This window comes from Pseudocoprococcus catus (genome assembly GCF_019734885.1).
In the GTDB taxonomy this organism is placed as follows: Bacteria; Bacillota; Clostridia; order Lachnospirales; family Lachnospiraceae; genus Coprococcus_A; species Coprococcus_A catus.
The window spans coordinates 1-57,671 of the sequence record NZ_JAAXCM010000050.1; the positions used below are offsets into that span (position 1 = coordinate 1).

The 57,671-nt window shown below is 43.5% G+C and carries 47 protein-coding genes and 1 pseudogene (1 of these 48 running past the window's edge); 5 read left to right on the forward strand and 43 right to left on the reverse strand.

All coding sequences use genetic code 11. The annotated features are described in order from the left end of the window. The 15 genes and pseudogenes from HED67_RS17580 to rpsO form a co-directional block, all read right to left on the reverse strand. Window positions 1-120 (reverse strand): helix-turn-helix domain-containing protein (locus tag HED67_RS17580; protein ID WP_221718761.1); only part of this gene is annotated, 120 nt, incomplete at its 3' end. 14 nt (window positions 121-134) lie between these two features. Beyond that, window positions 135-539, reverse strand: a pseudogene (tnpA, locus tag HED67_RS17585) (IS200/IS605 family transposase). Window positions 540-744: 205 nt separating this feature from the next. Beyond that, window positions 745-2,130: a DNA repair protein RadA gene (radA, locus tag HED67_RS14480; protein WP_221718733.1), complete on the reverse strand. Its 1,386-nt coding sequence runs from the start codon at window positions 2,128-2,130 to the stop codon at window positions 745-747. A 189-nt stretch (window positions 2,131-2,319) separates the two neighbouring features. After that, on the reverse strand, window positions 2,320-2,730 hold the full coding sequence (locus HED67_RS14485; RefSeq protein WP_215632915.1) for an endosialidase: 411 nt from the start codon (window positions 2,728-2,730) through the stop codon (window positions 2,320-2,322). A 117-nt stretch (window positions 2,731-2,847) separates the two neighbouring features. Then, window positions 2,848-5,292: an ATP-dependent Clp protease ATP-binding subunit gene (locus HED67_RS14490; RefSeq protein ID WP_221718734.1), complete on the reverse strand. Its 2,445-nt coding sequence runs from the start codon at window positions 5,290-5,292 to the stop codon at window positions 2,848-2,850. A 37-nt stretch (window positions 5,293-5,329) separates the two neighbouring features. Next, entirely contained in the window at window positions 5,330-6,385 is a 1,056-nt protein-coding gene (locus HED67_RS14495) for a hypothetical protein (protein WP_221718735.1), read from the reverse strand. Then, window positions 6,378-6,983, reverse strand: coding sequence for a UvrB/UvrC motif-containing protein (locus tag HED67_RS14500; protein WP_221718736.1), 606 nt, complete (start codon window positions 6,981-6,983; stop codon window positions 6,378-6,380). The genes HED67_RS14495 and HED67_RS14500 overlap by 8 nt, the downstream gene beginning before the upstream one ends. A 3-nt stretch (window positions 6,984-6,986) precedes the next feature. After that, window positions 6,987-7,382 carry a GntR family transcriptional regulator gene (locus tag HED67_RS14505; RefSeq protein ID WP_015515486.1) on the reverse strand — a complete coding sequence of 132 codons (396 nt, stop codon included), beginning with the start codon at window positions 7,380-7,382 and terminating at the stop codon, window positions 6,987-6,989. A gap of 146 nt (window positions 7,383-7,528) precedes the next feature. Next, entirely contained in the window at window positions 7,529-8,866 is a 1,338-nt protein-coding gene (locus HED67_RS14510) for an oligosaccharide flippase family protein (protein ID WP_221718737.1), read from the reverse strand. Between the two features lie 212 nt (window positions 8,867-9,078). Next, window positions 9,079-9,558, reverse strand: coding sequence for a 23S rRNA (pseudouridine(1915)-N(3))-methyltransferase RlmH (rlmH, locus tag HED67_RS14515; RefSeq protein WP_015515482.1), 480 nt, complete (start codon window positions 9,556-9,558; stop codon window positions 9,079-9,081). Beyond that, the gene (locus HED67_RS14520; RefSeq protein ID WP_215632923.1) at window positions 9,555-10,853 is read right to left on the reverse strand and encodes a M16 family metallopeptidase; all 1,299 of its coding nucleotides are present in this window, start codon (window positions 10,851-10,853) and stop codon (window positions 9,555-9,557) included. The genes rlmH and HED67_RS14520 overlap by 4 nt, the downstream gene beginning before the upstream one ends. Before the next feature lie 199 nt (window positions 10,854-11,052). After that, window positions 11,053-14,565, reverse strand: a complete 3,513-nt coding sequence (nifJ, locus tag HED67_RS14525; protein WP_221718738.1) for a pyruvate:ferredoxin (flavodoxin) oxidoreductase — start codon at window positions 14,563-14,565, stop codon at window positions 11,053-11,055. A gap of 140 nt (window positions 14,566-14,705) precedes the next feature. After that, on the reverse strand, window positions 14,706-15,728 hold the full coding sequence (locus HED67_RS14530) for a hypothetical protein (RefSeq protein WP_221718739.1): 1,023 nt from the start codon (window positions 15,726-15,728) through the stop codon (window positions 14,706-14,708). Window positions 15,729-15,895: 167 nt separating this feature from the next. Next, a complete protein-coding gene (locus HED67_RS14535; protein WP_221718740.1) occupies window positions 15,896-17,989 on the reverse strand; it encodes a polyribonucleotide nucleotidyltransferase in 2,094 nt (697 codons plus the stop codon). Between the two features lie 203 nt (window positions 17,990-18,192). After that, entirely contained in the window at window positions 18,193-18,459 is a 267-nt protein-coding gene (rpsO, locus tag HED67_RS14540) for a 30S ribosomal protein S15 (RefSeq protein WP_015515477.1), read from the reverse strand. A gap of 285 nt (window positions 18,460-18,744) precedes the next feature. On the opposite strand from rpsO, the gene argH reads away from it, so the two are divergent. Continuing rightward, on the forward strand, window positions 18,745-20,121 hold the full coding sequence (gene argH / locus HED67_RS14545) for an argininosuccinate lyase (RefSeq protein WP_215632927.1): 1,377 nt from the start codon (window positions 18,745-18,747) through the stop codon (window positions 20,119-20,121). A 141-nt stretch (window positions 20,122-20,262) separates the two neighbouring features. Here argH and HED67_RS14550 read toward each other — a convergent pair whose 3' ends face one another. Then, entirely contained in the window at window positions 20,263-20,577 is a 315-nt protein-coding gene (locus tag HED67_RS14550; RefSeq protein WP_178440967.1) for a helix-turn-helix domain-containing protein, read from the reverse strand. Between the two features lie 196 nt (window positions 20,578-20,773). Here HED67_RS14550 and HED67_RS14555 point away from each other — a divergent pair, with 196 nt between their 5' ends. Beyond that, window positions 20,774-21,646, forward strand: coding sequence for a mechanosensitive ion channel family protein (locus HED67_RS14555; RefSeq protein ID WP_221718741.1), 873 nt, complete (start codon window positions 20,774-20,776; stop codon window positions 21,644-21,646). Between the two features lie 119 nt (window positions 21,647-21,765). Here HED67_RS14555 and HED67_RS14560 read toward each other — a convergent pair whose 3' ends face one another. From HED67_RS14560 to leuB, 6 genes are all read right to left on the reverse strand, one after another. After that, complete coding sequence (locus HED67_RS14560) at window positions 21,766-23,007, reverse strand: DUF1015 domain-containing protein (RefSeq protein WP_221718742.1); 1,242 nt, start codon at window positions 23,005-23,007, stop codon at window positions 21,766-21,768. 4 nt (window positions 23,008-23,011) lie between these two features. Next, window positions 23,012-24,175: a phosphoglycerate dehydrogenase gene (locus HED67_RS14565; RefSeq protein ID WP_178440979.1), complete on the reverse strand. Its 1,164-nt coding sequence runs from the start codon at window positions 24,173-24,175 to the stop codon at window positions 23,012-23,014. Between the two features lie 22 nt (window positions 24,176-24,197). Next, window positions 24,198-25,283 carry a 3-phosphoserine/phosphohydroxythreonine transaminase gene (gene serC, locus HED67_RS14570; protein WP_221718743.1) on the reverse strand — a complete coding sequence of 362 codons (1,086 nt, stop codon included), beginning with the start codon at window positions 25,281-25,283 and terminating at the stop codon, window positions 24,198-24,200. A 62-nt stretch (window positions 25,284-25,345) separates the two neighbouring features. After that, the gene (ilvB, locus tag HED67_RS14575; RefSeq protein WP_178441622.1) at window positions 25,346-27,022 is read right to left on the reverse strand and encodes a biosynthetic-type acetolactate synthase large subunit; all 1,677 of its coding nucleotides are present in this window, start codon (window positions 27,020-27,022) and stop codon (window positions 25,346-25,348) included. A gap of 21 nt (window positions 27,023-27,043) precedes the next feature. Continuing rightward, window positions 27,044-28,714: a dihydroxy-acid dehydratase gene (gene ilvD, locus HED67_RS14580; protein ID WP_221718744.1), complete on the reverse strand. Its 1,671-nt coding sequence runs from the start codon at window positions 28,712-28,714 to the stop codon at window positions 27,044-27,046. A gap of 111 nt (window positions 28,715-28,825) precedes the next feature. Continuing rightward, on the reverse strand, window positions 28,826-29,914 hold the full coding sequence (leuB, locus tag HED67_RS14585; RefSeq protein WP_178441624.1) for a 3-isopropylmalate dehydrogenase: 1,089 nt from the start codon (window positions 29,912-29,914) through the stop codon (window positions 28,826-28,828). A 261-nt stretch (window positions 29,915-30,175) separates the two neighbouring features. Here leuB and HED67_RS14590 point away from each other — a divergent pair, with 261 nt between their 5' ends. Further along, window positions 30,176-31,063, forward strand: a complete 888-nt coding sequence (locus HED67_RS14590) for a LysR family transcriptional regulator (RefSeq protein ID WP_221718745.1) — start codon at window positions 30,176-30,178, stop codon at window positions 31,061-31,063. 93 nt (window positions 31,064-31,156) lie between these two features. On the opposite strand, the gene HED67_RS14595 is transcribed toward HED67_RS14590, so the two are convergent. The 3 genes from HED67_RS14595 to ilvN form a co-directional block, all read right to left on the reverse strand. Next, window positions 31,157-32,641 (reverse strand): aldehyde dehydrogenase family protein, encoded by a 1,485-nt coding sequence (locus tag HED67_RS14595; protein WP_117527507.1) that lies wholly within the window; start codon window positions 32,639-32,641, stop codon window positions 31,157-31,159. A gap of 434 nt (window positions 32,642-33,075) precedes the next feature. Then, the gene (gene ilvC, locus HED67_RS14600; protein WP_015515465.1) at window positions 33,076-34,092 is read right to left on the reverse strand and encodes a ketol-acid reductoisomerase; all 1,017 of its coding nucleotides are present in this window, start codon (window positions 34,090-34,092) and stop codon (window positions 33,076-33,078) included. 85 nt (window positions 34,093-34,177) lie between these two features. Further along, on the reverse strand, window positions 34,178-34,696 hold the full coding sequence (gene ilvN / locus HED67_RS14605; protein WP_178441626.1) for an acetolactate synthase small subunit: 519 nt from the start codon (window positions 34,694-34,696) through the stop codon (window positions 34,178-34,180). A gap of 331 nt (window positions 34,697-35,027) precedes the next feature. Here ilvN and HED67_RS14610 point away from each other — a divergent pair, with 331 nt between their 5' ends. Continuing rightward, a complete protein-coding gene (locus HED67_RS14610; protein WP_221718762.1) occupies window positions 35,028-35,894 on the forward strand; it encodes an NAD(P)-dependent oxidoreductase in 867 nt (288 codons plus the stop codon). Between the two features lie 162 nt (window positions 35,895-36,056). Here the strand turns inward: HED67_RS14610 and HED67_RS14615 are convergent, their stop codons facing one another. From HED67_RS14615 to HED67_RS14625, 3 genes are read right to left on the reverse strand one after another with little or no spacing between them, the layout of a single operon-like run. Further along, window positions 36,057-36,701 (reverse strand): ABC-2 transporter permease, encoded by a 645-nt coding sequence (locus HED67_RS14615; RefSeq protein WP_221718746.1) that lies wholly within the window; start codon window positions 36,699-36,701, stop codon window positions 36,057-36,059. Next, a complete protein-coding gene (locus tag HED67_RS14620; RefSeq protein ID WP_221718747.1) occupies window positions 36,701-37,543 on the reverse strand; it encodes an ABC transporter ATP-binding protein in 843 nt (280 codons plus the stop codon). The genes HED67_RS14615 and HED67_RS14620 overlap by 1 nt, the downstream gene beginning before the upstream one ends. Then, the gene (locus tag HED67_RS14625) at window positions 37,544-37,918 is read right to left on the reverse strand and encodes a GntR family transcriptional regulator (protein WP_221718748.1); all 375 of its coding nucleotides are present in this window, start codon (window positions 37,916-37,918) and stop codon (window positions 37,544-37,546) included. It abuts the gene before it with no gap. A gap of 225 nt (window positions 37,919-38,143) precedes the next feature. Between HED67_RS14625 and HED67_RS14630 the strand changes: the two genes are divergently transcribed. Next, window positions 38,144-38,737, forward strand: coding sequence for a Uma2 family endonuclease (locus HED67_RS14630; RefSeq protein WP_246612256.1), 594 nt, complete (start codon window positions 38,144-38,146; stop codon window positions 38,735-38,737). 138 nt (window positions 38,738-38,875) lie between these two features. On the opposite strand, the gene HED67_RS14635 is transcribed toward HED67_RS14630, so the two are convergent. The 15 genes from HED67_RS14635 to HED67_RS14705 all read right to left on the reverse strand — a co-directional run. Further along, the gene (locus HED67_RS14635; protein WP_221718749.1) at window positions 38,876-40,117 is read right to left on the reverse strand and encodes an MFS transporter; all 1,242 of its coding nucleotides are present in this window, start codon (window positions 40,115-40,117) and stop codon (window positions 38,876-38,878) included. Window positions 40,118-40,142: 25 nt separating this feature from the next. Then, the gene (locus HED67_RS14640) at window positions 40,143-41,627 is read right to left on the reverse strand and encodes an AAA family ATPase (RefSeq protein WP_178441630.1); all 1,485 of its coding nucleotides are present in this window, start codon (window positions 41,625-41,627) and stop codon (window positions 40,143-40,145) included. A 219-nt stretch (window positions 41,628-41,846) separates the two neighbouring features. Continuing rightward, window positions 41,847-43,142 (reverse strand): phosphopyruvate hydratase, encoded by a 1,296-nt coding sequence (eno, locus tag HED67_RS14645; RefSeq protein WP_221718750.1) that lies wholly within the window; start codon window positions 43,140-43,142, stop codon window positions 41,847-41,849. Window positions 43,143-43,412: 270 nt separating this feature from the next. Then, window positions 43,413-43,733: a type II toxin-antitoxin system RelE/ParE family toxin gene (locus HED67_RS14650; protein WP_221718751.1), complete on the reverse strand. Its 321-nt coding sequence runs from the start codon at window positions 43,731-43,733 to the stop codon at window positions 43,413-43,415. Then, on the reverse strand, window positions 43,734-44,012 hold the full coding sequence (locus tag HED67_RS14655) for a type II toxin-antitoxin system Phd/YefM family antitoxin (protein ID WP_178439412.1): 279 nt from the start codon (window positions 44,010-44,012) through the stop codon (window positions 43,734-43,736). It lies immediately after the preceding gene. Window positions 44,013-44,121: 109 nt separating this feature from the next. Beyond that, complete coding sequence (locus HED67_RS14660; RefSeq protein WP_178439415.1) at window positions 44,122-44,946, reverse strand: TrmH family RNA methyltransferase; 825 nt, start codon at window positions 44,944-44,946, stop codon at window positions 44,122-44,124. A gap of 104 nt (window positions 44,947-45,050) precedes the next feature. Further along, window positions 45,051-47,462 (reverse strand): homocysteine S-methyltransferase family protein, encoded by a 2,412-nt coding sequence (locus tag HED67_RS14665; protein WP_221718752.1) that lies wholly within the window; start codon window positions 47,460-47,462, stop codon window positions 45,051-45,053. Beyond that, window positions 47,463-49,274, reverse strand: a complete 1,812-nt coding sequence (locus tag HED67_RS14670; protein ID WP_221718753.1) for a bifunctional homocysteine S-methyltransferase/methylenetetrahydrofolate reductase — start codon at window positions 49,272-49,274, stop codon at window positions 47,463-47,465. It abuts the gene before it with no gap. Next, entirely contained in the window at window positions 49,246-49,881 is a 636-nt protein-coding gene (locus HED67_RS14675) for a hypothetical protein (RefSeq protein WP_221718754.1), read from the reverse strand. Before HED67_RS14675 ends, HED67_RS14670 begins: the two co-directional genes overlap by 29 nt. Before the next feature lie 278 nt (window positions 49,882-50,159). Then, window positions 50,160-51,449 (reverse strand): aminotransferase class I/II-fold pyridoxal phosphate-dependent enzyme, encoded by a 1,290-nt coding sequence (locus HED67_RS14680; protein ID WP_178439429.1) that lies wholly within the window; start codon window positions 51,447-51,449, stop codon window positions 50,160-50,162. Between the two features lie 377 nt (window positions 51,450-51,826). Beyond that, window positions 51,827-52,150, reverse strand: coding sequence for a hypothetical protein (locus HED67_RS14685; RefSeq protein WP_221718755.1), 324 nt, complete (start codon window positions 52,148-52,150; stop codon window positions 51,827-51,829). A 290-nt stretch (window positions 52,151-52,440) separates the two neighbouring features. After that, window positions 52,441-52,737: an STAS domain-containing protein gene (locus HED67_RS14690; protein ID WP_221718756.1), complete on the reverse strand. Its 297-nt coding sequence runs from the start codon at window positions 52,735-52,737 to the stop codon at window positions 52,441-52,443. Window positions 52,738-52,858: 121 nt separating this feature from the next. Next, complete coding sequence (locus HED67_RS14695) at window positions 52,859-54,040, reverse strand: anti-sigma factor antagonist (RefSeq protein WP_221718757.1); 1,182 nt, start codon at window positions 54,038-54,040, stop codon at window positions 52,859-52,861. 136 nt (window positions 54,041-54,176) lie between these two features. Beyond that, the gene (locus tag HED67_RS14700; protein ID WP_221718758.1) at window positions 54,177-54,749 is read right to left on the reverse strand and encodes an HD domain-containing protein; all 573 of its coding nucleotides are present in this window, start codon (window positions 54,747-54,749) and stop codon (window positions 54,177-54,179) included. A gap of 257 nt (window positions 54,750-55,006) precedes the next feature. Then, window positions 55,007-57,671: the 3' portion of a transglutaminase domain-containing protein gene (locus tag HED67_RS14705; RefSeq protein WP_221718759.1), read on the reverse strand. It continues 170 nt past the right edge of the window; only the last 2,665 of its 2,835 coding nucleotides appear in the window; its start codon lies off the right edge, out of view — the gene reads right to left on this strand; its stop codon occupies window positions 55,007-55,009.

Below are 57,671 nucleotides of genomic sequence, written 5' to 3' on the forward strand. Positions count from 1 at the left end.
TGCTTCTTTTCGATACGCCAGTGTCCGATTATACACAAAACGGCAGCAGCCAAATGTCTTTGCTATCTGTTCTTTCTTCTCATTAGTGGGATATATTCTGTATTTATATGCTTTTAACATCTGCTGCCACCGCCTTAACCTTGGTTTTCTATATATCTTTTAAGCATTTTTTCTGATACATTTCCTACACTACAGACAAAATATCCATCTGTCCAAAAGGTATGTTCTTTCCAAAAATGTTTCCGCAAATAATTCGGATATCTTTCCTATATATGATGTGTCGTATAACTTTTCATCAGGTTTACAATCCTGCTGACAGACATTGTCGGTTCTGTTTCTATCATATAATGAATATGGTCTTTGTCAGTTTCCATATATTTGATGATCACTTTGTGCCTTTGACATATCTCATATGAAAACTGCTTTATATCATCTGATATTTGTTGTGAAACCAGCAATTTCTTCCTATATTTGCAGACGAAAATAATGTGATACTGTAATAAGTATTTGTGCCTGTTTTTAGATTTCCATGTCCCCATGCCATAAGTATACAATAATATCTAACTTTTAGCTACCTTAACCCACCGTCTAAAGCCAGTGGGATTGCGGTAGCCTCATTTCAAGCTTTGTACCGCACTCCATACAATAATTCATCATTGGTTTATCCTCCAAAAAATTTAAAAATTCTATCCGAATTTCTGCACATTTATTATACAAATACTCCGGCAGAAACACAAGAAAAATCTATTCTGATACCCTGCCTGTGCATATAAAATCATATAAATCCTTGACATTTCTAATGCCAATAACCCGAATACCGGCCTTGCTCCTGATGTACTTCATATTACTCTGAGGAATGCAGCATACTTTAAATCCCAGTTTCTCTGCTTCCCGTACTCTTTGTTCTGCCTGACTAACAGCTCTTACTTCTCCTGTCAATCCCACTTCACCAAAAATCATCGTATCCGATTCAACGGCTGCATTGCGATAACTGGAGATAACAGCTGCTACAATCGCCAGATCAATGGCCGGTTCATTCAGACGCATGCCGCCGGCCAGATTGATATAGGCATCACAGCCAGCCAGTTTCAGTCCCAAACGTTTCTCCAGCACTGCCAGCAAAAGATTCACTCTGTTATAGTCCGTACCAGCAGCTGTACGCCTCGGGATCTGAAAATTCGTCTGACAGACAAGAGCCTGCACCTCCAGCATCAGCGGTCTTGTACCTTCCATGGCACACGCCACAACAGACCCTGCTGTACCTTCCGGCCGGCCGCTGAGCATAAATTCCGACGGATTCTTCACTTCTGTCAATCCCTCACTGCACATCTCAAACACACCGATCTCATTGGTAGAACCAAATCGATTCTTCACAGCCCGAAGCAGTCGATATGAAGCATGTCTGTCACCTTCAAAATACAGAACCGTATCCACCATATGTTCAAGCACACGCGGTCCGGCAACTACCCCCTCCTTTGTCACATGTCCGACTATAAAAATCGCAATATTCTCCCGCTTAGCCAGCTGCATCAGTACACTGGTAGCTTCTCTGACCTGGCTGACACTTCCGGCTCCGGAACTGATATCTTCACGATACATTGTCTGAATGGAGTCGATGATCACCACTTCCGGTTTATACTTCAGAATCGTCTCCTGTATCACATCCAGATTCGTCTCACACAGCATCGCCAGATCATTCTTAAACACCCCGAGACGATCTGCACGCAGTCTGATCTGCTGCAGCGATTCCTCTCCCGACACATAAACTGTCCTACAGCTCTGTTCTGACAAACACCGGCTCATCTGAAGCAATAATGTGGATTTGCCAATACCCGGATCACCGCCGACTAACACAAGGGATCCCGGCACAATACCGCCACCAAGGACTCTGTCAAATTCCGAAATTCCCGTTGGTCTGCGCTTCTCATCACTTGAATGAACCGATGACAGCAACACCGGTTCGGAAGCTTTTGCCTGATGTCTAATACCGCCGGAAGCCGTACTCCCCTTTCCAATCGTTGGTTCCTCTACAAAGGCATTCCATGCTTTACAGGCGGGACACTGTCCAAGCCACTTAGCTGATTCGTATCCACATTCCTGACAAAAAAATATATTCTTACTTTTAGCCATTTAACTACTCCCGCTTTTATCATACTTTATTCCGGACCGCTCTGCATTCACATCCCATTTTGATACTTCATCTCATCAAAATAAACGAAAAGATACTACAAATTCACATATTGTGTCATCTGCAGTATCCTTTGTTCATTTCATAAATGCTATCGCTGTATAATGAATGAAGTTAAATATGATCTTAATTTACATTTTGACAATCTTTACATGCTTCTGTGTGCTTCCTAATTCAACGCTCAATACAAGCTTGCCACCAAGATTTGTTGTCATTCGTCCGATATTCACATCATCCACAAAAACTTCATATTCCTGTTCAGCTTCCAGTTCCAGTGTAATCTGTGTATCTTCAAATCCTTCAACTTCAAACTCTGTTCTGGCATCTGTCTCTTCGAAATCGAATACAGATGTTCCAGGTACAGATTCATATACAAATAATTCGTTCTTCTCAAGCTTCGTAATGTCACGGTATGTCTTCACCTTGTACATGTCACCATGAAACTCGAAATCAGAGACCTTCTTCTTGGCATTCAGTGTATAATCACCAAAGCTTAAGCCATTTTCGTTCTCAACACGAATTAATTCTTCAACAACTGCCATGTCCTTATCCTCCAGTCACATACATCTCTGTGTATGTTTATCACTTGTTCATAATTCAGGTAAAATTGCCTGCCACCCTATTATACATGAAAATAGGCCGCATGACCAGAGTCTTTATTATTTTCTAACAAATTTAATATGATTTTCATTCATTTCAAGTACAACGGTATCTCCCTGAACAAACTTGCCATCCAGATATTCTTCTGCCATGGCATCTTCAATCTCATTCTGGATCACCCTTCTGAGCGGACGTGCACCATAATTCTCATCAAACCCTTTTTCTGCCAGATGATCGCGGACAGCTTCGGAAATCACCGTTTCAACCCCCAGCTGCTCCTTGATTCTTCCGCAGATTGTCCTCAGCATAATATCCGCTATATCCCTGACATTCTCCTTCGTCAGCGGATGGAAAACAATCGTTTCATCGATACGATTTAAAAATTCCGGTTTAAAAAGGTGTTTCACTTCATCCATGACGCTGGCTTTCATCTTCTGATAATCTGCTTCATGTGTATCCCCCACTGAAAATCCCAGTTTCTTCGGTGTGACAATATTGGCTGCCCCAGCATTTGAAGTCATGATGATCACTGTGTTCTTGAAATCAATTTTCCTTCCCTGGGAATCTGTAACATGACCATCATCGAGAACTTGCAGAAGAATATTGAAAATATCCGGGTGTGCCTTCTCAATCTCATCAAACAGTAAAACCGAGTAAGGATTCCGTCTGATCTTCTCACTGAGCTGTCCTCCCTCATCATAGCCGACGTATCCCGGAGGTGATCCGATAAGTTTAGACACACTGTGTTTCTCCATGTATTCTGACATATCAACCCGGATCATGGCATCCTCTTTGCCGAACATTGCCTCTGCCAGCGCCTTGGACAATTCCGTTTTGCCGACACCTGTAGGTCCCAGGAACAGGAAGGAACCAATCGGGCGCTTCGGATCTTTCAGACCGACTCTGCCACGTCGGATGGCTTTGGCCACTGCACTTACGGCTTCCTCCTGACCGATCACACGTTCATGCAGAATCGATTCAAGCTTTCTCAGGCGTTCTGACTCTTCTTCTTCAAGCTTTCTGACTGGAATTTTGGTCCAACTGGCCACAATGTCTGCTACTTCGTTCTCTCCAACGATCAACTGTTCGCTGCTGCGAACCTTTTCCCACTCGCTGTTAAGACGGATCATCTCATCATTTAATTCCTTCTGCCTCTTCTTGATCTCACTGGCCCGTTCATAGGCTTCATCCTTAATAGCCTGCTCTTTCTCTTCCTCAAGTTCCGCTACCTTTTTCTCTAATTCTTTTACTTTTGGGGATGATGTGTAAGAGCTCAGCCTTACCTTGGAGCACGCTTCATCGATCAGATCAATGGCCTTATCCGGAAGAAAACGATCATTGATATACCTTGCAGACAAATGAACAGCTGCTTCCAGAGCCTCATCTGTAATGGTCACATGATGATGATTCTCATAGGCCCCCTTCAGACCGATCAGGATCTCAACAGCTTCCTCCTCAGATGGTTCCTCCACCATTACCGGCTGAAAACGACGTTCAAGGGCCGCATCCTTCTCAATATGCTTCCTATATTCTTCAATGGTCGTGGCACCGATAATCTGCAGTTCACCTCTGGCCAGTGACGGTTTCAGGATATTGGCCGCATCAATAGCACCTTCCGCACCGCCGGCACCGATAATCGTGTGAATTTCGTCGATAAAAAGCAAAATATTGCCGTCTTCTTTGACTTCACTGATCACGCGTTTAATACGCTCTTCAAATTCACCCCGGTACTTTGAACCGGCCACCATGCCGGAAATATCCAGTGTCAGAACCCGCTTGTCCTTGATTGTCTCAGGTACATTGCCGCTGATAATCTTCTGTGCCAGTCCTTCCGCAACAGCGGTTTTGCCAACACCAGGCTCACCGATCAGGCAAGGATTGTTCTTCGTTCTTCTGGAAAGTATCTGAATCACCCGCTGAATCTCATCATGACGTCCGATCACCGGATCCAGCTTACCCTCCCTGGCATAGGCCGTCAGATCTCTGCTGTACTGATCAACCATTAAAGGTTCGTTCTTCCTCCGCGACTTGCCCTTGGCCGACGGCATATCTGCCTTCGCTGCCCTGGCATCCATACCGATACCAAGTACAATATCCTGATAAACCTTTTGTGCCTGCACACCAAGGGAATATAACAGCTGTGCCGCAACACAATCTGTTTCTCTTAATATGGCAATCAAAAGATGTTCCGTTCCTATTGCTGAAGCTCTGAACCGCATGGCTTCACGGTTAGCGATCTCCAGAATACGGCGGCTTCGCGGTGTGTATTCCTCCGGCTCTGCCACTATTGTCTGACTGCCCTGAATCAGCTGACTGACCATGTGCAGTACCTTCTCCTCTGTCACATCATGATCTTCCAGCACCTGGCATGCCAGTCCTTCTTTCTCCCGCAGCAATCCGATCAGAATATGTTCTGTTCCGATATAACTGTGGTTCAGTTCTGCTGCAGCCTCCTTGGAATAATGCATCACATTGGCTGCCATCTGTGTAAATCTATATTGCATAAAAATAAAAGCCTCCTGTTGTACATTTTATTTCTCACTAAGAAGAAACTGCTTCTGATGCATCAAGCACCGGCAAATTCCTCCGAATATAATCTGCCCGGGCTCTCCCGCGCTCACTGCTGCTGATATTCTTCTCAGCACTTGCTGACAAAACAGCATCCGCCGTATTCAACATAACAGCAAATGGGCATATCTCTGCCTGTTCCGGCCAAATTTGATACAGATCTCCGGCATGGAGCAGAGACAGACAGGCCATGGTCTCATCATATCCAAGCTTTCTGGCATACTTAATCAAACCATAGGCACGATACATAGGATCCACCTGACTCAGACGATCCTCATTGAAACACTGTCTGGCAAGCGCTTCCTCCTGCTCCGCCAACTGTCCCGCCAGATGTTCCAATGCAGAAGTAATCTCGCTTTCAGAAAGGCCCAATGTCTTTCTGTTGCGCATCCTGTAAACACTGCCCAGTGCCTCTGTCTGCCCGTCAAAATGCGGTCTCAGTGTAAATCCATACTGACTGATCTGTTTCTCTATCTGATGCATCACAGATTTCTTCTCCAGATACGGCAGATGCAGCAGATAAGATGCTGACATTCCTGTCCCCATATAAAGCGGACTGGAAGTCAGATAGCCATACTTCTTACTAAAAGCATATTTCAAATACTGATTCAGACAATCATCCACCTGACCCGCCAATGCCATGGCTTCCTGTATATGATTGCCCGGACAGGATACCTGTATACAAAGATGTTCCTTGCCGTTAACAAGTACTGAAATGGATTCATCCTCTGATATAAGGATTCCCGCTTCATGGCCCTTTTCAAACATCTGCGGCGGAATAGCTAATTTTCCGATCAATGCCTGCTGCTCATAATCTCTGACCTCAGAAAAGTTAATAAACACAAACTTCTTCTGGAGAACCTCTTCTGATTCACGTACCGCATAGCACACGGCTGCCATCAGGGCTTTCTGTTCTTCCTCCTTCATCTTCGCTTCAAAAGGATATCCCATAATATTGCGGACCAGATATACCTGACCGCCTATGATCGGTCCCTGATTGCACGCTTCCATTTCATACCATTTACGCATGTTCATCCGCCTCTTTTCTGCCGGCTCTGATTATATCACGGATTCTGGCCGCCTCTTCATATTCTTCCTTCGCCACAGCCCGCTTCAATGCCGCCCGGAGTTCTTCCTCTGTTGAGCCGGCATCCACTGTAAATGCGATGTCCTGTTCAGCATCCTTCATCTCAGTGCGATCAGTATCTGCTGTGATTGACGGGATATGTACCGTCTCCCCGCCATAAAGCGGTTCCTTACCTGTATGTTCACAATTGCCCTGTATCTTCTTCAGATAACCATCCAATACAAAGTTGAATGTCTTATAACAATCCGGGCACCCAAAGGTACCATATTTCAAAAATTCATTATATGTCATATGACAGGACGGACAAACAAGATTCGTCTTCTTCAGATTCTCTTCATCATCTGTCTCCTGGTGCTTACCAAGGACACTTGCCAGTAAATTCGCCAAAAATGATGTATCCGTCAATGAAACAAATGACTGATCCATGCCGGTCTCCTTGGCCGCACAGGCCTCACACAAATGGAGTTCCTTCTTCTCGCCATTAATAATCTCTGTATAAAAAACGACCGCCTCGTTCTCATGACATCCATCACAAAGCATACGCTATCCCTCCTCCGGATAATTCGCCGGCTGTTCATAATAATCATAGATCATATCGATCATCTCATGCACTTCATCTCTTGTAATTCCCTTGCACATGGCACCTGCCAGCATCACCTGCAGATCTCTGAGCAATTTATTGCGCGCCGATGCCTTATTGCAGTCTATGGCTATAACAGCACCTTTCCTTCGGTCCAGCTTCACATAGCCTTCCTGTCTCAATACCGTATATGCCTTATTCACTGTATGCATGTTGATACCCACACGGTCAGCCAGCTGTCTCACCGACGGCAGTGAATCCCCCGCCGAAAGCTGAGACGTGGCGATACCGATGACGATCTGATTACGCAGCTGTATATACAAGGCTTCATCACTGTTAAAATCTATCTCCAGTATCATATGCTCACCTTCTCTTATGATTATATTATATTCTGTTCAGGCCTCATCTGTGAGTCCTGAAGGACGGACAGCATCTCCTGCACCTATTGTCTGGTAACAAACATTGTCCATCTGTTATACATATTGTAACACAGATATCATAAAAATCAATCTCTTTTTGCAGTACTTATTCCTCCCACAATCTGATACAGACGAACCGCAGCGATAACCGTTACTGCTACATTGGCCCAAAATACACCTGCAATATAACCATAAATCCCCATTTTAGGCATTAGGGCAACCACACCGAACAGCCGGATACCCGAAGCAATCACATGATGCAGCAATGTTTCGTTCATTTTTCCAAGCCCGTTTAACGCACCTGCTAACAAAGACTGAATGTACATAAGCGGACAGAGAATCGCAAAAGCCTGTATGTATCCCCCTGCCTCAATATCGTTAAAAAGCAGACTGCCAATCTGATTACCGCAGACCCCAAAAACTAACCCTGAAAAAAGCCCCAGAAGCAGACAATATTCCAGGCTTTTCTTAATTGCTACCGACACTGCCCGGTAATCATGAACTTCCTCTGCCTCCGCTACTGCCGGCAGCAAAAGTGATGCCATTGCATTGGTCACTGTATTTGGAAACAGAATAACCGGCAGCACAATGCCCGTAACAATGCCAAACACAGACAGTGCACTTTCTGTATCTCCATAATATTTTGCCAGCATCACAGGCATCAGAATCATTTCTGTACTTTGCAGTAATGTCACTGATACTCTGTTAGCTGTCAAAAGACCGCCATACTGCCACAATTGTCGGAGGATTTTTCTGATTGATTCCCCGCTCCCTGATCCCCCATTTTGACTTCGAATACTAAATCGATAACAAATCCAAGTTAAAAAGCAGGAAAATATTTCCCCCGCTGCCAATCCCCAGACCGCAACAGAAGCATCAATTTTTCCCTTTTGGTACATCATTGCACCCAGTAGATAAATGGTCACAACTCTGACAACCTGCTCTAAGAGCTGCGTCACCGCCGGAACTGCAGTATGTCTAATACCATAAAAATAACCGCCGACACAAGTATGTACTGCTGCAAAAGGAATGGCAATTGCCATAATCACCAGATATCCCCGACAACTGATATCCTTTAAAATCCACCGACTGATAGGCTCAGAAAAAGCAATAACACAGCCGCTGCTCAGTAATGCTACAATCAGCGACGTAATCCCAGCCGATTTTATTGTCTGTCTGATTGCCTTTTTCTTGCCTGCGCCGTGATAAGCCGCCACCATTTTCGACGCGGCCACCTGTATCCCCGCGCAGCTGACTGCCATACAAAACATAAAAATCGGAAATATCAGCTGATAGCGCCCCAGTTCTGCGTTGGATATCAAATTTGCCAGATAAACCCTGTTAAAAAAGCCAAGTAGCCGGGCTGCAAACCCGGCTGCTGTTAATATCAGAGTTCCTTTAATCAGTTCTCTTTTTACTGACATGACCGGTACCATCCATTTTTTATCTATTCTATGAATGATGGCCTAAATCATGTCTTGTTATTTTACTGTAACTGTTCAGAGCTAACCTCCAAAATGCTACGCATTTCGTCGGTGTGGCGTATCCGCCAAATAATATTTCAAAAACAGCCTTAAAAATGCAAGCATTTTATACCTGCTTTTTGAAATTTTGCTTGGCTCTGAACAGTTACATTTTATTTATGGTAAGGTTCATGATTAATAATTCGATAGCTCCGATAAATCTGCTCCAGCAAAATGACACGCATCAGCTGATGCGGAAATGTCATTGGTGAAAAACTAAGTTTTTCATCGGCACGGTTTAAAACTGCCGGAGCCAAACCAAGAGAACCGCCGATGACAAAAGTCAAATGACTTTCACCGCCGATTCCAAGCTTCTCAATTCTCGCCGCCAGCTCCTCGGAACTGCGCATTTTCCCTTCAATGGCCAGAGCGATCACATAACTATCGTCTTTAATCGACTTTAAGATACGTTCGCCCTCTTTTTCCTTAATCTGCAGTTCCAGGGCTTCACTGGCTTTATCCGGCGTCTTCTCATCAGCCACTTCGATAATTTCTAATTTACAATAACGGCTTAACCGCTTACTATATTCTGCAATGGCCTGTACAAAAAATTTTTCTTTAATTTTACCGACTGTTACTAATGTAATTCTCATGCTTTCTCCGTTCTGTATGTCATCCAGAGTTCTTCCATTTCTTCTCTCGGCAATGTTTTCAAATCTCCCACCAATGAAAGGCTCATCTGACTCAGATCAAAATGTTTCTGAACAAAGGCCCGTACTTCTTCAGCCGTTACCTGCCCTATCTTTTCTGCCGCTTCTTCCACAGTCTCTATCGTTTCCCCATGAATATAGGATTTGCCGTAATTGCTGATTCTATTGTACGTGCTCTCATCCGATATAATCAGGTCTGTTTTCACGGATTCCTTCACAATATACAGCTCCCGATCAGATACCAGCTCTTTTTTCAACTTCTGAATAATATCCACAACCGCTTTCAATACCGGCCTGACCTGATTCGGATGAACCGCCGCATAAATATGAAAAAGTCCGCCTTTTTCATAGGAACCGCCATAAGAATAAATGGCATAGCTTAATCCCATTTCCTCACGGATTGTCTGAAAAAGTCTTGAGTTCACATTACCGCCCAGCAGACTGTTGACAACACTGAGTATGTATCTCTCAGGATCATAGTAATCCAGAGACTCAAAGGCTATAATCATATGAACCTGTTCCACATCCTTATGCTGCATATAAAGGGATGGATAGTATTTTGCCTTTGCAATCTGCGCATTGGCTTCCAAAAGCGAGGCTTTATACCCCGGCGCAATGCCTCCAAAACAATTCTCCAGTGCTTCAAGGACTCTTGCTTCCTCAAAATAGCCGGATATAGCGATTGTCATTCGATCAGCAGTATAATATTGCTTCATAAAATCCAGCACATCCTGTCTCTTAAAGCCAAGTACTGTCTGCTTATCCCCTGAAATCAGATACCCAAGCGAATGTTCTCTCCAGATTACTTCCTGCAGCCGTTCATGGACAATATCTTCCGGGGAATCATCATACATATCGATTTCCTCGGCAATAACCCCCAGTTCTTTTTTCAGATCATTCTCGTCTATTTTGGAATTAGATAACATATCCCCAAGAATATCTATGGCATAAAAAAGATGCTCATACAGCGTCTTCGTGTAAAAGCATGTATATTCTTTCGTCGTATAGGCATCCATATTCCCGCCAATTTCTGTCATGGCATCTGCCAATTCTCTGGCAGTTCGCTTCTCCGTTCCTTTAAACAACATATGTTCAATCACATGTGCCATGCCATTGGTCTGTTTATTCTCATTGACCGAGCCGGCTTTCACCCATACCCCCATAGATACAGAACGATACTGTGGCATATATTCCATTGCAACCTTCAGTCCATTACTTAAATAAAAGGTCTTAACCATTTCTTCACTCTTTCCAGTATAATTTCATTTATTTAATATACCGATTATACTATATCCTGCCTTTGCACGTAAAGAATTTATTTTTCATTTTTTAGCAATAGGAAATTCCGAGGAATTTTCTATTGCATGAAAAAGGCCCCGGTGCCTCAGCACCGGAGCCTGTATATTCATTGACTCTGAAAAATTATCTAACGATGAATTATTCAGCTGCTTTCTTGATGTAGCCAGCAAGTCTGTCTTTAGCATCTGCTTCTGTCTTAGCGTACAGAGCTTCTGCTGTTTCTGGGAAGCCTTTCTTCAGGGATGCATAACGAACTTCGTTCATGATGAATGCTCTGAAGTCGCCCTTAGGTTCTTTAGTAGAATCAAGGATAAATGGATTCTTGCCCTGAGCTTTAAGTTCTGGGTTGAATCTCCAGCATGACCAGTAACCGCACTCTACAGCTTCTTTAATTCTTGTCTGAGCACCCTTCATACCGCCCTTGATACCATGGTTGATACATGGAGCGTAAGCGATGATGAGTGATGGGCCATGATAAGCTTCAGCTTCTTTAAGAGCTTTGATGAACTGGTTCATGTTAGCGCCCATAGCAACCTGTGCTACGTATACATAACCGTAAGAAGCAGCCATCATACCAAGGTCTTTCTTCTTTGTCTTCTTACCTGAAGCAGCGAATTTAGCAACTGCACCTACAGGAGTAGACTTAGAAGCCTGACCACCAGTATTGGAGTAAACTTCTGTATCTACAACGAATACGTTAACGTCTTCGTTGGAAGCAAGTACGTGATCAAGACCGCCGTAACCGATATCGTAAGCCCAGCCGTCACCACCGAAGATCCACTGTGACTTCTTAACTAAGAGGTCATAGCCTTCAACGATAGCATCACAGATTGCTTTAGCTTCTGCATTGTCGCCAGCGTAAGCCTTAGCTGCTGCTAACAGAGCTGCAGATGTAGCCTTAGAAGCTTCGCCTTCTTCCTTAGTATCTAACCAAGCCTGTGCTTCTTCAGCAAGAACACCAAGATCTACAAGACCTTTGATCTTCTTAGCTAATGCTTCTCTACGATGTTTCTGACCCATGAACATACCTAAACCGAATTCAGCATTATCCTCGAACAGTGAGTTACACCATGCAGGACCCTGACCTTTTTCGTTAGTTGTATATGGCATAGATGGAGCAGAACCACCCCAGATAGATGTACAACCTGTTGCATTAGCAACATACATTCTATCACCGAATAACTGAGTTACAAGTTTGATGTAAGGTGTTTCACCACAACCTGCACATGCGCCTGAGAACTCAAGTAATGGTTTTTCAAACTGTGAACCCTTAACTGTGTATTTGTCCATTGGGTTCTCTTTCTGTGGAAGAGCTACTGCATATTCCCAGTTAGGAGCTTCATCGAGCTGTGTTCCAAGTGGAACCATCTCAAGAGCCTTTGTAGGACAGATGTTTACACAGCTACCACAACCCAGACAGTCAAGAGGAGATACCTGCATCTTGAACTGATATTTGCCTGCAAGGTTAGCCTTACCTGGAACAGCACCGAAGTTAGCTGGAGCTGCAGCTGCTTCTTCATCTGTTAACAGAACAGGTCTGATTGTTGCATGAGGGCAAACATATGAACACTGGTTACACTGGATACACTTAGCAGCATCCCATACAGGTACGCTGACAGCAACACCACGTTTTTCGTATGCAGCTGTTCCCAGAGGGAAGTGACCATCTTCTCTGCCGTTGAAAGCAGATACTGGTAAAGCATCGCCGTCGCAAGCGTTCATTGGCATTACAACGTCTCTTACGAAATCTGGAACATCCTTAACAACAGGAGCGTCATCAGGACATGTAGCCCAGCTTTCTGGAACAGGAACTTCTACGATCTTATCAAGACCAGCATCTACAGCTGCGAAGTTCTTGTTAACAACATCTTCACCCTTCTTACCATAGGACTTAACGATCATTTCCTTCATATACTTAACAGCTGTATCGATAGGAATGATGTTAGCCAGTTTGAAGAATGCAGCCTGAAGAACGGCATTTGTCTTACCATTTAACTTAAGTTCTTTATCAACATCTTCTGCGTTGATGATGTAGAACTTAACGTGTTTCTGAGCTAACTGATGTTTAACCTTGGATGGCAGTTTTTCATCCAGTTCTTCTGGAGACCAAACTGTATTGAAGAGGAATGTACCACCTTCTTTAATATCGCCAAGGATATCATACATATGGATATAAGCCTGGTTATGACATGCGATAAAGTCAGCTGTCTTAACAAGGTATGTAGAACGGATAGGTGTCTTACCGAAACGAAGATGTGACTGTGTAACACCACCGGACTTCTTGGAATCATAGTGGAAATATGCCTGAGCATACATATCTGTATGGTCACCGATGATCTTGATAGAGTTCTTGTTAGCACCTACAGTACCATCAGAACCAAGACCCCAGAACTTACAGCTTGTTGTACCAGCTGGAGCAACGTCAACTTCAGGGATGATTGGTAAGGAATGACCTGTAACATCATCAACGATACCGATTGTGAAGTTGTTCTTTGGCTGATCTGCTTTCAGGTTCTCATAGATAGAGATGATGGAACCTGGAGTAACGTCCTTAGAACCAAGGCCGTAACGACCGCCAACGATATCATATGTCTTGCCTTCTTTGAATGCTGCTGCACAGACATCAACATATAATGGTTCGCCGTAACCTGTAACTTCCTTAACTCTATCCATAACAGCAATCTTCTTAACTGTTGCAGGAATAGCTTCGAACAGTTTGTCTGCTCTGAAAGGTCTGTACAGATGTACTTTAACGATACCAACTTTTTCGCCTTTAGCTGTCAGGTAATCGATAACTTCTTCAGCTGCTTCACACATAGAACCCATAGCGATGATAACACGATCAGCATCTGGAGCACCATAGTAGTTGAACAGCTTGTATTCACGACCTGTCATCTCGCTGACTTTAGCCATGTATTCTTCTACGATTTCTGGAAGTGCATCGTAGAACTTGTTGCTTGCTTCACGACCCTGGAAGTAAACATCTGGGTTCTGAGCTGTACCTCTCATAACTGGATGTTCTGGGTTCAGAGCGGATTTTCTGAACTCTGCCAGTGCATCGTAATCTACTAATTTAGCTAATTCATCATAATCTGTACATTCAACTTTCTGAATCTCATGAGATGTTCTGAAGCCATCAAAGAAATGAAGGAATGGAACTCTGCCTTTGATTGTAGAAAGATGAGCAACTGCAGCCAGATCCATAACTTCCTGAACGGAGTTAGAACAGAGCATTGCGAAACCTGTCTGACGACATGCCATAACGTCAGAGTGATCGCCGAAAATGTTTAATGCATGATAAGCTAATGCTCTGGCACTTACATGGAATACACAAGGCAATAATTCACCTGCGATCTTATACATGTTAGGGATCATAAGTAATAAGCCCTGGGAAGCTGTATAAGTAGTTGTTAATGCACCTGAAGAAATAGAACCATGAACTGTACCTGAAGCACCTGCCTCAGATTCCATTTCTACTACATCAACAGTCTGACCGAAGATGTTCTTTCTGCCGTTGGCTGCCCAATCGTCAGTTACTTCTGCCATAGGTGAGGATGGTGTGATCGGGAAGATACCAGCAACTTCTGTGAACGCATAAGAAGTCCAAGCAGCAGCTGTGTTACCATCCATAGTTTTCATAACTTTTGCCATGATATTTTTCTCCTTTCTATATATGACCATATCAATAAACACTTTATTGACAGGTAGTCATTCTTCATACTCTATTTTAATACAAGTTGCATAGTTCGTCAAGATTGTAACAGCTCTTGGTTGTTTATTTTTGCACACAATTATTGATAATCCATTGCTTCTAGGGTGATGCAAATCTCACCCGTAGTGAATTTTGTAGCAACAACTACCATATCATCAAACTCTCTGCTGACATATCCATACTCTGATTGTCCGACATTTTCTTCCTTAACTTGATCAATTAATTCATTCAGTTCTGTCTCCCAGTCTGAAGGATCATATCCGCTCTCCGGATCCAATATCAACGCAGCCATCACCCCAAAACTTTTCGCCCTCTCTTCATTTTCAAACATGGCCGTTACTACCTTCACCTGCGACGTGTCATGATCGCTATAAAGTGCCAGATAGTCCTGATTCTCACCCATAGTGTAGTAAGTACCTATCTCAGGTATACTATATTCATTTCCATCCTCATCCACATATGTACCTTCCTGCTCAACATTATCTTCTGTTTTCTGCAAAGCCTGCCCATATTCGTTATTCACCCATGCCGAAAGGACTTCTTCCAACTCATCTTTCGTCATTTCAAAATGACTGTTATCATCAGCGTCTTCTGATTCACTTTCCCAGATTGATATATCATCTTCAATTCCCAATTCATTCAGTACATTTTCAATGTGACAGCGGAATTCATCTCCTGTAAAGAAATTAAAAAGGCTCGATCCCACACTGCCAATCACTGCATTCAAAATAATAACCGCCAATATAATCTTTGCAAGACACCCTCCTGCTTTGCGCTTGTTCTCATCCGGCATTTCTTTGCTTCGATGATGAGCTGTCGTTTTCTGAGTGTTTTGTCCGTATACCTCCTCATGCGACGAAGGTTTTTTAGATGTTTTCCCCGCTTTCTTCAGCACATCCGAAAATCTTCCATTATGTTTCCCATAGTGATCTTTCTTATCATGTTCCGCACCATAAGCACAATCTTCTTCTCCCATTCCTCTCTGCTGTGCATTATAATGAACATCCAGGATCTCAGGACGCCATACAAAAGAATGACACGTATCACAATAGTGGGCTTTTTTCATTTCGCTGTCACACAGCGGACATATCCTTACCTTCATGCTTCATCCTCCATAACATGCCTTTTCCATTACTTATATCTATCTTACCATATACCGCCGCTTGAAAACAACAAAAGGATACCATTCTGTGGATTTTTATCTCCGCAAAATGATATCCTCTATTTATTGATCATTTATGTGCTTTTATAAACATCTGTATCTGCTGATTATTCTGCATCTTTCTTACTGAAGCTGATACGTCCCATCTTGTCTTTACCCATGCATTTAACTTTGATGACATCACCAAGTGTCAGTACATCTTCTACGTGATTTACGCGCTTTTTGTCAAGCTTGGAGATATGAACCATACCCTCTTTGCCAGGTGCAAATTCAAGGAATGCACCGAATTCCTTGATGCTGACAACCTTACCTGTGTAGATACGGCCTTCTTCGAAATCAGATACTATCATTGTGATCATATCGATTGCTTTCTGAATGCCGACTTTGTCTACGCCGCAGATAGATACAGCACCATCATCTGTGATATCGATCTTCACACCTGTTTCGTCGATGATCTGGTTGATGACTTTCCCCTTCTGACCTACAACATCACCAATCTTGGAAGGATCGATCTTGATCTGCTGGATCTTCGGAGCGAATTCGCCGACTTCCTTACGCGGTTCAGAGATGCAAGGTTCGATAATCTCAGTGAGAATGTATTCTCTTGCCTGCTTTGTTCTTCTGATCGCTTCTTCAACAATCGGACGTGTCAGGCCATGAATCTTGATATCCATCTGGATTGCTGTGATGCCATCGTGTGTACCGGCTACCTTGAAGTCCATATCACCGAAGAAATCTTCAAGACCCTGGATATCTGTCAGTACAAGATAATCATCATCTGCATCACCAGTTACAAGACCACAGGAGATACCTGCAACAGGTTTCTTAATCGGAACACCGGCAGCCATCAGAGACATGGTGGATGCACAGATGGAAGCCTGTGATGTAGAACCATTGGACTCAAATGTCTCAGATACCGTACGAATAGCATATGGGAACTCTTCTTCTGAAGGAAGAACAGGCACTAATGCTCTCTCAGCCAATGCACCATGACCGATCTCACGACGGCCCGGACCTCTTGAAGGCTTTGTCTCACCAACTGAGTATGATGGGAAGTTATAATGATGCATATAACGTTTGCTTGTCACAAATTCATTCAGACCGTCTACCTTCTGAGCATCTGATAATGGTGCCAGTGTTGTGATGGTACAAATCTGAGTCTGACCTCTTGTAAACATTGCAGAACCATGTGTTCTTGCAAACAGATCGATTTCTGCTGCCAGTGGACGAATCTGGTCAATGGCACGGCCGTCAGGACGCTTGTGATCCTTGAGAATCATCTTACGTACTGTCTTCTTCTGATACTGATAAACAGCATCGTCAATCAGAGGCAGCCACTCTTCCTTATCTGCAAATGCTTCTGCGAGCTTGTCTTTAATAACACGGATATTGGCATCTCTTGTCTGCTTCTCATCTGCAAATACAGCTTCTTCCATTGCTTCCGGCGGAAAGAGTTCCTTCATAGCTGCATTTAATTCTTCAGGAATAGCATAATGCTCATAATCCTTCTTCTCTTTGCCGCATTCTGCAACAATCTGATCGATGAATTTAATGATCTCCTGGTTAACATCATGAGCTGCATAAATAGCCTCGATCATCTTGTCTTCAGGTACTTCATTGGCACCTGCCTCAATCATAATTACTTTCTCACGAGTAGAAGCGACTGTCAGTGCAAGATCGGATACGGATTTCTGCTCATTGGATGGGTTAATAATAAACTCACCATTGATCATGCCAACCTGTGTCATGGCACACGGGCCATCAAATGGAATATCAGAAATACATGTTGCAATGGCAGAACCAAGCATTGCTGTCAGCTCAGGGCTGCATGTCTGATCTACACACAAAACAAGATTGTTCAGTGTCACATCATTTCTATAATCCTTAGGGAAGAGCGGACGCATCGGTCTGTCGATAACTCTCGCTGTAAGGACCGCATTCTCGCTTGCCTTACCTTCACGCTTGTTGAAACCGCCCGGAATCTTGCCTACCGAGTACATCTTCTCTTCAAATTCAACACTTAACGGGAAGAAATCAATACCATCTCTCGGTTTCTCTGAAGCTGTTGCTGTTGATAACACACATGTGTCACCATAATACATAAGGGCAGCGCCATTTGCCTGAGCAGCAACATGTCCTACTTCTACACGAAGTGTTCTGCCGGCAAGTTCCATGGAAAAACTTTTGTATTCTTTTGCCATTTTCAATCTCCTTTTATAAATTATAAATTTCTCAGGAGCCTTCCGAAACTACTGAATAATCAACCAATGCCTCGCTCTGATTAACTTTTCAGTGGTCTCGGACAGTAACAATTCTGGAATTTCCAGATGCTCCTGATAGTTCGTGCAACGCAAACAGGGCTGCCGCATAATACCTTTACCGACAGCCCCATGATAGATAATAATTATCTTCTTAAACCTAACTTCTCAACGATAGCTCTGTATCTCTCGATATCTGTCTTCTTCAGGTAATCAAGTAAGCCACGTCTCTGACCAACCATCTTAAGCATACCACGTCTTGAATGATGGTCTTTCTTGTGTGTCTTCAGATGCTCTGTAAGGTCAGCGATTCTTGCTGATAAAAGTGCGATCTGAACTTCTGGTGAACCTGTATCTTCAGGTGTCTTACCATATTTAGCTACGATTTCTTTTTTCTGTTCTGCTGTAATCATTAATAAATCCTCCTAAATCTTAATAAATGCCTTATGCCAGGATCCGGTTGGAGATTCCTTGATCTGGGCACAGGTTAAAACTCATACTCAACCATTGTAGCATAGTATTATCAGGTTGTAAACAACTTTTTGTATTGAATTTGTACTGTTTTTCTTGCAATCCCCCTGAAAACACGATAAGATATAAACCAGTGAAAACTTTGTCTGCAAAGCAGACCCGAATGACGCACCGGGACTTGCAATCGAGTCCTGAATAATATAATAAAGGAAAGGATGAATTAACCGATGAAACTCTGGGGCGGACGCTTTACCAAAGAAGAAAACCAGCTTGTACATAACTTTAATGCTTCGATCACTTTCGATCAGAAGTTCTATCATCAGGATATTCAGGGCAGTATCGCCCATGTCACAATGCTTGCCAAACAGGCAATCATCACAGATGCTGAACGTGATACCATCATCTCAGCACTGAAAGAAATCTGCAGCGATATCGAATCCGGCAAATTACAGATTACAGAGGAATATGAAGATATCCACAGCTTCGTGGAATCTGTCCTGATTGAACGCACCGGTGATACCGGCAAGAAGCTCCATACAGGACGCAGCCGTAATGACCAGGTAGCCCTTGATATGAAACTCTACACTCGCGATGAAGTTCTGGCAACAGACGAACTGGTCAAAGAACTGATGACCACACTGCTTGATCTGATGAAAGAACACATCGATACTTATATGCCGGGCTTTACACATCTGCAGAAAGCACAGCCTGTTACATTGGCTCACCACATCGGTGCTTACTTCGAAATGTTCAAGCGTGACCGTTCAAGACTCCATGACATTCATGAGCGTATGAACTACTGCCCATTGGGTGCAGGTGCGTTGGCAGGCACAACTTATCCCCTGGATCGTGAATATACAGCCAGCCTTCTCGGTTTCACAGGCCCAACCCTCAACAGTATGGATTCTGTATCCGACAGAGACTACCTCATCGAATACCTCAGTGCCCTGTCCACGATCATGATGCATCTGAGCCGTTTCTGTGAAGAGATCATCCTCTGGAACAGCAATGAATACCGCTTCATCGAACTGGATGATGCCTATTCTACCGGCAGTTCCATCATGCCTCAGAAGAAGAATCCTGATATTGCCGAACTGATCCGAGGCAAAACAGGCCGTGTCTATGGCGCATTGACATCTCTTCTCACAACCATGAAAGGCCTTCCTCTTGCTTATAACAAAGATATGCAGGAAGACAAAGAACTGACCTTCGATGCTATCGATACAGTCAAAGGCTGCCTGGCTCTGTTCAACGGCATGATCAAAACCATGCATGTCAACAAAGAAACCATGGCTGCCAGCAGCAAAAATGGTTTCACCAACGCTACTGATGCTGCCGATTATCTTGTTAAACACGGCGTACCATTCCGTGATGCCCACGGCATCATCGGACAGCTTGTTCTGATCTGTATCGACAAAGGTATCGCCCTGGATGACCTGCCTCTGGAAGAATACAAGAAAATCAGTCCTGTCTTCGAAGAAGACGTCTATGAAGCCATCAGCATGAAGACCTGTGTCAGCCTGCGTCAGACCATCGGTGCTCCGGGCCATGAAGCCATGCAGAAAGTCATTGATATCAACAGCCGTTATCTAGAAGAAAACTAAATACCAGCCTGTTCAGTATTTGTTGAATCATAACAATCCATTCTTTATAAAATAATCGAAAGCCGGATATCCCCTTTATGTCTATGCATAAATGAATATCCGGCTTTTTATCTTATCTGTGTCTTCTAAAAATATCATTCCCTATCCAATCTGTCTCAGTCCATCTATAAAGAGTTCCACTGCTCTCTTCTGTCTCTCTGTCAGTAAATTCCAGCGATCCAAATGCCGCTTCTGTGCTTCATTCAGATGAATCAGATCTTCCTGATCATAAAGGAACTCCGCCAATGTAATTCCATACGCTTCACACAAACGTTCCAGTGTGGTCAACGAGGGGCAGGTTCCCCGCCGCATCATATTCGTCAAAGTTGACGATGAAATCTTCGCTTCCTTGGCCAGCCGATAAACAGACCATCCCCTCTTCTCATTCAGTTTAATGATACGCTCTGCAATATCCACCCAGACAAACCTCCTTCCACCATCTATTGTTTCCACATCATACCACAAATTTTGACAAATGGGCGATTTTTCGACAAACAACTTTTAATTTCTTTTTTCTTTTAATATGCTATAATAGATTCAAATCAGGAGACACTTTCCAGAAGATGCGAAATCTCTCCATCTATTATCATCTTTTGTAAAAAGGAGGTTCCTTATGCACATTTTAGTCTCAGCTGCCACAGCCAGTGATCTGGCCGAAACGGCTGAACAATCCATTGATTATCTTCAGAAAGTAATCGATTATGTTATCAGCAAAGCACACATTTTTGTCAGTGCGATGATCATTCTTATCATTGGATGGTATTTGACCAGGTTTGCCTGTAAAATTGTTCGCCATTCCCTTGATAAAACAAGACTTGATGCCAGCGTAACAAGTTTCATCAATTCACTGACCAAATTCGGATTAAGAACACTGCTAGCCATTATTGTCATCAACAAGTTAGGGGTGGATACCACTTCTCTCATCGCTTTGCTGACTTCCGCCAGTTTAGCCATCGGTCTCGCCGTTCAGGGCAGCCTTGCCAATTTTGCAGGCGGCGTTCTTCTGCTGATCATGAAACCTTTTGTTGTTGGCGACTACATCAATGACGGAAACGGTCATGAGGGAACGGTCATATCTATTGAGATTATTTATACCCGGCTTCTGACTGCCAATAATGAAATGGTCTGTATTCCCAACGGCAAACTGGCAGATTCGCCGGTAACCAATCTGACGAATCAAGAAAGCCGACGTATAGATTTTCCTGTCAGCATCAGCTACGATGAGAATATAGACCGGGTCAGGACAGTGTTATTGAATGTCGCTTCCGAATGTCAAACCCTCTCTAAAACACACGAATCTCTTGTCTTTGTTCAGGATTTTGACAGCAGCTCTGTTCGAGTGGTTTTGAGAGTCTGGGCAATCACCGACAAATACTGGGAGACACGTTTTGAAATCCGTGAAGCCATCAAAAAAGCCTTCGACGCAGAAGGCATTGAAATTCCATATGACCATATGGACGTGAACCTTATTAATCACGAAAAATAAGGTGGTGCGGCCTATAAGCTTTAAAGAAAAGGATTTTCAATGAATTTATTCACCGGAAGCACCTGTGATTGAACATATTCATTGAAAATCCTTTCTAGAAGTTTATTGAGAACGCTCTGCTATTTTTCGATTTGATGGATGAACAGGCCTGACCTCAATTTTGGTTCAAACCATGTGGATTTCGGCGGCATGAGCCGTCCTGCATCGGCCACGGCCAACAATTCCTGTATGGATGTAGGATACATTGAAAACGCCGCCGCCATGTCTTCGTGACAGCGTTTTTCAAGCTCTCCCAGACCTCTGATTCCTCCGACGAATTCGATGTTCTCATCTGTTCTGGGATCTTCAATACCAAGTACCGGATCCAGCAGATTCATCTGAAGAATCGAAACATCCAGTCCATCAACAGGGTCATCCGATGTCTTGTCCGGATGGACTGTCAATTTATACCACTCATGCTCCAGATACATACCGAATTCACCCTTTTGAGATGGATAGACAGCTTTCTTCCCTACATACTCCACTGTAAAGTCCCGTCGGATTCTCTCAAGAAAATCTTCTTTTGACCAGCCATTCAGACTTTTCACCAAACGATTATAATCCATAATCTTCAATTCTTCCTCCGGGAATAAAACTGCAAGAAAATAATTGAATTCTTCTGTTCCATTATAAGCCGGATGGGTTCTTCGCCGCTTCATGCCCACTTTAAAGGCACTGGCTGCACGATGATGACCATCAGCAATGTACAAGGCATCAACAGCCGCAAAGGCTTTTTCAATGGCAGCTACCGCAAGGTCATCATCAACAATCCACACTCTGTGTTGTATGCCATCTTCCGCCTCAAAATCATACACAGGCAATTCTTCCTTCACATGACAGACGATATAAGAAAGGATCGGATTGGTTCTGTATGTCAGAAAAATCGGTCCTGTCTGAGCACTGCAGACATCCACATGCCGGATACGGTCCTGTTCTTTCTCCGCTCTCGTATCTTCATGTTTTTTGACAACCTGATGCAGATAATCATCAATAGATACACAAGCAGTAATGCCTGTCTGTGTTCGGCCATTCATGGTCAGTTCATACAGATAATAACATTTCTGTTCATCCTGAACAAAAACACCCTCTGCAATCTCTCTGTCCAGCATTTCTTTTGCTTTTTCATAAACACAGTCCGCATACATATCCATAGATGGATCAAACTGTGTCTCCGGGCGGTCAATATTAAGAAAAGACAAAGGATGCCCTTTCACTTTCTCCGCTGCTTCTTCTCTGTTATAGACATCATAAGGCAAAGCCGCCACCTGCGCAGCCAGCGCAGATGACGGCCTGATTGCCCGAAAAGGGTTGACATTGGCCATAAAGCTATTTCACCTTTCGTACTTTTACAACTCCGTTAATAGCTGCCAGTTTCTCAACAAGGGCTTCTGAAACCTCGGAACCGATATCCATCATTGTGTATGCCCAGTCGCCTTTGGACTTGTTGGTCATATCCTCAATATTGATGCCTTCAGCCGCACATGCACCTGTCAGCTGTCCCAGCATATTCGGGATATTCTTATGGCAGATTGTAATACGTCCGGCGGCTTTGCAGATACCCATATCACAAGCAGGATAATTGACAGAATGTGTGATATTACCATTCTCAAGATAATCTCTCAATTCTTTCACTGCCATCACTGCACAGTTATCTTCTGATTCTTCTGTAGAAGCACCCAGATGAGGGATGGCCACAACGCCATTCATCTGAGCTGTCTTTGCATTCGGGAAATCTGTGATATACTTTCTGACCTTACCCGCTGCAATGGCTGCTTCAAGGGCATCATCATCTACCAACAGGTCACGTGCAAAGTTCAGCACAATGACGCCATCTTTCATCTTCGCAAATGCATCCGCATTGATCATCTTCTTTGTGCTGTCCATCAAAGGTACATGCACTGTAATATAATCACAATTTGCATAGATATCTTCAACATTGGCAATATGTTTGATATCCTTTGACAGATTCCATGCAGCGTCAACAGAAATGAACGGGTCATAACCATAAACTTCCATACCAAGTGCCACACAGGCATTGGCTACCAGAACACCGATGGCACCCAGACCGATTACGCCGATCTTCTTGCCCATGATCTCTGTGCCGGCAAACTGTTTCTTGCCTTTCTCAACAAGTTTGGCCACATTCGGATCTTCCTTCACTGTCTGAACCCAGTTTACGCCGCCGACAATATCTCTTGCGCCAAGGAAAAGACCTGCAAGAACAGCTTCCTTTACACCATTGGCATTGGCACCCGGTGTATTAAAGACAACAATACCTTTTTCTGCACATTTGTCCAATGGAATATTATTGACACCCGCACCGGCTCTGGCGATTGCCAGCAGCTGATCCGGCAGTTCCAGTTCATGAACACTGGCACTTCTTACAAGTGCTGCATCACTTGCAGAAAAATCGTCAACCTTCTCATAAGCATCTGTAAAAAGCTGCATTCCTACAGCAGCAATTGGATTTAAGCAACTAATTTTCATGATCATTACCTCCGGACAATTCGGCCTATTTTGTATTCTCTTCCTCAAACTTCTTCATAAAATCAACAAGAGCTACAACACCTTCTGTAGGCATTGCATTGTAAATGCTGGCTCTCATACCGCCAACGGTACGATGGCCTTTCAGATTCTCAAAACCGGCTGCCTTGGCTTCTGCAACAAATTTGGCATCCAGATCCGCATCACCTGTTACAAAAGGAACATTCATGATAGAACGGCTTTCCTTCTCAACAGTACCTTTGAACATTTTGCTCTGATCAAGGAAATTATAGAGAATCTTTGCCTTGGCTTCATTGATTTTCTTTCTCTCTTCAAGGCCGCCTGTCTTTAACAGCCATTTGAAGACTTTGCCGCAGATATAAATACCATAGCAAGGCGGTGTATTGTACAGAGAATCATTGTCTGCCTGAGTCTTGTACTTCAGCATGGTTGGTGTACCCGGAAGAACATCATCTGTAATCAGATCTTCTCTGATGATGGCAATAACAGTACCAGCAGGGCCTACATTCTTCTGAACGCCGGCATAAATCATACCATATTTTGTCACATCAACAGGCTCTGATAAGAAACATGAGGACTGATCGGCAATCAGTAATTTACCTTTTGTATTTGGCAACGTATGGTATTTAGTACCATAAATTGTGTTGTTTTCACAAATATACACATAATCCATATCATCCGTAATCGGCAGGTCACTGCAATCCGGAATATATGTAAATGTCTTATCTGCTGATGAGGCTAATTCGACAGCTTCGCCGAAGATCTTAGCTTCTGAAAATGCTTTCTTAGCCCACTGACCAGTCAGGATATATCCCGCTTTTCTATTTTTCATGAAGTTCATAGGAATCATGGCAAACTGCTGTGAAGCACCACCCTGAAGGAACAACACCTTATAGTTGTCTGGAATATTCATGAGCTTTCTTAAATCAGCTTCTGCTTCTTTAATAATATTGTCGAAAGCTTTAGATCGATGACTCATCTCCATTACTGACATGCCAGTACCTCTGTAGTCAAGCATTTCATCCGCTGCTTCCTGCAATACTTCAACAGGCAGTACAGCTGGTCCTGCTGAAAAGTTATAAACTCTGCTCATTTTTCTTCTCTCCTTTTTAGATGAATTATAATATATTTAAACCAAAAGGTGGTTTACGGATATTAATTGTCGAGGTCTTCCTCGGAAAATGTATCTGCAATGGATGCTCCGGGAGCAACCATCGGCCATACCTTATCATCCGGATCAATCATACAATCAATGAGAACCGGCTTCTTTAAATTGATCGCCCACTGAATGGCTTCATCAAATTCTTTCTGTGTTGTCACGCGTCGGCCATCCACGCCCAGGGCTTCGGCAACCTTTACATAATCAACACTGTCATTTAAAACTGTTGCTGAATAGCGTTCGCCATAAAACAATGTCTGCCACTGTCTGACCATACCAAGTACATGGTTGTTGACAACCACTTCAATGACCGGAATCTGATATCTGGAAGCTGTTGCCAGCTCATTCATGTTCATTCGGAAACAACCGTCTCCGGCAACATTGATTACTGTTCTGTCCGGGCATCCCAGCTTTGCACCAAGTGCAGCACCAAGGCCATATCCCATCGTGCCAAGACCACCGGATGAGATAAACTGTCTAGGTTCTTTATATTTATAAAATTGTGCAGCCCACATCTGGTTCTGCCCAACTTCTGTACAAATAATCGCATCACCGTTTGTTGCCTTATAAATACTCTCGACAACCCCCGGCCCTGTCAGTACTTCATGGTTGTAATTCATCGGATAACGTGACTTCATCTCACGGATATGACGCATCCACGGCTCATGATCCTGCTGCTGAAGTTTCTGATTCAAAATCTGAAGTACCACCTTGGCGTCGCCCTCAATCGAATACTTGCACATAACGTTTTTGTTGACTTCCGCAGCATCCACATCAATATGTACAAGATCCGCATGTCTGGCAAATGCCTTGACATTGCCCAGAACACGGTCAGAAAAACGTGTACCGATGGCAATCAGCAGATCGGATTCTGTAATACCATAATTTGATGTCTTGGTACCATGCATACCAACCATACCTGTGTAAGCATCTTCTCTGCCGTCAAATGCACCTTTGCCCATCAATGTATCTGCTACCGGCGCCTGCACTTTAGCTGCAAATTCCCTGAGTTCATCTGCCGCATCCGCACGGATCACACCGCCGCCCACGAGAATAAAAGGTCTTAAAGAATGTTCTATCAGACCGATGACTTCCTGTACAGTTTCCTCATTGATCTGATCTGCCTTCCGTTTGATCGGTGTCGGCTTCTTATATTCATATTCAGCCTCTGCACCGGTCACATCCTTCGGGATATCCACAAGGACAGGGCCCGGACGACCTGTCTGGGCAATGGAAAAGGCACGGCGGATGGTATCCGCCAGCTTATTCACATCTTTAACAATAAAATTATGCTTTGTCACCGGCATTGTGATACCGGCGATATCGATTTCCTGAAAACTATCTTTGCCAAGAAGATTGACATTGACATTGCAGGTGATAGCGACCACCGGAACGGAATCCATATAAGCTGTCGCAATACCTGTAACAATATTGGTTGCTCCCGGTCCGGATGTTGCCAGACACACACCAACTTTACCTGTTGCACGGGCATAACCATCTGCCGCATGGGAAGCCCCCTGCTCATGTGAAGTTAAGACATGTCTGATCTCATCGCTGTGTTTGTAAAGCGCATCATACACATTGAGGATCGCACCGCCGGGATAGCCGAAAACTGTATCCACACCCTGCTCTTTCAGACATTCAACTACAATTTCTGCTCCTGTTAATAACATTCTATTCTTCCCTTCCGATATCTATACTGTCGGAGCCTGAAGGATTGCACCCTTACTGCTGTCTGTAACAAGTGCAGCGTAACGTGCCAGATAACCTGTTGTAACCTTCGGCTCTCTTGGCTGCCATTTTGTTCTTCTCTCGGCAAGCACTTCATCAGAAACATCGACATTCAATGTATTTTCAGGAATATTGATCTTGATAATATCACCCTCTTCAACAAGCGCAATATTGCCGCCAAGTGCTGCCTCCGGAGAAACATGACCGATGGAGGCACCTCTGGAGGCACCTGAGAAACGTCCGTCTGTGATCAGTGCCACACTGGAGCCCAGACCCATGCCTGCGATGGCAGATGTCGGATTCAGCATTTCTCTCATGCCAGGTCCGCCCTTTGGTCCCTCATAACGGATAACAACAACATCTCCCGGTACAATCTTACCACCCTTGATTGCTGCAATGGCATCCTCTTCACAGTCAAAGACACGTGCAGGTCCTTCATGTACCATCATCTCAGGAACAACTGCAGAACGTTTAACAACGCTGCCGTTCACTGCAAGATTACCCTTCAGTACAGCAATGCCGCCTGTCTGGCTGTATGGATTGTCAATTGGACGGATCACTTCAGGGTTCTTATTCTCACAGCCTTTGATATTCTCACCAACAGTCTTGCCTGTTGCAGTGATCAGGTCTGTATAAAGAAGTCCTTTCTTATTCAATTCGTTCATTACAGCGTAAACACCGCCTGCTTCATTGAGTTCTTCCATATATGTATGACCAGCCGGTGCCAGATGACACAGGTTCGGTGTCTTTGCGCTGAGTTCATTGGCAATATCAAGATTGATCTCAACACCTGCTTCATGGGCAATGGCAGGAAGATGGAGCATTGTATTGGTAGAACATCCCAGGGCCATATCCACTGTCAGTGCGTTCATAAATGCCTTCTCTGTCAGGATATCTCTCGGACGGATATTCTTCTCAAGAAGTTCCATAACCTTCATACCCGCATGTTTTGCCAATTTAATACGTTCGGAATAAACAGCCGGAATTGTGCCGTTGCCCTGAAGGCCCATGCCGATGGCTTCTGTCAGACAGTTCATACTATTGGCAGTATACATACCGGAACAGGAACCGCAGGTCGGACAAGCATGCTGTTCATAGTCAAGCACATCTTCCTCAGACATCTTGCCTGCTGCATAGGAACCGACTGCTTCAAACATACTGGAAAGGCTCGTCTTCTGTCCTTTTACATGGCCGGCTAACATCGGACCGCCGCTGACAAATACAGTCGGCACATTCACTCTGGCAGCTGCCATCAGAAGTCCCGGAACATTCTTATCACAGTTCGGCACCATAACCAATGCATCAAACTGATGGGCAATAGCCATTGCCTCTGTGGAATCTGCGATCAGATCACGTGTTACAAGGGAATATTTCATACCGATATGCCCCATAGCAATACCGTCACAGACAGCAATTGCCGGGAAAACAACCGGTGTACCGCCTGCCATGGCAACACCAAGCTTAACTGCATTGACAATCTTGTCCAGGTTCATATGGCCCGGTACAATTTCATTGTAGGAACTTACGATACCTACAAGTGGTTTCTTCATTTCTTCCTGAGTCATCCCCAGTGCATTAAACAAGGAACGATGCGGTGCCTGCTGCATACCGCTTTTTACATTATCACTCTTCATTCTATTAATTCCTTCCTGAAAAAATATCTATATGTATTTATCTCTATACCTTTTGCCACAAACTTCTGTATGTCTTCACATGAAACATAACTTCCTGTGTAAACCAAAAATTTACTGAATCTCTGCTGCGATAGCATCGCCCATTTCTTTGCAGCCAAGCTGTGTACAGCCTTCAGACATAATATCAACCGTTCTGAGTCCTTTCTTCAAAACAGCCTTAACTGCTGCTTCAATAGCATCTGCTTCCTTGTCAAGGTTTAATGAATATCTGAGCATCATAGCCGCCGAAAGAATAGTTGCGATCGGATTTGCCTGATTCGTTCCTGCAATATCCGGTGCAGAGCCATGACTTGGTTCATACAGACCAAGGCTTGTCTCGCTGAGGCTGGCGGATGACAGCATACCGATGGAACCTGTAATCTCACTTGCTTCATCAGAAAGAATGTCACCAAACATATTCTCTGTCAGAATAACATCAAACTGCCCCGGATTCTTTACAAGCTGCATCGCACAGTTGTCAACCAGCATATGGGAGTATGTCACTTCCGGATAATCCTTCGCCACTTCTTCAACAACCTTTCTCCACAAACGTGAAGAATCAAGTACATTGGCTTTATCAACACTAATGACATTCTTGCGTCTCTTCATAGCAATCTCAAAACCTTTGATGGCAATTCTTCTGATCTCGTTCTCATCATAAGTCAGTGAATCGTAAGCTTTCAGGACCCCATTCTCCTCAACCGTCTTTCTCTCACCGAAATAAAGACCGCCTGTCAGCTCACGCATGATCACCATATCAAATCCCTGATCACCGATAATCTCATCCTTGATCGGGCATGCTGCCTTTAATTCATCATACAGATAAGCCGGACGAATATTGGCAAATAAACCAAGAGACTTACGAAGCTTCAGCAAACCAGCCTCCGGACGAAGGGATGGCTCCAGTTTGTACCATGGTGATGTGGTCGTATTGCCGCCGATAGAACCCATCAGTACAGAATCGCTTGCTTTGCACTGTGCAATGGCTTCATCTGTTAATGGTACACCGCAGGCATCAATGGACTCTCCCCCCATCAGTACTCTTGTATAATCAAATGTATGACCATACTTCTCTCCAACCTGATTCAGCACCTTCACCGCCTCATCTACAATTTCAGGACCAATACCGTCACCTTTAATTAATGCAATCTTATAATTCATGATAATCTCCCTTTCCCGGACAAACGGCCTTGCATTTGCGTTAAAATCTATAATAAACTATTTTTTGGGGAATTTCAACTGTAATTACGTAAAAATTTACCTTGTTAACGTATAAAACTAAAAACACCAGGTAAAACTGGTGTCATTTGCCGTCCTTTTTCTGTTGAAATTCCAGTGTTGTTATTGTACCATAATTAGATGTATAATAGAAATATATATTACGAATATTGGTTATAAGTTACAGTTATAGGAGGAAAATCCATGGATACCAACCTTTCTTTATACCGCATTTTTTATACCGTTGCCCAATGCGGCTCCATCTCCGCTGCTGCCAGACGGCTCTACATTAGTCAGCCTGCCATCAGCAAATCCATCAGCAGTCTTGAAAGCGAACTTCAGACACACCTCTTCGAACGTACCTCCCGTGGTGTTTCTCTGACAGAAGAAGGGCTGCTGCTTTTTCATCATGTATCGGACGCTTTCCACTCTCTTGAAGCAGGAGAAGCGGAACTCTCCCGCTTTCGTGATATGGGACTTGGGCACCTTACCATCGGCGTCAGCACAACTCTCTGCAGGTACCGCCTGCTGCCTTATCTGAAAACATTTATTGCGCAGTATCCGCATATTAGTATCAATATTTCCTGCCAGTCCACCAACCATACACTGGATATGCTCAGAGACGGCTCTATTGATCTTGGCCTGGTGGCCAAACCGGAAGACACCGGACATATTTCCTTTGTTTCACAGGGAAGAATCGAGGATGTTTTCGTCTGTACGCCCAACTATCTCAACAATCTTCAGATGCGCACACAGGTCTCCGGCCTGGATCTGCTCAATGCCGGCACACTAATGCTTCTTGACAAAGCCAATGCATCCCGGCAGTTTATTGATTATTTCCTTGAGGAAAATCACATTCATGCCTCCAATCTGATTGAGATCACAACAATGGACCTTCTGATTGAATTCGCCAGAACCGGTCTTGGCATTGCCTGTGTCATCAGAGATTTTGTCGCTGACGACCTGAAAAGCGGCCTTCTCGTCGAAATCCCCACCCCGCAGACTATTCACCCGAGAGAAATTGGATTTGCCTGGAAAAGGGGCCGATCATCCCACCGTTTTCTCAACGCTTTCATTGATTTCGTTTCTTAGCACTGAAAACAGCATTGCGAAATTCTCTTTCACAATGCTGTTTTTTTACGGCTCATTTAAAATTAAACATCCGTTTTTTATTGTCTTTCACTATTATTTTTCAGGATAAAAGCCTGACGGTGCTTCAGAAAGATTGATCATAATATTCTTCATCTGTGTATAATGTTCAAGAATCACTTTATGTGTCTCTCTTCCAATGCCAGACTGCTTGTAGCCACCAAACGGTGCACCTGCCGGAATCGCATTGTAAGTATTGACCCACATTCTACCTGTTTCAATCGCTCTTGATACACGGATCGCACGATTGATATCTCTTGTCCATACGGCACCACCAAGACCGTATTTGCTGTCATTGGCCATCACAATCACTTCGTCCTCTGTCTTGAACTTGATCACACATGCAACCGGTCCGAAAATCTCTTCCTGAGCCACGCGCATATCATTTGTAACATTCGTGATCAGTGTCGGTTTCATAAATGCACCTTTTGCAAGTTCACCTTCCGTACATCTCTCACCGCCACAAGCAATAGTTGCACCTTCTGATTTTGCGATATCTATATAGGAAAGGATCTTCTTAAGCTGCCCTTCATTAATCTGTGAACCCATCTGTGTATCCTGTTCCCACGGAAGACCGACTTTCACATGATTAAATGCTTTCACAGCAGCTTCTACAAACTTGTCATAAATACCTTCTTGGACAAATACTCTTGAACCAGCGCAGCAGACCTGACCCTGATTGAACAAAATACCAAGCTGCAGACCATCTAATGCCATATCCCACTTGCAGTCATCAAAGAAAATATTTGCTGATTTACCGCCAAGTTCCAGTGTGGACGGAATCAGTTTCTCTGCCGCTGCCAGTGCGACATCTCTGCCGACCTCTGTAGAACCTGTAAATGCCAGTTTTCTGAAACCTTTATGTTTTAACATTGAATTGCCAACGCCAGAACCGGAACCTGTGATTACATTAAAGACACCTGCCGGAAGAACATCCTGAATCAGTCTCGCAAACTCAAGCACACTCAAAGATGTTGTGCTAGAAGGTTTAAAGACGGTACAGCATCCGCTTGCAAGAACTGGTGCCAACTTCCATGCAGCCATCAAAAATGGGAAATTCCAAGGTACAATCTGACCAACAACACCAATCGGCTCTCTGAGAATCAGACTCATTGTATTGCCATCCAGCATAGAAGCCGTTCCTTCTTCAGCCAGAACAGCACCTGCAAAATATCTGAAATGTTCAGCCGAATAAGGAATATCAATTGCCATTGTCTCACGAATCGGTTTGCCATTATCTAACGTCTCTACCATTGCAAGATGCTCTGCATTCTCATCGATAATGTCCGCAATTCTATTCAGAATCTTCGCTCTCTCTGCAGGTGTTGTCTGTTTCCATGAATCCCATGCTTTCCATGCACTATCTACAGCAAGATCAAGATCTGCATCTGTCGCCTGTGCACACTCTGCCAGTAGTTCGCCATTAGCCGGATTGTAGCTCTTAAATGTCTTTCCGTCAGAAGCCGGCTGCCACTGACCATTAATAAATAAACCGTATTTTTCCTGTAAACAAGTCTTCATATGTTGTCCCCCCTTCATTGTGTAAAAAATGACTTGATGCTCGAGCCTTCAGTTCCTTTGATGTCTTCATCTTAGCACCAAATTGTTTTATAGTCAACAATAATTTATAGTTTAACGCTCTTATTGTCAGACTTCGATGTTTATTTAACATTATTTTCAGTTTATATTTTAATTGTTTTAGCATTTATTCACAATTATTTATTTGATTTGTGAGCAGACTAGCCAAATTTAATTGTATTTATTTAAATACAATTTGTCTTTTTCCAAACGGTATCCTTTCCGTTTGGAAAGTGTTTTTTCCGAATGAAACGTTTCCATCGTTAATTTCTTTTCAAAAAAATGTGTTTAAACGTATCGCTTGTCACAAAAAAAGAAGCCATCCCTCTTTCGAGTGATGACCTCTCTTATCGTTATTCTCTTGAAAAACAGAAGAATTAGTTGTTGATCAGTTTGTCTTCGCCATTCCAGCTGTAAAGTTTTCTGATTTCTTCACCAACTTTTTCTGATGGATGTTCTGCAGCTTTCTTTCTCATTGCTTTGAAGTGTACCTGCTTGCCTGCATCAGACATATCCAGTAAGAATTCTTTTGCAAATGTACCATCCTGGATATCGGACAGAATCTGTTTCATTGCTTTCTTTGTATCTTCTGTAACAATCTTAGGACCTGTGATATAATCACCGTACTCTGCTGTGTTGGAGATAGAGTATCTCATGCCGGCAAAGCCTGACTGATAGATCAGGTCTACGATCAGTTTCATTTCATGGATACATTCGAAGTATGCATTTCTTGGGTCATAGCCAGCTTCAACCAGTGTTTCAAAACCAGCCTGCATCAGTGCACAAACACCACCGCAAAGGACTGCCTGTTCGCCGAAAAGGTCAGTTTCTGTTTCGATTCTGAATGTTGTTTCCAGAACACCTGCTCTTGCACCGCCGATACCAAGTGCATAAGCTAAAGCCAGTTCCTGAGCTTTGCCTGTTGCATCCTGTTCTACAGCGATCAGACAAGGTGTACCTTTACCTGCTACATACTCACTTCTTACTGTATGACCAGGTGCCTTAGGTGCGATCATTGTAACATCAACATCCTTAGGAGGCACGATTGTTCCGAAATGGATATTGAAACCATGAGCAAACATCAGCATGTTGCCAGCTTCCAGGTTTGGTTCGATCTCGTCTTTGTAAAGTGCAGCCTGTTTCTCATCATTGATCAGAATCATGATGATATCAGCCTTCTTAGCTGCTTCTGCAGATGTATAAACTTCAAAACCTTCTGATTCAGCTTTAGCCCAGGACTTGCTGCCTTTGTAAAGACCAATGATGACATGGCATCCTGAATCCTTTAAATTCTTTGCATGAGCATGTCCCTGGCTGCCGTAACCGATAATGGCGATTGTCTTGCCCTCTAATAATGAGAGATTACAGTCCTGTTCATAAAAAATCTTAGCCATTGTTATGAAACCTCCTGATAGTATAAAAATAAATGTATTAATAATGGATAATAAATACCTATTATTCTGTTATCACTCCTGCCTGTTAAAAGCTCTTCGCCTTCAAAGGCACAACACACTCTGAACCGCGTTCCAGACCTGTCAGGCCTGTACTGGCAACTTCAAGTATCTCATAGCCATCCAGCAGATTAATAAATGCATCCAGTTTCTCCTGTTTGCCTGTCAGCTCGATGATCATAGAATCCCTTGTCACATCCACCACTTTGCCGTGGAAAATGCTGCTGACTGCCATAATAGACTGACGGTTTTCCGGAAGTACCCGGATCTTCACAAGCATCAGTTCACGACAGACCGAATCTACTGCTGTCAAATCTGTCACATAGATCACATCTTCCAGCTTTCTGACCTGTTTCTCAATCTGTTCCAGTACCTGCTCATCACCATGAACAACTACTGTAATTCTGGAAAATCTTGGATCCAGTGTATCACATCCTGTAAAACTGTCCAGGTTGAAGCCTCGTCTGCTGAACATACCGGAAACACGACTGGTAACACCATAGTTATTCTCCACCAGCATCGTTAATATCTTCTTGCGTTCTTTCATGTTCAATTACATCCTTTCCCCGAAGCGACCTGCATGCATTCCCGGCAAGCCTGCCTTCTTTCGGCATGACTGTCAACGCTTATTTTAGCAATATGTCCTCTGTTTGTCAATAGATTTCACTGAATTGCAGTAATATTTTATCTGTTTAAAGTTAGAAAATTTTGTTTTGCTGCAAAAGGCTTTTTCTCAATACCAATATCATGTATACATTCCGTATATTCTCTTCAGCCATTGTCGTAAACTTTATGATATGATACACTTCTATAATAAAGTAAATCAAAACAATTTGATTTGACAGATACCAAAAACTTTTTAGGAGGCGTGTATCATGATTAAAAATGTTGGTTTTATCGGTGCCGGTGTCATGGGCAAGTCCATGATCCGCAATCTGATGAAAAAAGGGTTTCAGGTAACAGTTTATTCAAGAACAAAGTCAAAAGCTGAAGACATTATCGCAGAAGGTGCCATCTGGCGTGATTCTGCCGCTGAATGTGCTAAAGGTCAGGACGTCATCATCACCATTGTCGGTTTTCCAAAGGATGTGGAAGAAACTTATTTTGGCGAAAAGGGTATCATTGCCAATTCCGAAGACAATGCCATTCTCATTGACATGACCACTTCCAGCCCAAAACTGGCTGCTAAGATTTATGATGAAGCCAAAGCAGCCGGCAAGCACGCCTTAGATGCACCTGTTTCCGGCGGTGACTCCGGTGCCAAAGCCGGCACATTAAGCATCATGGTGGGCGGCGACAAAGATATCTTTGAGCAGGCCATGCCTGTTTTTGAAGCTATGGGCACCAATATTATTTATGAAGGTGCTGCCGGATGCGGGCAGCATACCAAAATGGCCAACCAGATTGCCCTGACAGGCTGTATTGCCGGTGTCTGCGAAGCCATCACCTATGCCAGAAAAACAGGTCTTGATATTCAGACAATGCTTGACAGTATCAGTGCCGGCGCAGCAGGCAGCTGGCAGATGAGCAATATGGCTCCGCGTATGCTCAAAGGCGATTTTAACCCTGGATTTTTCATCAAACATTATATCAAAGACATGAATATTGCCACAGAAGAAGGCCGTGAAGCCGGTGCAGACCTTTCCATCTCAGAAGCAGTTCTGGCTATTTACAAAGATCTTGAAGCCAAAGGCCTCGGCGATCTGGGCACACAGGCGTTGCTGAAACATTATCTGGATGTATAACATTCACATATAGCATTCATATTGTTATTTGTACTTACATTCAGTCGGTCAACCGGCGGTCTGTTTGACACAAAAAGCACGTATGCTCCGGATTTCTCTTATCTCTTATTAAGAAATCATCTGGAATCATACGTGCTTTTAGCCTGTTCGGAAATCACCTTCCTACAGTTCTCTATTCATATAAAATCTTTCTGATAATTTCATCGAAATCACAAATAATACGGATGCAATGACCGCCGCTGCTCCCATGTAAGTCGGATTTGCCATAAAAAATCCAAGGGTCTCTTTGTTCTGTATCGTATCTGAAACATTTACGCCAAAGGTCACAAAACCTACGCAGAAAATAACAACAACCGCAATATACATAATCCTGCCCTTTTCAGAGCCAAATTTATAAATCATCGGCAGACAAATTGCTGAAAACAGATATCCCACCGCCCATATCAGGCAAAACACTCCAAATACCCATATCGGATCAAAATTGCCTCTGACTGCACCGGCCAGACTATGGGCTGCTGCAAGAAGAACTGACAATCCGCTGACCAGTATGCACGATATGACATATTGTGAATCTACAATCTGTTTTCTTGTATATGGAAGAGTTTCACAATACTGCTGCCATTTACTCCGCTCATCATAGGACAACAACGTAACACAATTAATACCGCACAGTACAGCCGGATAGGCCAGCATAAAAAGATTGCTCTGATCAACCAGTGAACATGTGCCAAACACAAGTGCGATCAAGCCATAAATCCGGCAATACCTTAATATCATATAATAATCCTTCAGCAAAAGTCCTTTCATTACACACTCCCCCTTACCATCATCACAAATAACGCTTCAAGATCAACCGGTCCAGCCTCCATGCCTGTCGGCAGCGCATCTCGTCTGACAACAGCTTCCACGCCGTAAGGTGACTGACGTTTGCCGATCACCGCACATGCGTCTATTTCGTCCAACTGTGCCTTCGTACATCGAATCAAACCGTATAACTCGGATAGACGATCCTTTTCCTCGCAAAGTACAAGACATCCCTGATGCATAAATGCAATATAGTCACAGATTTTCTCAAGATCACTGACAATATGAGACGAAACAAGCACTGCATGATCTTCATCTCTTGTAAAATCATTCAGAAGATCAAGTACATCGTCTCTCACAACCGGATCCAACCCACTTGTGGCTTCATCCAGAATAAGCAGTTTCGGATGATGAGACATAGCAACTGCAATGCCGATCTTCATCTTCATACCCTTGGAATACTCACCAAATTTCTTCTGATCCGCAACTCCCAGTTTCACACAAAGTGCTTCAAAATAGTCTGAATCCCAGTTTTTAAATGTAAGGGCCATAATATTGCCAACCTGCCGTCTGTTCAGACACTCCGGCAAGCCGACTTCATCCAACACAACGCCGATATCTTCCTTCAATGACTGCATCTCTGTCACATTGTCTCTTCCTAATATAGAAATACTTCCGCAATCCCGGTGGATCATATTCAGAATCAGCTTAATAGTCGTACTCTTTCCTGCGCCATTCTCACCAACTAAGCCCATAATGCAGCCGCCGGGCAATGTCAGATTCAGATGCTCCAGATTGAAATCCTTATAGCTTTTACTTAAATCCCTGATCTCTATTGCATTCATTTACTCATCCTCCTCCAGAATACGAAACATCTCAATGATATCCTCCAGACTCAATCCACATGGCATCGCCAGCTTTCGTATCTCCTGTATATAGCCTTCAATCTTCTTCAAGTTCTCCTCACGCAGTAATTCCACATTCTTCGGTGCCACAAAACTGCCTTTGCCTGCAACTGTATAGATAAATCTTTCCTTCTCCAGTTCCTCATAAGCGCGCTTTGTTGTGATCACACTGATCCTCAGATCCTTCGCCAGACTCCTGATAGAAGGAAGAGACTCATCTTCCTGCAAGTCACCGCCGATAATCTGCGCCTTGATCTGTGAATAAATCTGATCATAAATCGGGGCACCGCTTTTATTATCTATAAAAATATTCACGCCCTTGCCTCCTTGCTTACTGTATATATACAGTATATACAGTAAATCCAGTTTTGTCAAGACACATCTCACGACTCTCTTATTTTATTTTTAATTTATAATTCTCCTGGATTTTATAAACTTTTCATTTAATCGACAACGACTTTTTACAGAATCTGCTTCCATGCCGATTTATAATAGTTGAACACTCGCAAAAAATAGATTATAATAAAAGGAGGATACACAATGACTACATTCTTTCAGGGAGGTGCTGCTATGCAGCTGCTTACAGAAAATGACTTTATTGATGACGGCCCTTTCACTATTGATGATATTTTCGCACTTCCGGAGGGACAACGTGCAGAACTCATCGATGGACAGATTTATGATATGGCCACGCCTAACCGTATTCATCAGACAATCAGCTTTTCCATCGCCAGAACTATTGCCGATCATATTGATGCCAAAAACGGCGGATGTGAAGTGTATATGGCTCCATTTGCCGTCATTATACAAAACGATATCAAAAATTATGTAGAACCGGATATCTGTGTCATCTGTGACAAGGATAAACTCAGTGACAGAGGATGTGAGGGTGCTCCTGATTGGATCATTGAAATCGTTTCACCTTCCAGCCGTAAAACAGATTACATCATTAAGAACACCGCCTACTCCCGCGCCGGAGTCCGTGAATATTGGATCGTAGATCCGGCCAAAGCATGCACAACCGTCTATGACTATGACAAAGATGCCGCCCCGACAATTATCCCATTTGACCAGCCTGTGCAATGCGGTATTTTCCCGGATTTATCCATAACAGTATCTGACTATCTCAAATAAAAAATGAAATACCGGCTTTTGTGGATTTACGCAAAAAAATCTCTGCAAACAAGCTTATCGCCAAAGGTTTGCAGAGATTTTTTGTTCATGCAAGTACCATAAAAACCGGAACTCTTTATATCTCAATCTTTATTCATTTTAACGCTGCATTTCCTGCTTCGCCAGCTGTCTCCCCATATAGAGGCCCACACCAATCTGCATCAACGACGTTGCTGCAGTCAGGAAGAAAACATATTCTGCACCGAACTTCTCCCAAATGACCCCCAGTACAGCTGAAACAGTGATGGCCAGAATGTGGTCAAGACTCAGCCCCACCGACAGACTGGCTGTGACTTCCGACGGATCAATAGCCAATTTTCTCATCATGAAGGCATGTACCATATTAAACTGCTCCAGCAGAAATGCCAGTATGTACAGGCAATAAACAAGGAAAACCCAGATACCGTGACTGCCGAGACCGCCTCTTTCAAGAGCACCCGCCGCTGCGCCAAGGGCTGCAATCACAACAAGCAGATATCCTCCCTCGAAGAGCATCGTATACTTCAAACCTTTTTCATCCAGCATTTTTCCGAGATATTTGCTGAAAAATGCACCGATAAAAGAGGTCACAATTCCAAGCAGCGCCACAGTATCTGCACCTTTCCCCATCAATTCGATGATAATCCACGGTCCGAACACAAGCTTGATTCGCTTCTGACAGCCATAGGCAACCAGCGTCAGATAATACGGCATGTACTTCTTTCTCATGACGAACTTGCTCTTTGTCTTTGCCTGAATCTGCGTCCTTGGCATGATTTTCTTCATGTAAACCAACAGTCCGGCTGCAATCAGCGACAAAATTGCTGCAATGACAAAAGGTTTCAAAACCTTATCCTCAAAACTGAAGAATCCCCAACGATAGCCTACAAAAATAACAAAAGCAGTCACCATCGTACACATATTTGCTTTGCTTTTGAAATTTCCCAGCGTCTTGCCGACTTCACCTTCTCTGGCCAGATCCATACTGATGGCATCGTTGAGAGGCATAAACAGGTGCATACCCAAAGACTGGATAAACAGAAAAATCATCATCATGCCATAGGACGGACTAAACGCCCCCATCACCATCAGACCAACCATCACCAACACCTGGGAAACAGCCGCAATGCCGATATCGCTGAATCCTGCCAGTGCTGAAATAATCAATGCACACAAAACTCCCGGCGATTCTCTCGGTATTTCAAGGAACCCTCTCTGGGCACTGTCCACATGATAGACCTCTTTAAAATAATTGGAAAATGTCGCCGAGCCAAGGCCTCCGGCAATAGCCGACAAACATACAACCAGCGTAAAAACAACAACGGCTCTCTGAAGCTGTCTTTTCTTATTATTCTCTTCCATTATCCCTTATCTCCTCAGTCTATTCTTAATCCAATAACTTTCTGACCATTGGCCCATCAAAAGTTACACTCTGCTTATGATCCACTTCAATCTGATACAGGGCGTTGGCCGCAATATGTTCTGCCGCCTGCTCCAGATCACGAATACCAGTTGTGTCTGCATAGCGTTCCACAATAGCATCCAATGCCTCATCTGCCACAATACATTCCTCCGGTTTCAGCTGCATCCTGCCAAGTACCTTCGGCAATGCAAATTTGGAGAAAATAATCTTTTTCTCTTCCGGCGTATAATCAGGAATGTCAATCACTGCAAAACGTGACATCAGCGGTGCACTGATCTGGCTCTTGTCATTGGCTGTGGCAATCGGATAAACCCCCACCGTCGGCACCATACATTCTATGTAATTATCTGTAAATCCAAGATTATCCAAAAGGGTCAGCAATACATCAGATGGATTGCCGTTGCCCTTGCCGGAAGCAGCTTTGTCCAACTCATTGATGATAAAGACAAGATTGGATGCCCCCGCCATAGAAAAAGCTTCCAGAATGATGCCCGGTTTGGCATTGGCATAAATACGGGAGCTTCCGGTCAGCTGCTCAGGGTCATTGATGGAACTCATGTCCAGAGTTGTCCAAGGCAGTTTCAGGATTCTTGCCACCGCATAGGCGATCTGAGACTTACCGGTACCTGCAGGTCCCACAAGCAAAAGGCCGTAGGCCGGCAATGTATGGGTTCTGTTGATCTGAATAATGGTCTCGATAATACGCTGTTTCACCCGCTCCATGCCATAAAGTTCCTCATCAAGGATCCTGCGGGCCTCCTTTGGATCAATGGCCTCGAAATAGTTATTCTTCCACTGAATGTTCATCATAATGGACAGGGCACGCTGGGCATGTCTGCGCTCTTCCGGTGACACCTCATGAGATCTGGCAACCGCCAGATTTCTTCTGGCCCAAAGTCTGATATTGTCCGGAAGTGTCCTTCCCGCACAATTCATAAAGTCTGTAATGCTCTGCAGGCTGGTGAGCTTCATATCATCGCCCATTTCTTGCAATTCTTCATCCACCTGCTCCTCTGCCGGTGCATTGCTGGCTAGCAGACGTTCAATCATAAACTGCAAAAAGCCGTCTTCCGCAGAAAGCTTTGTACCGCCGCCGAAACCGATCTCACGGATCTTGTAAACAGCATACCCCTCCGCTCTGTTCTGTCCCGAAAGTCTGACATTGATATGATTCTCTCCTAGCCACTTCAGCAGACTGACGAATCTTGAATCAATCTTCAGAATATCTGCTGAAAATGTGCCGTCTTCCTCCTGAAATTCAAAGGAAGTCCGCTTCACAGGATTCGTAAACATACCACATGAGTGGTGCTGCCACTGACGCTTCGCATTGTCCAGGATCAGAATTGGCTTCTCCGGCGTGGCTGTCTCCTCATTCGATTGAAATGTTGTATATGTACACTCCGGCTGCTTGCTATCCTCCGGTGCTGCATTAAAATCAAAAACTGGCATTATAATCGCTCCTCTTCTTTGTATGCTCTAAAACACATTTATCGCCAAAACATATAAATTCATTGTACCATATGATCAGCCCTGACTTCAATTGTTTCTGCATAATTATGCATTATAATTGCAGCAAGCCGAAAAATCCATGAAATCATCTTTTATTTCTTCAAAAGAAAAAGCTAACCGACACCCCATGAATGTCGGTTAGCTTGATTTTTTACTGATTTACACACCGTATTCCGCACCGGCTCCAAGCATATCTTCTATTCGCAGCAACTGGTTGTATTTTGCCACTCTGTCGCTTCGGCATGGTGCACCGGTTTTAATCTGGCCGGCATTAACCCCCACTGCCAGATCTGCAATGAAACTATCCTCGGTTTCGCCGGAACGATGAGACACAATCACTTTGTAACCGGCTCTTTTCGCTGTCTCAATCGCTTCCATCGCTTCTGATACAGAGCCAATCTGATTGAGCTTAATAAGAATGGCATTCGCAGCCCCCATCCGTATTCCCCGCTGCAATCTTGCGCTATTCGTAACAAACAGGTCATCACCCACTAACTGAACTCGATCCCCCAGTTCCCTGGTCATATGCACCCATCCTTCCCAGTCTTCCTCATCCAGTCCATCCTCAATAGAGCGCAGCGGGTACTTCTCCGTCAGTTTTTTATAATACGCAATCATTTCATCTGCTGAACGCACAACGGGACTGCCCTTCAGCCGACCTTCGCCTTCAAAAATATACTTGCCTGTCTCATCATTATAAAGCTCACTGGCTGCCGCATCCATGGCAAATATCACATCTTCTCCCGGTTTATAACCGGCTTTTTCGACCGCTCTTACCAGATAATCCAAGGCTTCCTCTGCATTTTTCAAATTCGGTGCAAATCCGCCCTCATCACCGACAGCAGTCACATGTCCATCCTCCAACAGCAGCTTCCGCAAAACATGATATACCTCTGTTCCCATCCTTAAAGCTTCCCTGAAGCAGCATGCCCCAACCGGCATGATCATAAATTCCTGAAAATCCAGTGCTGAAGTTGTATGTGCACCGCCATTGATGATATTCATCATCGGCACTGGCAATATGTGGGCATATATTCCGCCCAAATACTGAAATAATGGAAGACCGGAAGCCTCAGCTCCGGCTCTTGCTGATGCCATGGAGACACTAAGCATCGCGTTGGCTCCCAGTCTCGATTTATTCTCTGTGCCGTCATAGGCAATCATCATACGATCCAGATGCATCTGCTCCGTGACAGAATGGCCTGCGACAATATCTTTGATATCCACATTGACATTGGCCACAGCTTTATTCACACCTTTTCCATCATAGCGATCCTTTTCATCCCGGTCCCGCAGCTCCAGGGCTTCAAACTTTCCTGTAGAAGCACCGGAAGGTACCGAAGCACGTCCCGCAATGCCTGCTTCACAGATCACCTCCGCCTCCACCGTAGGATTTCCTCTGGAATCCAGAATTTCTCTTGCCTTTACATCTAAAATCGGACAAAAATTACGCATACTGATACAGCCTCCTTTTAGCCGCGGCGTCTTCTAAGTCTTATGCAAGTTGTAAAATTTATTGATTCTAAGCAGTCACACTCTCGCTGCACAACGCTGACAGCGGTACTAAAACGGTACAAAACACCGTTTAAGGACCGGCCGCGTTGAAAGCACCTGCTTATGAATCAATAAATTTTACAACTTTTTCATATATTTTCTAAAGACGCCGCTGTCTATAAATAATCTGTATCAGTATGCGTATTTTTATTTATATTATTCGTCTATAATTTATAACCCTCGGATAATGTTCAGGTAATCTTGCCTTTGGTCCACAATTGCATATATCACCATTTCTTTTCGAGATTCATTGATTTTATAAAATACTAAATCTTTTTCAAGCACCAACACCTTATATCCCTGTCTTTTTAATACAGGATATCTGGGTTCAATTCCCGCATGTGGGTTATCTGATAGGATATTAATTCCTGACTCAATATTATCTAGCTTTTCTAATGCAACTGCATTACCAAAATTAACCGCTACATATAGAATTATCTTTCGTAATCCTGCATCTGCAGTGTCAGTCCGAATAATACGATATCTTCCCATTTATCCCTCCTGCAGCATTGTACGCAAATCATCAAATGTATCACTCATCGGTGCCACTCGATTATTTTTTACATCCTCTTCAGCTTCAGCCAGGATTTCCAATAACTCCAGACGAGCTTTCATATTCTTATATGCTTCATAAGAAAGAGATACCGTATCTCCCCGTCCATTGACAGTTATAATAACAACTTCTTTTTCTTCTCTGCATTGCCGAGATATTTCATTATAATGATTCCTTAAATCAGCAGATGGACGGATTGTTTCTTGTAATGTTATCATATATATCACCTCTCAAGCATAATTATATGAAAATTATATCACTACATGTCTATATATTCAAGAATTTCTATTATTTTACTCTTTTATATAATCCTGTACATTTACGCTTTTATCTTCTCCGCATTTCCCAAAAGGCCACGGCGCTGGCAGCTGCCACGTTCAAAGAGTCTACGCCATGATACATCGGAATTTTGACAGTGTAATCGCAGTCTGCAATGGTACCTGCTGCTAGTCCATCTCCCTCCGTCCCAAGTACAATAGCCAGCTTTTCTTCTCTGACCAGCTGCGGATCATCAATGCTGACGGAATTGTCATCAAGTGCCATGGCAGCTATTTTGAAGCCCATATCATGCAGTCTTCCCACAGCCGACTCCGGCCAGGACATCTGACTGTCCATAAACGTCCACGGGATCTGAAAAACGGTTCCCATGCTCACCCTGATAGCCCGACGATACAATGGATTGCTGGAAGCTGATGTCAGAAGAATGCCATCCATGCCAAGAGCTGCCGCTGAGCGGAAAATCGCCCCCACATTTGTCGGATTCATCACATCCTCCAGGATTGCAATTCTTCTGGCATTCCTGCAGACTTCTTCCACTGACGGCAGATTCTTTCTTCGCATGACACAGAGCATACCTCTGGTCAGTCCGAAACCTGTCAGCTGGGTCAGCACATCAAATTCAGCTGTATACACCGGAATATCCCCGCACTGAGCCAGTATGTGAGCAGCCTGCCCCTCCACATGTTTTTTCTCAACAAGGCAGGATAAAGGCTCATATCCTGCATCCAATGCCGTCTGAATGACCTTCGGACTCTCAGCGATAAACATGGCATTCTCCGGATCTTTGCGGTTCAGCAACTGGTTCTCCGTCCAACGGGCATATATATCCAGCTCCGGTGCTGAAAAATCATGAATCTCCATAATATTGGCCATTTTCTCTTATCCTTCCTATAGTTTTGTTTCATAGTAATGATAGCTTTTCAGTTCTCTGCCTTCAGACATTATTCAATCATAAAGCATCCGAAAATGCTGAAACATTATTTTCCTAATAAACGTTCTACCAGATGGACGGCTTCCGCAGCATCCCGCGAATATCCATCTGCACCAATCTCATCAGCAAAACTTTGTGTCGTAACAGCACCACCAATAATAACTTTACTACCGCAGTGCTTTTCCTGAACAAGCTCCACCACATCCCTCATTCTCATCATAGTCGTGGTCATCAGTGCTGAAAGACCTATGATAGCCGCATGTTCTTTAATTGCAGTCTCAACAATACATTCTGCTGATACATCTTTGCCAAGGTCAATGACTCTGTAGCCATAATTCTTCAGCATCAGCACCACCAGGTTCTTGCCGATGTCATGAATATCGCCCTCCACCGTTGCCATGATGATTGTTGCCTTTTCTTCCGCATCATCTTTGATCAGCATTGGCTCCAGATACGTAATGGCCTTCTCCATTGTCTCCGCACTGGCAATCAGCTGAGGCAGGTAATATTTCTTTTCCTCAAAAAGGACACCCACCTTCTGGATAGCGGTGATCAGATGCTTCTGAATGATATCGTCCGGCACAATTCCTGCATCCAGACCTTCCTTCACAAGGTTAATAATACTTCCCTGACTGCCCTTCATCACGGCATCAAATATCTTCTCTCCTGGTGTCATGACAACCGCTGCCGCTGCTGCATTTTCTCCAGTTTGTGCTTCCTTAAACGCATTCATGCGATCAATGTAACGGATATCCGATCCCGGACGGTTCATCAAAAGATCAGAAGCAAAAGCTGCATGCATGAGAAGATCCTGTGACGGATTAGCGATAGCCATAGTCAGACCACGGCTGATGGCCATAGTCAGAAAAGCAGTATTGACATAAGAACGCTCCGGCAATCCAAAGGAAATATTGGAAAGGCCACAGATAGTTGCCAGTTCAAGCTGATCATGACAATAGGAAATCGTATCCAATGTCTCGATAGCCGCATTCTTGTTGGCACCAATGGTTGCCACCAGACCATCCACCACAATATCTTCCTTATGAAAACCAAGTTCTAATGCACGATCCATAATTGTATGAATAATCCGGATCTTTTCATCAATATTCTTCGGCAGACCTTCATCCGATAAAGGCAGCAAAATAAACATCGCACCGTATTTGCGTGCAATCGGGAGCAGATGCTCAAACTTCTCCTTCTCAAGAGAAATCGAGTTAATCAAGGCACGTCCCGGATAAACACGCAGTGCTGCCTCAATAATATCCACATGGCTGGAATCAATACACAGCGGCAGGTTCACCGCCTGTGTCACGATTTCAATGGACTTCAGCATCATCTCTTTCTCGTCAATGCCGTTCATGCCCATATTGACATCAAGGATAGATGCTCCCTTCTCTTCCTGAGCCAGAGCCATGTCCATGACCATATCCATCTGACCTTCACGAAGTGCTGCCTGCAGTTTCTTCTTGCCTGTCGGATTGATTCTCTCACCAACAACCTTAAATCCGGCATCCAGCGCGATTTCCAAAGTCTGACGTTCAGAAGCCAGCACACGTTTGTAAGTTTTGCTGACTTTCGGTACAGTATAAGCCCTGGATGCTTCCTTAAATGCACGGATGTGCTGCGGCGTCGTACCACAGCAGCCGCCCACAATACCGGCTCCCGCTTCCAAAAGCAGCTTTGCTTCTTCGGCAAATTCTTCCGGTGTCATGCGGTAAACAGTCTCCCCGTCAACGACCTCCGGCATACCGTCATTCGGCTTTGCAATGATTGGTATATTGGCATATTCCTTCATCTCACGGACAAGTTCCGCCATCTGTTCCGGACCGGTTGAACAATTGACACCCACCGCATCAGCTCCAAGAGACTGCAGAACAACCATAGCTGTGCTGGCATCTGTACCAAAAAGCGTTCTTCCGTCTTCATTAAAAGACAATGTCACGCATACCGGCAGATCCGTCACTTCACGAATGGCGATTAATGCCGCACGGCACTCATTCAGACTCATCATCGTCTCAACAATGAAAAGGTCCACACCGGCATCCACCAGATAGCCCGCCTGCTCTTTGTAAATATCAACCAGCTCTTCAAAGCCCATGTCTCCCATAGGTGCAAGCTGACGGCCTGTCATGGTCATATCGCCGGCCACCAAGCCATTATCGCCAGCTGCCTCTTTTGAAATAGCTACCAGCTGATGATTCATCTCTTCTATCTTATCTACCAGTCCGTATTCATCCAGTTTGATCCTGTTCGCCGTAAATGTAGGAGCCAGCACAATATCACTGCCTGCTTCAAAGTAAGCACGCTGCAGCTGCATCATTGTATCCGGGTGTTCCAGAATCCATGCTTCCGGACACACACCGGTGGGCATGCCCGCCTTCTGCAGATTGGTTCCCGTGGCACCATCCAGAAAAACAATCTTCGTTCTGCATAATTGCTGAAATTCTTCTCTTGTCATCTATCTTAACTCCTTCTTCGCCTGTAAAATAATCCGCTTGATTAACGCTGCACGATTAAAAGGTGTCATCATATAATAGCCATCACATACATCTTCCAGACGTTTCATCAAATCCACACTGATAGCTGCGGCCACATCCTCATAAGCTTCCCTGCTCATACCTTCCTCATACTGTTCCAGTACATGCTCCGGCACATGAATCCCCGGCATCTCATTCTTAATAAAAAGTGCATTCTTCCGACTCACCAGAGGCATAATACCTGCTATAATCCTGCCGCCTGACTTTTCTTTCAGTTCTCTCAACCTGTCGATATCGTCCTGTCCATAAATCGGCTGTGTCAAAAACCACTGAGCCCCAGCCTCCATCTTCAAACGCATTCTGGCTGCAATATTGTCCGCAGAACCGTTGTTGTGATTTAATGCACCGCCATAATAAATCGGACGATTTCCAAACACTTCCTGGTTCATAGTCTGGACATACTTCATCAATTTAATAGAATTAAAATTAAAAACGCTCTTAATACTCTCCCTGTCACCACGGGCAATCGGATCTCCGGTTACAATCAATGCATGCCTAAGTCCGTTCATATGCATGCCAAGGAGCTGTGCACGATGCGCGATCACATTCTTGTCACGGCAGCTGATATGCGGCATCGCCTCCATCTGCCTTGTATAGCGCATCTTGATGGCGGAAGCAATAGAGTCTGCCCTTGGTCTCGCCAGCGGAGAATCTGCCAGGGTGATCATATCCACACCAATATCCCGAAGCAGCGATGCACCATCCATGAGCTTTGTATCATTGGCATCAAAAGGCGGATCCAGCTCCACCACAAAAATCTTCTCTCCCCGCTCAAGTTTCTGTATGAGCTCTGTTTTCTCCTCAGCAGCTTCTTGTCCACAACCGCTCTGTCTGTCAGTACTATATACAGCAGGCATCAGCTTCTTCGGAGGTTTCACATTATTCACCAACAGATGATGCAGCCCTCTGATATGCTCCGGCGTTGTACCGCAGCAGCCGCCGATAATATCAAATCCAAGATTCGCAATCCTGCCCATCATTTCTACATAGTAAGGAACATTTTCAGAATAAAGTGTCCTTCCTCTGAGTTCCGTCGGATACCCTGCATTCGGCAGCACAGTCATGTACTTGCCTTCAGGGAAGCTCTGATTTTTCAGAAGTTCATATAAATGCAGTGGTCCCACACCGCAGTTAAAACCAACCGCATCCATATCCGCCATCGATGCCGCTTCTGACAAAATTGCACGGACACTCATACCTGACCGGGTATAGCCATTCCTATTAAAACTGAACTGCATCACAACAAAGGCATCCGGACACTTTGCCTTAATATAAGAACCCGCTCTCTTTACATAGCGAAAATCCGACAATGTCTCAAATACAAAAACTTTTGCTCCTAATCTCAAAAAATAGTCCGATAACTGGATATATTCCTGTTCAACATCTCCGTCAGATTTTGTCTCATCCGCATCAATCGTTCCCATATCTGCCGCAATCCACACATCTTTGCCGCTGACTGAGACAGCCTGAGAGGCATTCTCCCAGGCAGCTTTCAGCACCTCTTCGATTTGATCTGCTGAAAAAAACATGCTGTTAACTGCAAATGTATTGGTCCGGATCAACTGTGCCCCGGCTTCTATATATGCGCGGTGAATATCCCTGATCTGCTGCGGATTCTCCAGATTGGCGCGCTCCGCCAAATTTCCTTTGTAGCCTGTCAGACGGTCATACCAGGTTCCCATGGCACCGTCTGTGATCAATCTATTATTTGCCAAATATTCTCTGATATCCATAACTGTATCTCAATGCCCCCGGTTCTCTGTAATTTCCCATATGTAATGAATAACGGTTCGGACAATCCACACGCCCGCAATCCCTGCAGATCGTACTGCATCGCTTCTTCTGGTCTGCTGTCAAAATGCCGATAAAAACAACCGATTTCATCGGTCTCAACGTGCCGTCATCTGTCAATCCAATTGTCTCACTGCATTGAAGCTGCTTCAAAATGTACGCCATATTTTCCTCTCCCTCTTCTTCCGGGTCAGGGAACTGATACCTTTCTATATATGCATTCCTTTTCACTAGCTCATCTTCCAAAAGCCCATACAGGCATTGAAGTGCTTCCATTGCCAGACAATCTGCTGCATAACTGTCAAGGATCTGTCCTTTGTCAGACCATTCCTCCAAAAGCCTATCTACGCCGCCACCAAGAGTCGCCGCCGCCAGAACTTCATCCGCATGCACCTCATACCATATCTCCGGCTCCAATGCTCTCTGCATTCTGTACCACAGCATCTGCACATGAATGGATGTCATCACATTCTGAAGCTTATACTTCTTCAAAAGTTCTGTCCAATCCTCACTATTCAGTTCAACAACAGGTTTCAGGTTCTGTACCATTGATTGTCACTCATTTCATACACGTATAGTAGAGTTATTATAGCAGAATCAAATGTTTTTCGCAACAAAATAAGCCGCCTGCTGCCCCAGTGATCACATATTCTGCTCTGCAGTATTCTACAGCAGAAATATCATCATTGGCAGTAAACGGCTTATTCCTAATTGGAGTTCCAGTTCTTCTATAAGCTATAATCTCTCTTTATTCTATCGCTTTCGTCCATCTATCTTCCATATGAGTCTTCAGGATCTATCCTCCATATGAGCCTTCAAAACTCCGTCTATTTGCTTTCGAGAATCTTCTCAACACTGACAAGCTTAACACAAAGTGCAAAAAGCTTCGCTGCAACAGCCAGCTCTTCAACAGTCGGATAAGAAGGTGCAATACGGATATTGCTGTCTTTAGGGTCAATGCCGTATGGGAATGTGGCACCTGCACCTGTCATGACAACACCAGCCTCCTTCGCCTTGGCAACAATGGCCTTTGCACAGCCTTCCAATGCATCAAAGGAAATAAAGTAACCACCCAGAGGCTTGGTCCATGTACCGATCTCAAGACCGCCCAACTCGTCTTCCAGTGTCTGTTCAACCATCTCAAACTTCGGTCTCAGGATATCTGCATGGCGACGCATCTGAGCCTCCACGCCGTAACGGTCTCTGAAGAAACGGACGTGACGCAGCTGATTCAGCTTGTCATGGCCGATTGTCTGGACAACCATGTACTTGCGGATATCTGCCATATTGGCATCAGATGTGGCAATGGCTGCAACACCGGAACCAGGGAAGCTGATCTTGGATGTAGATGTAAACTTGAAGACCATATCCGGATGGCCGGCTTTGGCACATTCTTCGAGAATCTCAAGAATCTCATCACGTCTGTCTTCATATAAATGATGCACACTGTAGGCATTGTCCCAGAAAATTCTGAAGTCCTCTGCAGCAGGTGTCAATGCAGCAAAGCGCTTAACAACTTCATCAGAATAGGAATAGCCCTGTGGATTGGAATACTTCGGTACACACCAGATACCCTTCACCTCAGGATCGTTGTTGACATATTCTTCAACCATATCCATATCCGGACCATCCTCATGCATCGGAATCGTGATCATCTCAAAGCCGAAAGTCTCTGTAATCTTGAAATGGCGATCGTATCCCGGTGCAGGACAGAGGAATTTGACTTTGTCAAGCTTACACCAAGGTGTATGTCCCAGAAGGCCGAACATATAAGCTCTGGCTACAGTATCGTACATCACATTCAGACTGGAGTTGCCGAAAATCATAATATTGTCCGGATTCACCTCAGCAATAGACGCCAATAATCTCTTGGCCTCCGGAATACCGTCCAGTACACCGTAATTACGACAGTCTGTGCCGTCTTCACACTTCAGGTCAGATTCACTGTGGAAAACGTCCATCATACCCATAGACAGATTCAGCTGTGCAATAGATGGCTTACCTCTGGACATATCCAGTTTCAGTCCCTTCTCCTTATATCCCTGAAATTCCTTATCAAGTTCGTCCTTCAAAGAGAGCAGTTCTTCTCTGCTCATTGATGCATACGCCTTACTCATAATAGTTGACATTCCTTCCTGATAACCGAGTGCATATCACGCTCTATGTATATCTTAAATTTATAACACAAATTGCGTATATATTATAACTCCTGGAAGTTAAGGAATCAACAGACTTTTGCAATTTTTTGCAAGTTAATTAATAAAATCCTGCAATTTAGACATTTTTCGTGAATATTAACAGTATTTTTTGCATTAAGTCATATGTCTTTGTCCAATATTGAACTTCTCATTGCGCTGATTGTCTAAATCCATTGAAATAGCGCCCCTCTTTGTCAGGGCTTCCCGGTATATCGTTTTTCGAAATAACTGTGTACTCATATATCGTTTTTCGAAATAACTGTCCGCTCATGTATCATTTTCAGAATAGCGATGTACTAGGATACACGGCGGCACTTATGCTCTGTCATCCCAATGCGCTTCTGTCGTCTCTGTGCTCCCAGCTCCAGTCCGTCTGAAATCCCCTGCATATAAGTTGCCTGCAGTTCTGCCTCCTTCAGCAGATACCACTCCTCCTCAACCCGATCAAGCAGCATGCGTGCTTCCGGTGACAACTTTCCCTTCAAAATCTCATAATCATCCATCACTTCCTTCGAAGCTGCCTTCTCTTCTCTGCACCTGGCTGAATTGTCCCACCATGCCATACTGCGTATTCTCTGTTCTTCAAAATGCTGTTCAAATTCGACGATTTCCTTTCTCATATTCTCCACCTCATTTACCATTCATTACTAAATGTTACAGCTTATATCTAAGCATTAGCAATATAACATAAAAACATAAAAACAGCTGTCGAAAACCGTCGATAACTCCCCCTAAAAATTTCGACAAAATTCTTTATACTGAGGAAAGCCCCATCATAAAATTCCCGCCAAACATGCTCATCGCAAAACGTTTGGCGGGAATTTTATGATGGGGCTTTCCACCCAAGTATTTTGAATTTTGTCTCCCGCGGATATGCTCATCGCAGTCGCTTGGCGGGAATTGTCTTTTTTTATTCGATGGTTAAGATGTCAAGGAAGCCTGTGATTTCGAAGATTTCTTTGATGTCGTCACATACGTTTCTGATGATCATTTTACCCTGTTTGTTCATTTTTTTCTGGGTTGTGAGGAGGACTCTTAAGCCTGCGGATGATACGTAAGCAAGTCCTGCAAAGTCAAGGATGAGTTCTGTGATACTGGCATCTGCTGCCTGGAGAGCTTTTTCCAGTTCAGGTGCTGTGGTTGTGTCCAGTCTTCCTTCCAGAGCTACGGTAAGGGTTGTGTTCTCTTTTTTTGTTGTGATATTCATAATATGTTCTCCTTATTTCTATGACAGGAATACCCCTTCAGTCGTCATTCACTGTCGGATTTGCATGTAAACCATATGGGTAATTATACTGCAGGAATTTCGGAATTATCCGATTGCTATACTAAAATTCAAGGGTGTCAACTTTATCGAGCAGTTCGATGATATGGTTCTTGTAGGTTTCTATCTCCCGTCTGCCTTCCTCGCTGTCAAATCCATTTCTTCTGATGCGGCGGCGCATCAGACGGGTATAACCGATCAGCATGGCTTTCTGCTCAACTTCTGCCACTTTTGCAGCATCATCCGTACCAAGATATAATGGCAGAGATTTCTTCCAGATGGCAACAGATGTATCATACGGAATTCCCAGGAAATCCATGGATACATTGTGATCCAGTTCAGAGAATCCCACATAAGCATTGTACATGGAAGCCAGTTCAAAAACAGGGTGTCCCTGACACAATGTATCCATATCAATCAGCAGTACTTCCCCATCCTGCATCATGACATTCTTGATATGATAATCACCATGGAGCATCTGATGGCGTACAGGTACTGCTTCCACCAGAGCCAGCAGTTTCGCCCATTTATCTTCAGGCAGATAATCCTTCAGGAATTTCACCCAGTCAATGGCAACTTCTCTCATATCCGGCATATCTTCCGGTTTAACCTCTGTGCTATGGATCTTATGCAGCAAATCTACATAGAGACCAACGTATTGATCTATGTTCTCAGCTTCTGCTTTGATCAGCTTTGCAAAAGATTTGGCATTCAGCAATTCGAATACAGAACCATATGTATCACCGACTTTGACAACATCATATGGAATAGCTGTCGGAATGCCAAGGACAAAGGCTCTTCTTGCCAGCTCACGTTCACGATGAATATCTGCCAGTGCATCTGCATTGTGGTAAACCTTGATGATCGTATCCGGATCCAGACGAAAAACCGTACCATTGGCACCTTTGCCAATGGCTTCACATCCTTCCACTGAAAGCTTTCGATAAGCCTTTTCGATGGTAATGATTTCTGTAAAACCAGTCATATCAAATATCTCATAGACATCAGCCGATACATTGATAACCTTCAATGAAGGCTCTGCCTTCTTGAGACGAAGGATAACACGAAGACCCGCGCTTGAAATATATTCAAGATTCTCCGCATCCACAACCACCTTCTCATGTGCCTGCGCCTTGATAATCTCATTGACCTTTTCCTCTACGGCTGCCGCATTTTCTGAACTGATCTTTCCGTTAAAAGCAAACACCAATGTATTATCCTGCATTTTATAAGTTACATTTTCCATCGTCTTGTAACCCCTTTCTCACTATGATTAATACAATCTGAAAAGTTCTCCTCATAAATAATCTAACTAATCTGAGTGATTTAAGTAATTTGAGTTGAACGCCTTTAATAGCTCCCCTTTATCTCAGTTGGATATCTTAATTGGAATTATCCCCGAATACCTTTTCAACCAGTTCAGTATATTCCTGATAAGCACACTGATCTTTCAAGCTCTCCAGATACCCGGCAATGGTTCGGTAATACCATCCATGCATAGCAGAATCCTTCTGATTCAATGCCTGAAAAATTTCATTGCCTTTTTGGCAGTATTCACGGTAAAAAGAACGCATATTGGAAAGTTTGTCCGCCAGCCATAAAATCTTCACCTGCTCATCCTTCGTATTCCTGAGCATCAGAAGAGAATCTTCCTTACGCTCCATCCATGTGTCTGCCGGCGGCCGCTCTGACAGCTTGTCCTCTGTCTCACTCTGAACCAATGCTGATACCCTTGCCCCAAAACGACGCTTGATTTCCTTCGGATCCACATCACAGTCTTCAATGGTATCATGAAGAACACCTGCTGCCATTGTATTCTCATCTCCGGTCATCGTGGCAATAATCGATGCCACCTCCAATGGATGCAGAATATACGGAGTATTCGCCATCTTCCTTACCTGCCCGGCATGGGCATGGGTCGCAAATACAATTGCCTCATCTAGTAACTGTCCCATCTTCGCCTCCCTATGTATTGATTGTTTCTATATAATATTAATCTGCAAATTGAATCTGATTATCAGAATTGCCGAAAATACTCTTCAACCTTAAAAATTAAGATGTATAAAAGTTCTATGTACTTATTATAAAATTAAGGGGATGGAAAAACAAGAGATTTGTGAATTAAAACGGGAAAAGAAAAATGTGCTCCACATTTCATGATGTTATCATGTTATGTGGAACACATATATTCTTGGCCCTTTAATTTTTCAACTTATTTACACTCAACTTTTATACCTAACTTATCGAAGCCACCTAACACCTCTTTCCCCTTAACATCCTGATAGGCACGAATCGTATACGTATATAAAGCACTTGATTGCACCGATTTATCGGCAAAATTGCAAATATTTTTTTCTGTAACTTTAGCTAATCGTCTCCAACTGCTTGTACCCGTCTTTCGATAAATCACATATCCTGTACATTGTTCTACTTTTTCCCAATTAATCTCTGCACCATTGTTTTTATCATATTCCGCAGAAATTAATTTTACAGTAACCGGTACCTTTCGGGCACTTATTCCTTTATGGTCAAAATCTCCATATAAAACTGTCTCTCCATTTTTCTTATAGGCACGCACAGTGTAAATGTAAACTGTTCCGATATCACCAGAACTATCTAAAAATGTGGTTTTGTCTGCATTATTCACATTATCCAATGCTTTCCAGCCTTCTGTGCTGGTTTTTCTGTAAATACGGTAACCATCGGCAGCTCTTACTTTCTCCCATTGTATTTCTATACCGCCATTTCCATTATCTTCTGCTGATACCAACACAGCTGTTTTTGGCAGGCAGACCGCTGATTTTCCTGTCTTATCATAGCTGCCGTACACATTTGTACCTGCTACATTTTTATACGCACGAACAGTATAGGTATATTTTGTTCCCACATCAATAGCTTTGTCTGTAAAAATCAATTCTGATGTGTTTCCTAATCCAGACCATCCTTTGCCATTTTCTTTTCTGTAAATACGGTAACCATCCGCATCTTTCATTTTTTCCCATGAGATAACAATTTCACTATTTCCATTATCCTTTGCACTTACCAGCTTTACCTGCCCTGGCAATTTCTGTGCAGACACGCCAAGTTGATCATAACTGCTAAGCATCATCTTATCTTTATTCATGACATAAGCGCGAATTGTATAGGTATATTTTGTTCCGGTTATTCCGGATTGATCCGTATAAGATACGGCATCCGCTCCGACATTCGTTAGACCTTTCCATCCCTTCCCATTCTCTTTTCTGTAAATACGATAGCCTTCCGCACCATCTACAGGACTCCAATTAATCCTTATATTTCCGTCTGTATCATTTTCAGCTTTGCCTAACTTCGGCATTTCAGGCTCTGCACTATTTGCTTTTGCCGATACACTCTCAGAATATGGCGAACATATTCTCTCATCGTCATATAAACGATAGGTACATATCTTATAGTAATGCCACTGACCATCTTTGACTTTATCCTCATAGGATGTCACTTTATAATTATTAATTATCGCTAATTCTTTATATTCTCCCTCCATACTGTCACTGCAGGTTACTATATAACCATCTGCCTTTTCATTGGTTGACCATGTCAATATAATGCTATCTTTATTGACCTGAATGTCTGAAAAACTAATCTCATTCGGCACCGGATATTCCTGCAGAGTGCTGATATAATTCTGATATCTGTTTGTCTCATTCTCATCATCCAAGGTTACGCAAATCAAATATCCGTTTTTTATACTCATCTCGGATATTACTTCTGAAGAGTTTTCCGGTTTCCAGACTACATCTGTTTCTTCATTTTTCGGATCAAATGTAAAAACAGCTTCCGTCGTGTTATAATAAATTTTCCTCTCGTACCCAAATCCATACCGTAAAACATTTGTTTTTGCTATTGAGCTATCTGTCTGCATTAATGAACTGGAAGATATTAAATTTCCTTTATTCAAATCAAAACAATACCATTGCTGATCAATGAAGGCAAATGAGCTGACTGGATTCGTTTTAAATAAATATTCAGAGAATACATCACTTTTGTCTGCAGACGGAACTTCTTCACCATTTGTTTCTATCTCCCATCCTGAATGTCTCAAATTCAAAAATTCATCATCGCTGCACAAGAAATACGTATGTGTTACAAACCCTTCATCCGCATAATCTAAATTATATAAACTTCTATACGTTTTCTCTTTGAAAATCGGATCATCCCATGTTGCATCCACATGATACCAGCTGCCATCTACATTTACCAAATTCCACGCATGATTCATGGAATCACTGACAACTATATATGACTCAATATCACATTGCTGAAGCAGCCAGGAATATGCAAATGCATAACCGTTGCATACCGCTTTTCCATTAACTAAAACACCATATGCATTAAATGATGCTCTTGGAATTGAATTATTCAAATAATTCTCATAGTCATAATCACATTCTCTAACAATAAAATCGTGCAGCAATAATACTTTTTCCAAATCTGATTCCGCACCATCCAGACAATTCAAGGCTTTCTCAACCTGATAATCGAATGATTCTTTGTCCTTTTCTATATGATGTACATCAACCTCACCATTATCATCCAGATATTCACTATTATAATTAATTTTGATATATTTAATCAGTCCCGTTGATGCACTGTAACTATAACTATATCCACCGGATATGTAAAAGAATTGTCCAACTATCGATGCTTGATAGACGCTTCTCATTTCATGATAGTCTTCATCTCTGTTAAGTTCCAAATCCTCCAAAGAAACTTTTTCTTCATAATTTGAAAATGCATCAATTAATCTTCTTTTCAGGATTTGTTGCCAATCAGGAATACTTCTCTCCTCAATACCACTCTCCACATCAAAATGCTGAGTAAATAAATCACCATTTTGA

Bases quoted from the DNA above. Each gene is read 5' to 3' on its own strand.
- radA (WP_221718733.1), bottom strand. From the start codon at position 2,130: ATGGCTAAAAGTAAGAATATATTTTTTTGTCAGGAATGTGGATACGAA.
- HED67_RS14485 (WP_215632915.1), bottom strand. From the start codon at position 2,730: ATGGCAGTTGTTGAAGAATTAATTCGTGTTGAGAACGAAAATGGCTTA.
- HED67_RS14490 (WP_221718734.1), bottom strand. From the start codon at position 5,292: ATGCAATATAGATTTACACAGATGGCAGCCAATGTGATGCATTATTCC.
- HED67_RS14495 (WP_221718735.1), bottom strand. From the start codon at position 6,385: ATGCGTAAATGGTATGAAATGGAAGCGTGCAATCAGGGACCGATCATA.
- HED67_RS14500 (WP_221718736.1), bottom strand. From the start codon at position 6,983: ATGCTTTGTGATGGATGTCATGAGAACGAGGCGGTCGTTTTTTATACA.
- HED67_RS14505 (WP_015515486.1), bottom strand. From the start codon at position 7,382: ATGATACTGGAGATAGATTTTAACAGTGATGAAGCCTTGTATATACAG.
- HED67_RS14510 (WP_221718737.1), bottom strand. From the start codon at position 8,866: ATGTCAGTAAAAAGAGAACTGATTAAAGGAACTCTGATATTAACAGCA.
- rlmH (WP_015515482.1), bottom strand. From the start codon at position 9,558: ATGAGAATTACATTAGTAACAGTCGGTAAAATTAAAGAAAAATTTTTT.
- HED67_RS14520 (WP_215632923.1), bottom strand. From the start codon at position 10,853: ATGGTTAAGACCTTTTATTTAAGTAATGGACTGAAGGTTGCAATGGAA.
- nifJ (WP_221718738.1), bottom strand. From the start codon at position 14,565: ATGGCAAAAGTTATGAAAACTATGGATGGTAACACAGCTGCTGCTTGG.
- HED67_RS14530 (WP_221718739.1), bottom strand. From the start codon at position 15,728: ATGAAGGTAAGGATATGTCCGCTGTGTGACAGCGAAATGAAAAAAGCC.
- HED67_RS14535 (WP_221718740.1), bottom strand. From the start codon at position 17,989: ATGGCAAAAGAATACAAAAGTTTTTCCATGGAACTTGCCGGCAGAACA.
- rpsO (WP_015515477.1), bottom strand. From the start codon at position 18,459: ATGATTACAGCAGAACAGAAAAAAGAAATCGTAGCTAAATATGGTAAG.
- argH (WP_215632927.1), top strand. From the start codon at position 18,745: ATGAAACTCTGGGGCGGACGCTTTACCAAAGAAGAAAACCAGCTTGTA.
- HED67_RS14555 (WP_221718741.1), top strand. From the start codon at position 20,774: ATGCACATTTTAGTCTCAGCTGCCACAGCCAGTGATCTGGCCGAAACG.
- HED67_RS14560 (WP_221718742.1), bottom strand. From the start codon at position 23,007: ATGGCCAATGTCAACCCTTTTCGGGCAATCAGGCCGTCATCTGCGCTG.
- serC (WP_221718743.1), bottom strand. From the start codon at position 25,283: ATGAGCAGAGTTTATAACTTTTCAGCAGGACCAGCTGTACTGCCTGTT.
- ilvB (WP_178441622.1), bottom strand. From the start codon at position 27,022: ATGTTATTAACAGGAGCAGAAATTGTAGTTGAATGTCTGAAAGAGCAG.
- ilvD (WP_221718744.1), bottom strand. From the start codon at position 28,714: ATGAAGAGTGATAATGTAAAAAGCGGTATGCAGCAGGCACCGCATCGT.
- leuB (WP_178441624.1), bottom strand. From the start codon at position 29,914: ATGAATTATAAGATTGCATTAATTAAAGGTGACGGTATTGGTCCTGAA.
- HED67_RS14590 (WP_221718745.1), top strand. From the start codon at position 30,176: ATGGATACCAACCTTTCTTTATACCGCATTTTTTATACCGTTGCCCAA.
- HED67_RS14595 (WP_117527507.1), bottom strand. From the start codon at position 32,641: ATGAAGACTTGTTTACAGGAAAAATACGGTTTATTTATTAATGGTCAG.
- ilvC (WP_015515465.1), bottom strand. From the start codon at position 34,092: ATGGCTAAGATTTTTTATGAACAGGACTGTAATCTCTCATTATTAGAG.
- ilvN (WP_178441626.1), bottom strand. From the start codon at position 34,696: ATGAAAGAACGCAAGAAGATATTAACGATGCTGGTGGAGAATAACTAT.
- HED67_RS14615 (WP_221718746.1), bottom strand. From the start codon at position 36,701: ATGAAAGGACTTTTGCTGAAGGATTATTATATGATATTAAGGTATTGC.
- HED67_RS14620 (WP_221718747.1), bottom strand. From the start codon at position 37,543: ATGAATGCAATAGAGATCAGGGATTTAAGTAAAAGCTATAAGGATTTC.
- HED67_RS14630 (WP_246612256.1), top strand. From the start codon at position 38,144: ATGACTACATTCTTTCAGGGAGGTGCTGCTATGCAGCTGCTTACAGAA.
- HED67_RS14635 (WP_221718749.1), bottom strand. From the start codon at position 40,117: ATGGAAGAGAATAATAAGAAAAGACAGCTTCAGAGAGCCGTTGTTGTT.
- HED67_RS14640 (WP_178441630.1), bottom strand. From the start codon at position 41,627: ATGCCAGTTTTTGATTTTAATGCAGCACCGGAGGATAGCAAGCAGCCG.
- eno (WP_221718750.1), bottom strand. From the start codon at position 43,142: ATGCGTAATTTTTGTCCGATTTTAGATGTAAAGGCAAGAGAAATTCTG.
- HED67_RS14650 (WP_221718751.1), bottom strand. From the start codon at position 43,733: ATGGGAAGATATCGTATTATTCGGACTGACACTGCAGATGCAGGATTA.
- HED67_RS14655 (WP_178439412.1), bottom strand. From the start codon at position 44,012: ATGATAACATTACAAGAAACAATCCGTCCATCTGCTGATTTAAGGAAT.
- HED67_RS14660 (WP_178439415.1), bottom strand. From the start codon at position 44,946: ATGGCCAATATTATGGAGATTCATGATTTTTCAGCACCGGAGCTGGAT.
- HED67_RS14665 (WP_221718752.1), bottom strand. From the start codon at position 47,462: ATGACAAGAGAAGAATTTCAGCAATTATGCAGAACGAAGATTGTTTTT.
- HED67_RS14670 (WP_221718753.1), bottom strand. From the start codon at position 49,274: ATGGATATCAGAGAATATTTGGCAAATAATAGATTGATCACAGACGGT.
- HED67_RS14675 (WP_221718754.1), bottom strand. From the start codon at position 49,881: ATGGTACAGAACCTGAAACCTGTTGTTGAACTGAATAGTGAGGATTGG.
- HED67_RS14680 (WP_178439429.1), bottom strand. From the start codon at position 51,449: ATGAGTAAGGCGTATGCATCAATGAGCAGAGAAGAACTGCTCTCTTTG.
- HED67_RS14685 (WP_221718755.1), bottom strand. From the start codon at position 52,150: ATGAGAAAGGAAATCGTCGAATTTGAACAGCATTTTGAAGAACAGAGA.
- HED67_RS14690 (WP_221718756.1), bottom strand. From the start codon at position 52,737: ATGAATATCACAACAAAAAAAGAGAACACAACCCTTACCGTAGCTCTG.
- HED67_RS14695 (WP_221718757.1), bottom strand. From the start codon at position 54,040: ATGGAAAATGTAACTTATAAAATGCAGGATAATACATTGGTGTTTGCT.
- HED67_RS14700 (WP_221718758.1), bottom strand. From the start codon at position 54,749: ATGGGACAGTTACTAGATGAGGCAATTGTATTTGCGACCCATGCCCAT.